55 protein-coding genes, 2 tRNA genes and 1 pseudogene (1 of these 58 running past the window's edge) are annotated in these 56,417 nt (G+C 59.2%); 34 read left to right on the top strand and 24 right to left on the bottom strand.

Annotated elements, in window-relative coordinates; genetic code table 11:
• The 3 genes in view from F2P67_RS05840 to F2P67_RS05830 are tightly spaced (at most 34 nt apart) and all read left to right on the top strand, a layout consistent with a single transcriptional unit that may run on beyond the window.
• On the top strand, window positions 1–315 hold the end of the coding sequence (locus tag F2P67_RS05840; protein ID WP_166218481.1) for a murein hydrolase activator EnvC family protein. 972 nt of this gene lie to the left of the window's left edge; 315 of the gene's 1,287 nt are visible here — the last part of the coding sequence; its start codon lies beyond the left edge, outside the window; the stop codon is at window positions 313–315.
• Window positions 316–349: 34 nt separating this feature from the next.
• Window positions 350–1,669, top strand: coding sequence for a S41 family peptidase (locus F2P67_RS05835; protein ID WP_166218479.1), 1,320 nt, complete (start codon window positions 350–352; stop codon window positions 1,667–1,669).
• Window positions 1,670–1,671: 2 nt separating this feature from the next.
• Window positions 1,672–2,448, top strand: coding sequence for a divergent polysaccharide deacetylase family protein (locus tag F2P67_RS05830; RefSeq protein ID WP_166218477.1), 777 nt, complete (start codon window positions 1,672–1,674; stop codon window positions 2,446–2,448).
• Window positions 2,449–2,493: 45 nt separating this feature from the next.
• Here F2P67_RS05830 and F2P67_RS05825 read toward each other — a convergent pair whose 3' ends face one another.
• The 7 genes from F2P67_RS05825 to F2P67_RS05795 form a co-directional block, all read right to left on the bottom strand.
• Window positions 2,494–3,249, bottom strand: a complete 756-nt coding sequence (locus F2P67_RS05825; RefSeq protein WP_166218475.1) for a substrate-binding periplasmic protein — start codon at window positions 3,247–3,249, stop codon at window positions 2,494–2,496.
• A gap of 82 nt (window positions 3,250–3,331) precedes the next feature.
• Complete coding sequence (hisF, locus tag F2P67_RS05820) at window positions 3,332–4,102, bottom strand: imidazole glycerol phosphate synthase subunit HisF (protein ID WP_166218473.1); 771 nt, start codon at window positions 4,100–4,102, stop codon at window positions 3,332–3,334.
• A gap of 9 nt (window positions 4,103–4,111) precedes the next feature.
• Window positions 4,112–4,849 (bottom strand): 1-(5-phosphoribosyl)-5-[(5-phosphoribosylamino)methylideneamino]imidazole-4-carboxamide isomerase, encoded by a 738-nt coding sequence (gene hisA / locus F2P67_RS05815; RefSeq protein WP_056787231.1) that lies wholly within the window; start codon window positions 4,847–4,849, stop codon window positions 4,112–4,114.
• Between the two features lie 42 nt (window positions 4,850–4,891).
• Window positions 4,892–5,149: a DUF2164 domain-containing protein gene (locus tag F2P67_RS05810; RefSeq protein ID WP_166218471.1), complete on the bottom strand. Its 258-nt coding sequence runs from the start codon at window positions 5,147–5,149 to the stop codon at window positions 4,892–4,894.
• Window positions 5,150–5,788, bottom strand: coding sequence for an imidazole glycerol phosphate synthase subunit HisH (hisH, locus tag F2P67_RS05805; protein WP_166218469.1), 639 nt, complete (start codon window positions 5,786–5,788; stop codon window positions 5,150–5,152).
• Window positions 5,788–6,381, bottom strand: coding sequence for an imidazoleglycerol-phosphate dehydratase HisB (gene hisB / locus F2P67_RS05800; protein WP_007909204.1), 594 nt, complete (start codon window positions 6,379–6,381; stop codon window positions 5,788–5,790). The genes hisH and hisB overlap by 1 nt, the downstream gene beginning before the upstream one ends.
• Window positions 6,382–6,643: 262 nt before the next feature.
• Window positions 6,644–8,308, bottom strand: a complete 1,665-nt coding sequence (locus F2P67_RS05795; RefSeq protein WP_166218467.1) for an OFA family MFS transporter — start codon at window positions 8,306–8,308, stop codon at window positions 6,644–6,646.
• Between the two features lie 224 nt (window positions 8,309–8,532).
• Here F2P67_RS05795 and F2P67_RS05790 point away from each other — a divergent pair, with 224 nt between their 5' ends.
• The 11 genes from F2P67_RS05790 (at window position 8,533) to F2P67_RS05745 (ending at window position 20,494) form a co-directional block, all read left to right on the top strand.
• Window positions 8,533–8,937: an acetyl-CoA sensor PanZ family protein gene (locus tag F2P67_RS05790; RefSeq protein WP_166218465.1), complete on the top strand. Its 405-nt coding sequence runs from the start codon at window positions 8,533–8,535 to the stop codon at window positions 8,935–8,937.
• Between the two features lie 78 nt (window positions 8,938–9,015).
• Window positions 9,016–11,244: an AsmA family protein gene (locus F2P67_RS05785; RefSeq protein ID WP_166218463.1), complete on the top strand. Its 2,229-nt coding sequence runs from the start codon at window positions 9,016–9,018 to the stop codon at window positions 11,242–11,244.
• Window positions 11,241–12,308 (top strand): A/G-specific adenine glycosylase, encoded by a 1,068-nt coding sequence (mutY, locus tag F2P67_RS05780; protein ID WP_166218461.1) that lies wholly within the window; start codon window positions 11,241–11,243, stop codon window positions 12,306–12,308. Before F2P67_RS05785 ends, mutY begins: the two co-directional genes overlap by 4 nt.
• Entirely contained in the window at window positions 12,305–12,577 is a 273-nt protein-coding gene (locus F2P67_RS05775; protein ID WP_003220737.1) for an oxidative damage protection protein, read from the top strand. The genes mutY and F2P67_RS05775 overlap by 4 nt, the downstream gene beginning before the upstream one ends.
• A 103-nt stretch (window positions 12,578–12,680) precedes the next feature.
• Window positions 12,681–12,756, top strand: a tRNA-Phe gene (locus F2P67_RS05770).
• A gap of 404 nt (window positions 12,757–13,160) precedes the next feature.
• Entirely contained in the window at window positions 13,161–14,135 is a 975-nt protein-coding gene (sbnA, locus tag F2P67_RS27955) for a 2,3-diaminopropionate biosynthesis protein SbnA (protein WP_343045139.1), read from the top strand.
• A 5-nt stretch (window positions 14,136–14,140) separates the two neighbouring features.
• Window positions 14,141–15,172 carry a 2,3-diaminopropionate biosynthesis protein SbnB gene (sbnB, locus tag F2P67_RS27950; RefSeq protein WP_343045138.1) on the top strand — a complete coding sequence of 344 codons (1,032 nt, stop codon included), beginning with the start codon at window positions 14,141–14,143 and terminating at the stop codon, window positions 15,170–15,172.
• Window positions 15,166–16,941, top strand: coding sequence for an FAD/NAD(P)-binding protein (locus tag F2P67_RS05760; RefSeq protein WP_166218459.1), 1,776 nt, complete (start codon window positions 15,166–15,168; stop codon window positions 16,939–16,941). Before sbnB ends, F2P67_RS05760 begins: the two co-directional genes overlap by 7 nt.
• Window positions 16,938–17,552 carry a glutathione S-transferase family protein gene (locus tag F2P67_RS05755; protein WP_166218457.1) on the top strand — a complete coding sequence of 205 codons (615 nt, stop codon included), beginning with the start codon at window positions 16,938–16,940 and terminating at the stop codon, window positions 17,550–17,552. Before F2P67_RS05760 ends, F2P67_RS05755 begins: the two co-directional genes overlap by 4 nt.
• A gap of 17 nt (window positions 17,553–17,569) precedes the next feature.
• A complete protein-coding gene (locus tag F2P67_RS05750; protein ID WP_166218455.1) occupies window positions 17,570–18,994 on the top strand; it encodes an L-lactate permease in 1,425 nt (474 codons plus the stop codon).
• A 27-nt stretch (window positions 18,995–19,021) separates the two neighbouring features.
• Window positions 19,022–20,494: an aminotransferase-like domain-containing protein gene (locus F2P67_RS05745; RefSeq protein WP_166218453.1), complete on the top strand. Its 1,473-nt coding sequence runs from the start codon at window positions 19,022–19,024 to the stop codon at window positions 20,492–20,494.
• A 254-nt stretch (window positions 20,495–20,748) separates the two neighbouring features.
• Here the strand turns inward: F2P67_RS05745 and F2P67_RS27895 are convergent.
• Window positions 20,749–21,021 (bottom strand): annotated as a pseudogene (locus tag F2P67_RS27895) (sigma factor); the annotation flags it as partial.
• 158 nt (window positions 21,022–21,179) lie between these two features.
• Between F2P67_RS27895 and F2P67_RS05735 the strand changes: the two are divergent.
• Entirely contained in the window at window positions 21,180–21,536 is a 357-nt protein-coding gene (locus tag F2P67_RS05735; RefSeq protein ID WP_166218449.1) for a hypothetical protein, read from the top strand.
• Here F2P67_RS05735 and F2P67_RS05730 read toward each other — a convergent pair.
• Complete coding sequence (locus F2P67_RS05730; protein ID WP_166218447.1) at window positions 21,533–21,982, bottom strand: carboxypeptidase regulatory-like domain-containing protein; 450 nt, start codon at window positions 21,980–21,982, stop codon at window positions 21,533–21,535. The genes F2P67_RS05735 and F2P67_RS05730 overlap by 4 nt on opposite strands.
• Before the next feature lie 258 nt (window positions 21,983–22,240).
• Here F2P67_RS05730 and F2P67_RS05725 point away from each other — a divergent pair, with 258 nt between their 5' ends.
• The 4 genes from F2P67_RS05725 to F2P67_RS05710 all read left to right on the top strand — a co-directional run bounded on the left by F2P67_RS05725 (window position 22,241) and on the right by F2P67_RS05710 (window position 25,246).
• Window positions 22,241–23,299 carry a PDDEXK nuclease domain-containing protein gene (locus tag F2P67_RS05725; protein WP_166218445.1) on the top strand — a complete coding sequence of 353 codons (1,059 nt, stop codon included), beginning with the start codon at window positions 22,241–22,243 and terminating at the stop codon, window positions 23,297–23,299.
• A gap of 94 nt (window positions 23,300–23,393) precedes the next feature.
• On the top strand, window positions 23,394–24,344 hold the full coding sequence (locus F2P67_RS05720) for an alpha/beta hydrolase family protein (RefSeq protein ID WP_425511015.1): 951 nt from the start codon (window positions 23,394–23,396) through the stop codon (window positions 24,342–24,344).
• Between the two features lie 29 nt (window positions 24,345–24,373).
• Window positions 24,374–24,787, top strand: a complete 414-nt coding sequence (locus F2P67_RS05715) for a hypothetical protein (protein WP_025110944.1) — start codon at window positions 24,374–24,376, stop codon at window positions 24,785–24,787.
• Window positions 24,788–24,793: 6 nt separating this feature from the next.
• A complete protein-coding gene (locus tag F2P67_RS05710) occupies window positions 24,794–25,246 on the top strand; it encodes a hypothetical protein (RefSeq protein ID WP_166218441.1) in 453 nt (150 codons plus the stop codon).
• A gap of 68 nt (window positions 25,247–25,314) precedes the next feature.
• Here F2P67_RS05710 and gabP read toward each other — a convergent pair whose 3' ends face one another.
• Window positions 25,315–26,706: a GABA permease gene (gene gabP / locus F2P67_RS05705; protein ID WP_166218439.1), complete on the bottom strand. Its 1,392-nt coding sequence runs from the start codon at window positions 26,704–26,706 to the stop codon at window positions 25,315–25,317.
• A gap of 550 nt (window positions 26,707–27,256) precedes the next feature.
• Here gabP and F2P67_RS05700 point away from each other — a divergent pair.
• From F2P67_RS05700 to F2P67_RS05665, 8 genes are all read left to right on the top strand, one after another.
• Window positions 27,257–28,030, top strand: coding sequence for an ABC transporter ATP-binding protein (locus F2P67_RS05700; protein WP_166218437.1), 774 nt, complete (start codon window positions 27,257–27,259; stop codon window positions 28,028–28,030).
• A 13-nt stretch (window positions 28,031–28,043) separates the two neighbouring features.
• Window positions 28,044–28,790, top strand: coding sequence for an ABC transporter substrate-binding protein (locus F2P67_RS05695; protein WP_166218435.1), 747 nt, complete (start codon window positions 28,044–28,046; stop codon window positions 28,788–28,790).
• A gap of 78 nt (window positions 28,791–28,868) precedes the next feature.
• Window positions 28,869–29,561 carry an ABC transporter permease gene (locus F2P67_RS05690; RefSeq protein WP_166218433.1) on the top strand — a complete coding sequence of 231 codons (693 nt, stop codon included), beginning with the start codon at window positions 28,869–28,871 and terminating at the stop codon, window positions 29,559–29,561.
• Entirely contained in the window at window positions 29,561–30,250 is a 690-nt protein-coding gene (locus F2P67_RS05685; RefSeq protein WP_166218431.1) for an ABC transporter permease, read from the top strand. The genes F2P67_RS05690 and F2P67_RS05685 overlap by 1 nt, the downstream gene beginning before the upstream one ends.
• Window positions 30,231–31,466, top strand: coding sequence for a methyltransferase (locus F2P67_RS05680; protein ID WP_166218429.1), 1,236 nt, complete (start codon window positions 30,231–30,233; stop codon window positions 31,464–31,466). The genes F2P67_RS05685 and F2P67_RS05680 overlap by 20 nt, the downstream gene beginning before the upstream one ends.
• Window positions 31,467–31,886: 420 nt before the next feature.
• Window positions 31,887–31,962: transfer RNA gene (locus F2P67_RS05675), tRNA-Thr, on the top strand.
• A gap of 237 nt (window positions 31,963–32,199) precedes the next feature.
• On the top strand, window positions 32,200–33,357 hold the full coding sequence (locus F2P67_RS05670; RefSeq protein WP_166218427.1) for an AAA family ATPase: 1,158 nt from the start codon (window positions 32,200–32,202) through the stop codon (window positions 33,355–33,357).
• Window positions 33,358–33,547: 190 nt separating this feature from the next.
• A complete protein-coding gene (locus F2P67_RS05665; protein WP_166218425.1) occupies window positions 33,548–34,405 on the top strand; it encodes a DUF5677 domain-containing protein in 858 nt (285 codons plus the stop codon).
• A gap of 421 nt (window positions 34,406–34,826) precedes the next feature.
• On the opposite strand, the gene F2P67_RS05660 is transcribed toward F2P67_RS05665, so the two are convergent.
• Window positions 34,827–35,507 (bottom strand): RES family NAD+ phosphorylase, encoded by a 681-nt coding sequence (locus tag F2P67_RS05660; protein WP_166218423.1) that lies wholly within the window; start codon window positions 35,505–35,507, stop codon window positions 34,827–34,829.
• Complete coding sequence (locus F2P67_RS05655) at window positions 35,504–35,914, bottom strand: antitoxin Xre-like helix-turn-helix domain-containing protein (protein WP_166218421.1); 411 nt, start codon at window positions 35,912–35,914, stop codon at window positions 35,504–35,506. Before F2P67_RS05655 ends, F2P67_RS05660 begins: the two co-directional genes overlap by 4 nt.
• Before the next feature lie 333 nt (window positions 35,915–36,247).
• Here F2P67_RS05655 and F2P67_RS05650 point away from each other — a divergent pair, with 333 nt between their 5' ends.
• Window positions 36,248–37,174 (top strand): LysR family transcriptional regulator, encoded by a 927-nt coding sequence (locus F2P67_RS05650; RefSeq protein WP_166218419.1) that lies wholly within the window; start codon window positions 36,248–36,250, stop codon window positions 37,172–37,174.
• Here F2P67_RS05650 and F2P67_RS05645 read toward each other — a convergent pair.
• From F2P67_RS05645 to F2P67_RS05620, 6 genes are all read right to left on the bottom strand, one after another.
• Window positions 37,091–37,408: an AzlD domain-containing protein gene (locus F2P67_RS05645; RefSeq protein ID WP_007952614.1), complete on the bottom strand. Its 318-nt coding sequence runs from the start codon at window positions 37,406–37,408 to the stop codon at window positions 37,091–37,093. The genes F2P67_RS05650 and F2P67_RS05645 overlap by 84 nt on opposite strands.
• On the bottom strand, window positions 37,387–38,103 hold the full coding sequence (locus F2P67_RS05640) for an AzlC family ABC transporter permease (RefSeq protein ID WP_166218417.1): 717 nt from the start codon (window positions 38,101–38,103) through the stop codon (window positions 37,387–37,389). Before F2P67_RS05640 ends, F2P67_RS05645 begins: the two co-directional genes overlap by 22 nt.
• Window positions 38,100–38,477, bottom strand: coding sequence for a GNAT family N-acetyltransferase (locus F2P67_RS05635; RefSeq protein WP_016986309.1), 378 nt, complete (start codon window positions 38,475–38,477; stop codon window positions 38,100–38,102). Before F2P67_RS05635 ends, F2P67_RS05640 begins: the two co-directional genes overlap by 4 nt.
• A gap of 79 nt (window positions 38,478–38,556) precedes the next feature.
• A complete protein-coding gene (locus F2P67_RS05630; protein WP_166218415.1) occupies window positions 38,557–39,303 on the bottom strand; it encodes a 2OG-Fe dioxygenase family protein in 747 nt (248 codons plus the stop codon).
• 232 nt (window positions 39,304–39,535) lie between these two features.
• Window positions 39,536–40,840 (bottom strand): OprD family porin, encoded by a 1,305-nt coding sequence (locus tag F2P67_RS05625; protein ID WP_166218413.1) that lies wholly within the window; start codon window positions 40,838–40,840, stop codon window positions 39,536–39,538.
• A gap of 297 nt (window positions 40,841–41,137) precedes the next feature.
• Entirely contained in the window at window positions 41,138–41,806 is a 669-nt protein-coding gene (locus tag F2P67_RS05620; protein ID WP_166218411.1) for a DsbA family protein, read from the bottom strand.
• Between the two features lie 254 nt (window positions 41,807–42,060).
• Here F2P67_RS05620 and F2P67_RS05615 point away from each other — a divergent pair, with 254 nt between their 5' ends.
• Window positions 42,061–44,154: a TonB-dependent receptor gene (locus F2P67_RS05615; protein WP_166218409.1), complete on the top strand. Its 2,094-nt coding sequence runs from the start codon at window positions 42,061–42,063 to the stop codon at window positions 44,152–44,154.
• Window positions 44,155–44,341: 187 nt separating this feature from the next.
• On the opposite strand, the gene F2P67_RS05610 is transcribed toward F2P67_RS05615, so the two are convergent.
• The 3 genes from F2P67_RS05610 to F2P67_RS05600 form a co-directional block, all read right to left on the bottom strand.
• Entirely contained in the window at window positions 44,342–44,554 is a 213-nt protein-coding gene (locus tag F2P67_RS05610) for a hypothetical protein (RefSeq protein ID WP_166218407.1), read from the bottom strand.
• Between the two features lie 246 nt (window positions 44,555–44,800).
• Window positions 44,801–45,907 (bottom strand): agmatine deiminase, encoded by a 1,107-nt coding sequence (gene aguA / locus F2P67_RS05605; protein WP_166218405.1) that lies wholly within the window; start codon window positions 45,905–45,907, stop codon window positions 44,801–44,803.
• Window positions 45,908–46,092: 185 nt separating this feature from the next.
• Window positions 46,093–49,005: an aminotransferase gene (locus tag F2P67_RS05600; protein ID WP_166218403.1), complete on the bottom strand. Its 2,913-nt coding sequence runs from the start codon at window positions 49,003–49,005 to the stop codon at window positions 46,093–46,095.
• A 168-nt stretch (window positions 49,006–49,173) separates the two neighbouring features.
• Here F2P67_RS05600 and rfbC point away from each other — a divergent pair, with 168 nt between their 5' ends.
• The 4 genes from rfbC to F2P67_RS05580 are packed head-to-tail and all read left to right on the top strand — an operon-like array spanning window position 49,174 to window position 53,404.
• A complete protein-coding gene (gene rfbC, locus F2P67_RS05595) occupies window positions 49,174–49,719 on the top strand; it encodes a dTDP-4-dehydrorhamnose 3,5-epimerase (protein ID WP_166218401.1) in 546 nt (181 codons plus the stop codon).
• Between the two features lie 42 nt (window positions 49,720–49,761).
• Entirely contained in the window at window positions 49,762–51,570 is a 1,809-nt protein-coding gene (locus F2P67_RS05590) for a sensor histidine kinase (protein WP_166218399.1), read from the top strand.
• Window positions 51,567–52,952, top strand: coding sequence for a sigma-54-dependent transcriptional regulator (locus tag F2P67_RS05585; RefSeq protein WP_166218397.1), 1,386 nt, complete (start codon window positions 51,567–51,569; stop codon window positions 52,950–52,952). Before F2P67_RS05590 ends, F2P67_RS05585 begins: the two co-directional genes overlap by 4 nt.
• Window positions 52,949–53,404, top strand: a complete 456-nt coding sequence (locus F2P67_RS05580; RefSeq protein ID WP_166218395.1) for a YiiD C-terminal domain-containing protein — start codon at window positions 52,949–52,951, stop codon at window positions 53,402–53,404. Before F2P67_RS05585 ends, F2P67_RS05580 begins: the two co-directional genes overlap by 4 nt.
• A gap of 205 nt (window positions 53,405–53,609) precedes the next feature.
• Here the strand turns inward: F2P67_RS05580 and cysQ are convergent, their stop codons facing one another.
• Both cysQ and nudE read right to left on the bottom strand, forming a co-directional pair.
• Window positions 53,610–54,437, bottom strand: a complete 828-nt coding sequence (cysQ, locus tag F2P67_RS05575; RefSeq protein WP_166218393.1) for a 3'(2'),5'-bisphosphate nucleotidase CysQ — start codon at window positions 54,435–54,437, stop codon at window positions 53,610–53,612.
• A gap of 7 nt (window positions 54,438–54,444) precedes the next feature.
• The gene (nudE, locus tag F2P67_RS05570; protein WP_095190590.1) at window positions 54,445–55,014 is read right to left on the bottom strand and encodes an ADP compounds hydrolase NudE; all 570 of its coding nucleotides are present in this window, start codon (window positions 55,012–55,014) and stop codon (window positions 54,445–54,447) included.
• An 88-nt stretch (window positions 55,015–55,102) separates the two neighbouring features.
• Here nudE and yrfG point away from each other — a divergent pair, with 88 nt between their 5' ends.
• Window positions 55,103–55,765 (top strand): GMP/IMP nucleotidase, encoded by a 663-nt coding sequence (yrfG, locus tag F2P67_RS05565; protein ID WP_166218390.1) that lies wholly within the window; start codon window positions 55,103–55,105, stop codon window positions 55,763–55,765.
• A 105-nt stretch (window positions 55,766–55,870) separates the two neighbouring features.
• Here the strand turns inward: yrfG and lysM are convergent, their stop codons facing one another.
• Window positions 55,871–56,311 carry a peptidoglycan-binding protein LysM gene (gene lysM, locus F2P67_RS05560; RefSeq protein WP_027611221.1) on the bottom strand — a complete coding sequence of 147 codons (441 nt, stop codon included), beginning with the start codon at window positions 56,309–56,311 and terminating at the stop codon, window positions 55,871–55,873.
• Between the last annotated feature and the right edge of the window lie 106 nt (window positions 56,312–56,417).

Below are 56,417 nucleotides of genomic sequence, written 5' to 3'. Positions count from 1 at the left end.
ACCAAATGGGACGGCGTGATGATCAGCGCCTCCGCCGGCAGCCAGGTGCATGCCGTACACGGTGGCCGCGTGGTGTTTGCCGACTGGCTGCGCGGTGCCGGACTGCTGGTGATCCTCGATCACGGCAATGGTTTTCTGAGTCTTTACGGTCACAACCAGACGCTGCTCAAGTCGGCCGGTGACGTGGTTAAAGCCGGTGAGTCGATCTCCACTGTCGGTAACAGTGGCGGTCAGGACACACCAGCGCTGTATTTCGCAATTCGTCAGCAGGGTCACCCGAGTGATCCGGCGCAATGGTGCCGCGCGCAAGGATAGGCGTTGAGTCACCAACTTTAGGAGTTCGTTCGACATGCTGCATTTGTCCCGTCTTACCTCGCTGGCCCTGACGATCGCTCTGGTGATCGGCGCGCCTCTGGCGTTCGCCGCTCAACCGGCTCCGGCCGTCGCACCGGCAGGCACTGCCGCGACCTCCAAGGCACCGCTGCCGCTGGAAGAGTTGCGCACCTTTGCCGAGGTCATGGACCGGATCAAAGCCGCGTACGTCGAACCGGTGGACGACAAAACCCTGCTGGAAAACGCGATCAAGGGCATGCTCAGCAACCTCGACCCGCATTCCGCCTACCTCGGCCCTGAAGATTTCACCGAGCTGCAGGAAAGCACCAGCGGCGAATTCGGCGGCCTGGGCATCGAGGTTGGCGCCGAAGACGGCTTCATCAAAGTCGTTTCGCCAATCGACGACACGCCTGCATCGAAGGCCGGCATTCAGGCCGGCGACTTCATCGTCAAGATCAACGGTCAGCCGACTCGCGGCCAGACCATGACCGAAGCCGTCGACAAGATGCGTGGCAAGATCGGCCAGAAAATCACTTTGACCCTGGTGCGCGATGGCGGCACGCCGTTCGACGTGACGCTCGCCCGCGCGGTGATTCAGGTGAAGAGCGTCAAGGCGCAACTGCTGGAATCGGGCTACGGCTACATCCGCATCACCCAGTTCCAGGTCAAGACCGGCGAAGAAGTCTCCAAGGCGCTGGCCAAGCTGCGCAAGGACAACGGCAAGAAGCTCAACGGCATCATTCTCGACCTGCGCAACAACCCGGGCGGCGTGCTGCAAGCAGCGGTGGAAGTGGTCGACCATTTCATCAAGAAAGGCCTGATCGTCTACACCAAGGGCCGGATCGCCAACTCCGAGTTGCGCTTCTCCGCCACCGGCAAAGACGAAAGCGAAGCGGTGCCGATGGTGGTGCTGATCAACGGTGGCAGCGCCTCAGCCTCGGAAATCGTTGCCGGCGCCCTGCAGGATCAGAAACGCGCTGTGGTCATGGGCACCACCAGTTTCGGCAAGGGCTCGGTACAAACCGTGCTGCCGCTGAACAACGACCGGGCACTGAAGATCACCACCGCGTTGTACTTCACGCCGAATGGCCGCTCGATCCAGGCTCAGGGCATCGTGCCGGACATCGAAGTGCGCAAGGCGAAAATCACCAGCGAAGCGGACGGCGACTATTTCAAGGAAGCCGACCTGCAAGGTCACCTGGGCAACGGCAACGGTGGCGCGGACAAACCGACCGGCTCCGGTGGCAAGGCCAAAGCCATGCCACAGGATGACGATTACCAGTTGGCCCAGGCCCTGAGCCTGCTCAAAGGGCTGAGCATCACGTCCGGCCGTTGAGGATGTCTCTGCGATTCGTCTTCGTTCTGTTGTGCTGTCTGGCGGGTGCTGCTCACGCAGAGCCCGCCAAACCCGCGCCACAAAAAGCCTACCTGACACTGATCATCGATGACCTGGGGCAGAACCTGCCCCGGGATCGCCGCGTGCTGGCCCTCCCCGGTCCGGTAACGGCGGCGATCATGCCCGATACCCCGCACGCCACCGAATTCGCCCGCGAAGCTCATCGCGCCGGCAAGATCGTCATCCTGCACATGCCGATGGACCCGGCCACCGGCCCCTTCGCCTGGCACCCTGAACTGCCCATCGAAGAACTCGAAAAGCGCCTGAACGCCGCGTTCAAAATGGTCCCCTACACCGCCGGCATCAACAATCACATGGGCAGCCGCATGACCGCCCAACCGGTGGCGATGGCGTGGCTGATGGCCGAGCTGCAACGCCGGCACAAATTCTTCGTCGACAGCCGCACCAGCGCGCAAACCGTTGCCGCGCAACAGGCGCAGAAAATCAACCTGGCGAGTGTCTCGCGGGATGTGTTTCTCGATGACGAGCGTACCGAGGCAGCCATCTACACGCAGTTGCAGACTGCGATCAGCCTGGCGCACAAGCAAGGTTCGGCGGTGATGATCGGCCACCCTTATCCACAGACACTGACGGTACTGGAGCGCGAATTGCCGAAACTGAAGGCTCAGGGGATCGAGTGGATCGACATCCGGCAAATGATCAGTGTGCGCAGTAACAAGGCCATGGCGGCACACGGCAAGGATGGCGTGTATCGCTGAATCAGCAACGCCCGCTCCAACAGTTGAATCGCAGTGACGCTGGAGTCAGAGGTATTTCCCCATGATCTCGTCCACCACACCGTCCTTGCGCATCTGATCCAGCGCAACCTGCAGCTTTTTCACGGTTTCGTCCGGTACATCCTTGTTCAGCGCCAGATACAGCTCGGCGCTGTTGAAACGCAGCACCGTTTTGAGGCCTGTCACACCATCCTGCCGCGCCAGATAACGCCCGGCAGGATCGCCGGTCGCCCACAGGTCGATCTGACCGTTGACGAGTTTTTTGGCGTTGTCCTGATCACGCAACACCACCACCGGCTTCAAGCCTTGCTTGGTCAGCGTCTCGGCAATCGCATCGCCCTTGTAGGCACCGATCCTGTATTTGCGCGCGTCATCGAGACTTTCGAGGGTGATCTTGCTGTCAGCCTTGGCCAACATGATCCAGTCGTCAGGGCCGATGGGGCCGACCCACTTGAAGAGTTTTTCGCGATCCGGCAAACGCGCCATGACGAAGGCGCCGTAACCCGGGTTTTCCAGCGCCAGTTTGTACACGCGCTCCCACGGGAAACGCAGGGTCAGGCTGTAAGTGATGCCGGCTCGCTGAAACATTTCGCGCACGATGTCGGTGGCGATGCCATTGATGTTTTCGCCCTGGGCGAAGTTCTTGCCGTTCTTCGCCATGTTGTACGGCGGGAAGTTTTCGGTGAGGAGCACCAGATCGGTGTCGGGACTTTCTTCTGCATGGCCGGTGTTGAGCAACAACATCGAGGCACTGGCGAGAACAAGAAGCAGGCGTTTGATCATGTCGGGCTACCGAAATCCATGGCGTGCCCAAGAGTGCCTTGGGTGCGCCATGGTGTCCACTGGCCTGTATGGATTTTGACGCTTAACGCATCGTGATGCCGCGTTTGGCCATGTAGGCCTTGGCTTCCTGCACGGTGTATTCGCCGAAATGGAAAATACTCGCCGCCAGCACAGCGCTGGCATGCCCTTCAAGAATGCCGTCAGCCAGATGCTGCAAGTTGCCGACGCCGCCGGACGCGATCACCGGAATGCCCAGCGCATCGCTGATCGCGCGTGTCACGCCGAGGTCGAAACCGTTTTTCATGCCGTCCTGATCCATGCTGGTCAGCAGGATCTCGCCGGCACCCAGCCCTTCCATTTTCTTCGCCCACTCGACCGCGTCGAGGCCGGTCGGCTTGCGTCCGCCGTGGGTGAAGATTTCCCAGCGCGGGGTTTCGCCAGGTTCCGAGACCTTCTTCGCGTCGATGGCGACGACGATGCATTGCGAGCCGAAATGTTGCGCCGCTTCGCCGACGAACTCCGGGTTGAACACGGCAGCGGTGTTGATCGATACCTTGTCCGCACCAGCATTGAGCAGGTTGCGAATGTCCTGCACGGTACGCACACCGCCACCAACGGTCAGCGGAATGAACACCTGGCTGGCCATGCGCTCGACGGTGTGCAGCGTGGTGTCACGGCCATCGACGCTGGCAGTGATGTCGAGAAAGGTAATCTCGTCGGCACCCTGCTCGTCGTAGCGACGGGCGATTTCCACCGGGTCGCCGGCGTCACGAATGTTCTCGAACTTCACACCTTTGACGACCCGACCGTTGTCCACGTCCAGGCAAGGGATGATGCGTTTGGCCAGCGCCATGGTCAGTCCTCAGCCTTGGTACGAATCGCAGAAAGCTTGCGCTTCGGCGACGTCGAGAGTGCCTTCGTAGATCGCCCGGCCGGTGATGGCGCCGATGATGCCCGGCGCCTTGGCGTCGAGCAGCGACTTGATGTCACCCAGGTTGTGAATGCCGCCGGAAGCGATCACCGGAATCCTGGTAGCAGCAGCCAGCGCGGCGGTGAACGGTACGTTGCAGCCCTGCATCATGCCGTCTTTGGCGATGTCGGTATAAACGATCGAGGACACGCCATCGGCTTCGAACTGCTTGGCCAGATCGATGACCTGCACGGTGCTGATTTCAGCCCAGCCATCGGTGGCGACAAAACCGTCTTTGGCGTCCAGACCAACGATGATCTTGCCCGGGAACGCGCGGCAGGCTTCTGCGACGAACGCCGGATCCTTCACCGCTTTGGTGCCGATGATCACGTAGCTCACACCCGCCTTGACGTAGTGCTCGATGGTTTCCAGCGAACGAATGCCGCCGCCGATCTGGATCGGCAGGGTCGGGTATCGCTTGGCGATCGCGGTGACCACTTCACCGTTGACCGGCTGACCTTCGAAAGCGCCGTTCAGGTCGACCAGATGCAGACGACGGCAACCGCCCTCCACCCACTTGGCAGCCATGCTCACCGGGTCATCGGAGAACACCGTGGAATCTTCCATGCGGCCCTGGCGCAGACGTACGCAGGCACCGTCTTTGAGATCGATAGCGGGGATAATCAGCATCTGGCAAACCTTCAAATTTGAATGTTCAGCTTGGCTCGGAAATCAGTTTTTCTCGAGCGCCCACAGGTCGCTTTCGATGCTTTCAAACCGCTCTTTGAGGTGGGTCTGCACATCGAAAATCGCCCTGTTGTAATAGTGCGGAGCAATTTCGCGGGTAAACAGCTCAAGAATTTCCGCCGCCTCGAACGAACCCAGGTCGAGTTCGAAACGATCCTCCATGAACCGCTGGATCTTGCGATTGGCCTCGCTCTCCTGCTCGGGAGTGAGGGTCAGGATCGGCGGTTTCTTCTTGATCGCCATTTACCAGCGACCGTCCCACGCGGCGAAGTTCTGCAGCAATTGCAGGCCATGGGTATGGCTCTTCTCCGGGTGGAACTGCACGGCGAAACGCGAGCCATCGGCCAGCGCCGCTGCGAAATCGACACCGTAATGACCGCCACCGACCACCTGGCGCGCATTGGCGGCGGCGATGTAGTAGCTGTGCACGAAGTAGAAACGCGCCATGTCCGGAATGTCATGCCACAGCGGGTGGCTGACCTTCTGCTTCACCTCGTTCCAGCCCATGTGCGGGACTTTCAGGTGCTCGCCGTCCTCATGCAAATCTTTGCCGAAGAACTTCACCGCGCCCGGGAACAGGCCGATGCAGTCGACGCCATCGTTCTCTTCGCTGCTGTCGAGCAAGGCTTGCATGCCGACGCAGATGCCGAGGAACGGACGATCCTGGCTGACTTCACGCACCAGCGAGTCGAAACCAAGGCGACGGATCTCCGCCATGCAATCGCGAATTGCGCCAACGCCCGGGAATACCACGCGGTCGGCTTCGCGAATCACGTTGGCATCGCTGGTGATCAACACCTTGCCGGCGCCAACGTGCTCGAGAGCCTTGGCCACCGAGTGCAGGTTGCCCATGCCGTAATCGATAACTGCAACCGTCTGCATTACAGAACGCCTTTGGTCGATGGCATTTGCCCGGCCATGCGCTCATCCAGCTCGACAGCCATGCGCAGCGCGCGGCCGAAAGCCTTGAACACGGTTTCGATCTGGTGGTGGGTGTTGGTGCCGCGCAGGTTGTCGATGTGCAGGCTGACCAGCGCGTGATTGACGAAGCCCTGGAAGAATTCCTGGAACAGGTCAACGTCGAAGCCGCCAACGGTGGCGCGGGTGTACGGCACGTGCATCTGCAGGCCCGGACGGCCGGAGAAATCGATGACTACGCGCGACAGCGCTTCATCGAGCGGCACGTAGGCGTGACCGTAGCGACGGATACCTTTTTTGTCGCCGATGGCTTTGGCGAACGCCTGGCCGAGGGTGATACCGACGTCTTCCACCGTATGGTGGTCGTCGATATGCAGATCGCCCTTGCATTCAATATCCAGGTCGATCAACCCGTGACGGGCGATCTGATCCAGCATGTGCTCAAGAAAAGGAACACCGATATCGAATCGGGCCTTTCCGGTGCCATCAAGGTTGATCGAGGCTTTGATCTGGGTTTCCAGAGTGTCGCGCTCGACAGACGCCTTACGTTCGGCCATCACCAGCTCCGCAAAATCATTGGGCGAAAAAGGCAGCCATTATAGGCACGCGGGGCCGAAACAGAAACACGAGACGTGGAATGACTGACGGATAGAACCGCGTGCTGTCGGGGATAGACATGTCCATACAAGCCATCACAGGCACCCAAAACAACTGTAGGAGTGAGCCTGCTCGCTATGGGAGCCTCACAGTCGACATTTCTGTGACTGTCAGACCGCTATCGCGAGCAGGCTCCCTCCTACAGAGATACTGCGTTTTTACTTAGTGGAACAGAACTGCCGTCTTCTGCAGGGTCACCCACACACCCCATGCCAACGGAATACCCACCACCAGCCACGCAGCCACCGCCAGCGGCTTGCTGCCCGGTGCGGCTTTCCACTCCAGCACGGTGGTCGCGTCAGCACCTTTGTCATGACCCAGTGCCTGTTCGGCCGCCAGCTCGGCGTCGGTCATGAAGTACTTGTCCGCCACCGGACGTACCAGCATGTTGCACAGGAAACCCAGCACCAGCAGACCGGCGAGGATGTACAGCGTGATGTCGTAAGCGGCAGCGCGTTCCACGCCGATGCTCAACTGATACTCACGCAGGTAGTTCACCAACACCGGGCCCAGCACACCGGCCGCCGCCCAAGCGGTCAACAGACGACCGTGGATCGCGCCGACCATTTGTGTGCCGAACAGGTCGGCGAGGTACGCCGGAACCGTGGCAAAACCACCGCCGTACATCGACAGGATGATGCAGAACGCCGCCACGAACAGCGCCACGTTGCCCAGATGACCGAGGTTCGGGATCAGTGCATACAGCGCGAAACCCAGCGCGAAGAACACGAAATAAGTGTTTTTGCGGCCCAGGTAGTCCGAGAACGACGCCCAGAAGAACCGGCCACCGATGTTGAACAGGCTCAGCAGACCGGTGAAGCCGGCAGCAATCGCCGCGATCGAGGCCAGTTGACCGGCATCCAGTTGACCGAACGGCACGTCGACGCCCAACAGCTTGCCGCCGAACACTTCCTGCAACAGGGGCGAAGCCATGCCGAGGATGCCGATACCGGCCGACACGTTCAGGCACAGCACCAGCCACACCAGACGGAACTGCGGAGTTTTCCACGCCACATTCACGTGCACGTGACGGTGCGTAATCATCGAGTTCGAAGCTTTTTTCGCCGGAGCGGTCCAGCCTTCAGGCTTCCAGCCGGTCGGTGGAACGCGGTAGGACAGCGCGCCACCGATCATGAACACGAAGTAAATCGCGGCCATCACCAGGAAGCTCTGCCACACGCCAACGCTGGTTGGCGAAGCGAAGTGACCCATCAGCGCTGCGGCCAGCGGTGCACCCACCATGGCGCCGCCGCCGAAGCCCATGATCGCCATGCCGGTGGCCATGCCGCGCTTGTCCGGGAACCACTTGATCAGGGTCGAGACCGGCGAGATGTAGCCCAGGCCCAGACCGATACCGCCGATCACGCCGGAGCCGATCCACATCAGCCAGATTTGGTGGGTATAAATCCCCAACGCCGAAATCAGCAGACCACCGCACCAGCAAAGTGCCGATACCACACCGGCCTTGCGTGGGCCGGCGTGTTCCAGCCAGCCACCCCAGATCGCTGCCGAGCAGCCGAGGAAGATGAAGAACAGGGTGTAGATCCAGCCGAGCATCGAGATCGGCCAGTCGCATTGCGAAGAGAAGACTTGTGCGATGAAGCTCATGTCCGGTGCGCAGGCCACTGGCGCGGTGATGCCCAGTGCCTTCGACAACGGCAACCAGAACACCGAAAAACCGTAGGCCATGCCGATGCACAAGTGAATGGCCAATGCGGCCGGTGGCACCAGCCAGCGGTTGAAACCGGGCTTGGCGATGATGCGTTCCTTGGACAGGAACGCAGGCTGGTCGGCTTTGAGGCCGTCCGCCGTAATGCTCGTGCTCATTGTGTATCCCCCAATTATTAGTATTGTTCGCCAGCCACTGTTCACCCTCGGCCTTTATGCACGCAGGCATGACCGTTTTTTCAGGTGAAGCTCCTTGAAGGCGCGACGTTAAGTCGCAGAAGGACGGACGAACGGGCGAAGGTTACCATTTGCACGTGACAGAAAAACCAAACTGATATCACCTTTTTTATGTCATCTGTTCTCGTACCACTCAGGAAAATGCCATGCCGATCATTGTCCAAGCGCTGAACGACGCCAATTATCAGGATCAGCAGGATCTGCGGAAGATCTATCGCGATGCACCGCAATGGCTGTTCGCACCGTTTTCCGGGGAGTCCGACCTGATCGAAAAAAGCCTGGCTGATCGCTCGCTGATTGCCGGACGCTTCAATGACCGCCTGCTCGGTGCTGCGCGTCTGCAAAAGCACCACGACGTTTGGTATTTGTCCCATTTATGCGTGCGAAAAGTTACCCGTCGCCGTGGGGTGGCCGAACGGTTGGTGAACCAAGCGCAGAAAATGGCGTCGCAAGCGGGGGCAGAACTGCGCCTGCTGGCACCTGCCGGGTATCTTGAGGCTCAGGCAATCGCCGCGAAGTTGCGCGTGCCGCTGGAGGTACTGGCAACATGACTTCACCCCGAACCGGGCCGTTGCAGCGCTATACTCCCCGGCTAAATTACGAATTCGACTAACTACAAGGACTCGCCCATGAAAGCGTTCGGCAAAATCCTGGGTCTGGTACTTCTCGGGCTGTTGCTGATCATTGTGGCGGCAGGCTTTGCCCTGACCCACCTCTTCGATCCCAACGATTACAAAGACGAGATCCGCCAGATAGCCCGCGACAAGGCCCACATCGAGCTGACGCTCAATGGCGATATCGGCTGGAGCCTGTTCCCGTGGCTCGGCCTCGAATTGCACGAGGCCAGTGTTGCCACCCTGGCCAAACCTGCCGAACCCTTTGCCGACCTGCAGATGCTCGGCCTGTCCGTGCGCGTGCTGCCGCTGTTGCGCCGCGAAGTACAGATGAGCGATGTGCGCGTCGAAGGCCTGAACCTGCGCCTGAACCGTGACAAGAACGGCCACGGCAACTGGGAAGACATCGGCAAGGTGCCCGTTGCGGCAGGTGCAACACCGCCAACCACTGCGACGCCGGGCCAACCCGCCAGTGACACACCCATCGCAGTGGAAAAACCGGCCCAGCCGATCCGCCTCGACATCGACAGCCTGACCGTCAACAACGCCCGCGTTGAATACAACGACGAGTTGACCGGCAAGCAGTTCAGCGCCGAAAGCATCCAGCTGAGCACTGGCGCGGTACACGATTCGACCAACATTCCGGTAAAAGCCACCGCGTTTCTCGGCACCAACCAGCCGGTATTGCGCGTGCGCACAGAACTCAACGGTGAGCTGCGCTTCGAGCGCGCCCTGCAACGCTACAAGTTCGAAGACATGAAATTGTCCGGCGAACTGGCAGGAGATCCGCTGCAAGGCAAGACCATGACCTTCTCCGCCCAAGGCCAGTTGCTGCTGGATAAAGCCGCGAACGTCGCCGAATGGACCGGGATCAAGATCTCCGCCAACCAGTTGCGCGCTCTGGGTGAACTGAAAGCCAACGACCTCGACAAAACGCCACAGATCAGTGGCGGCATCTCCATTGCCCAGTTCGACCTGGCGAAATTCGTCGACAGCATCGGCCAGACACTGCCGGCCATGGCCGAAGGCAGCCTGAGCAAGGTCGAGCTGGTCAGCCGCGTCTCCGCCACGCCAAGCAGCGTCGCTTTCGACAACATCAACCTGAAACTCGACGACAGCAGCTTCAGCGGCCGCATCGCCGTGGAAGACTTCGCCAAACAATCGCTGCGGGCGACCCTCAAGGCTGACACGTTCAACGTCGACCGCTATCTGCCGCCGAAATCGGAAAAAGCCAACAGCGCCACGCAAGTACGTCAGGCCGAAGTCGCCAACACCGAAGCCGATGCCATGGCGGGTGCAGGCTCCACGCCGCTGCCGGACAAACCGAGCAAGACAGCCTGGAGCAACGAACGCCTGCTGCCGGTTGAGCGCCTGGCCAAACTCGACGTGGACGCCGATCTGACCTTTGGCCAGTTGACCCTCGACAAACTGCCGATCCAGAACGCTGCGCTCAAGGCGTCCGGACAGGGCGGCCTGTTGACCCTGAGCAACCTGAGCGGTGAGCTGTACAACGGCGATTTCGATGCAAAAGGCACGCTCGACGTGCGTCCGACGGCGCCAGTGCTGAACCTGCAGACCCGGATCAACCGCGTCCCGGTGGAGAAAATCCTCGAAAGCCAGGGCAAAAACCCGCCGGTCAAAGGCCTGGTGAACCTGACCAGCAACATCACCGGTAGCGGTAACAGCCAACAGGCGCTGATCGATTCGCTTAACGGTAATGCCAGTTTCGTGATCAACAATGGCGTGCTGCTCAACGCCAACCTTGAACAACAACTGTGCAAAGGCATCGCCACGCTCAACCGCAAAACCCTCAGTGGCGAGCCGCGCGGCAAAGACACGCCATTTCAGGAACTCAAGGGCAACCTGACCTTCCGCAACGGCATCGCCAGCAACCCGGACCTGAAAGTGCGCATCCCGGGCATGACCGTCAACGGTGACGGCGATATCGATCTGCGCGTGCTCGGCATGGATTATCGCGTCGGCATCATCGTCGAAGGCGACACCCGTGCCATGCCGGATCCGGCCTGTCAGGTCGGCGAAAAATTCGTCGGCATCGAGTGGCCGCTGCGCTGCCGTGGCCCGCTGGAACTGGGCGCCAAGGCCTGCCGCGTCGACAACGATCGTCTCGGTCAGGTCGCAACGAAAATGGCCGGCGACAAACTCAGTGAAAAAATCGACGAGAAGCTTGGCGACAAGGTCAGCCCGGAATTGAAAAACGCATTGAAGGGGCTGTTCAAGCGATGAGAGCGGAGCAGTTTTCCACGGCGGTGCTGGAGTGGTTCGACCGTCACGGTCGCCACGATTTGCCGTGGCAGCAAGACATCAACCCGTACCGGGTGTGGGTGTCGGAGATCATGTTGCAGCAGACCCAAGTCAGCACCGTGCTCAACTATTTCGACCGTTTCATGGCCGCGCTGCCGACGGTCGAAGCGCTGGCCGAAGCGCCGGAAGACGAAGTGCTGCACCTGTGGACGGGCTTGGGTTACTACACCCGTGCGCGCAATTTGCAGAAGACCGCGAAAATCGTCGTCAGCCAGTACGGTGGCGAATTCCCGCGTGACGTCGAAAAGCTTACCGATCTGCCGGGCATCGGCCTGTCCACCGCTGGCGCCATCGCCAGCATCAGCATGGGCTTGCGCGCGCCGATCCTCGATGGCAACGTCAAGCGCGTTCTGGCGCGCTTTACCGCGCAAGAGGGTTACCCCGGCGAGCCGAAGGTTGCCAAACAACTGTGGGCCAACGCCGAGCGCTTTACGCCGCATGACCGGGTCAACGCCTACACCCAAGCGATGATGGATCTGGGCGCGACACTCTGCACCCGCAGCAAACCGAGTTGCCTGCTATGCCCACTGGAGAAAGGCTGTGAGGCGCACATGCTGGGGCTGGAGACTCGCTACCCGATTCCCAAACCGCGCAAAGCCATTCCGCAGAAACGCACGCTGATGCCGATGCTCGCCAACGGCGAAGGCGCGATTCTGCTTTATCGCCGTCCGTCGACCGGTCTGTGGGGCGGTTTGTGGAGCCTGCCGGAACTCGATGACCTCGACGACCTGCAACATCTCGCCGATCAGCACTCGCTGACGATGGGCGAGCAGCAGGCACTGCCGAGCCTCGTCCACACGTTCAGCCATTTCCAGCTGTCCATCGAACCCTGGCTGGTTCAGGTGCAGGAGGCCGCCCATCACGTGGCCGAGGCCGACTGGCTCTGGTATAACCTCGCCACCCCGCCGCGCCTGGGCCTCGCCGCCCCGGTCAAAACCTTGCTCGAACGCGCGGCCGCCGTCTTGAATGCAGGAGAGTCACCATGACCCGCACCATCATGTGCCGTAAGTACAAAGAAGAATTGCCTGCGCTGGAACGCGCTCCTTTCCCGGGCGCCAAAGGTCAGGATATTTTTGACCACGTCTCGGCCAAAGCCTGGGCTGACTGGCAGAAGCACCAAACCCTGCTGATCAACGAAAAGCGCCTGAACATGATGAACGCCGAAGATCGCAAATATCTTCAGGGCGAGATGGACAAGTACTTCTCCGGCGAGGATTACGCCAAGGCCGAAGGCTACGTTCCGCCTGCCGAGTAAACCCGCAAAATCGGGGCTCGGATCGTAAGCGACGGAATTAATTTAAGAAATTTTAAAAAAGTCGTTGACGTAAATCCGAAAAACCCTTTTAATGCGCCCCGTTGCCCAGATAGCTCAGTCGGTAGAGCAGGGGATTGAAAATCCCCGTGTCGGCGGTTCGATTCCGTCTCTGGGCACCAAATACCGAAAACCCTGAATCGCAAGATTCAGGGTTTTTTTTATGCCTGCGATTTGATCACACCGTTCTCCTCCCCTCCCGATACACCCAAATCCCCCTGTACTGAAAAAAACCCGAAATCTGTATCTCTCGCCCTGTAGGAAATTTCGCCAGTATTTCTTCAAGCCTTGGCGAGTCAATGAATGGCTCTACTTTGCGCCCCGCATCACGCTCGACTCCTGAAGTCGTCAGAGCGCAAAACCTGATTTTTTGAATAGATTGGCGTCCACCGCAAGGTCACTTCCTGTCCAGCTAAAAAATCTGAAAACACACCCAACAGGCGAACTGCAATTACTGCTTTTCGAACATTCCAGGATGAATGCTGGGGCTCCCGTGCGCCCGGCAAAAGAGCGAAACGGACGACGTATGATCAAACAACTTATCAATGAAGATAGTTATGTGCAGATTGCTGATCTTTGCAGCGCAAAGGTTCAGCTGAAAATCGAAGGACTGAATCCTGCCGGCTCCATCAAGCTGAAAACCGCACATGCGCTGATTACGGATCTGGAAAGCCGCGGACTGATCAACAGCAAGACCCGTTTGATCGAGTCTTCCTCCGGCAACCTCGGCGTGGCGCTGGCCATGGTGTGCGCGGCCAAGGGTTATCGGTTTGTCTGTGTGATCGACCCGAACATTTCGGCGCCGAACCGCAAGTTGATCCACGCACTCGGCGCCGAGATGATCATGGTTGATCAGCGCGACGAAAACGGTGGTTTCCTCAACTCGCGGATTCGACTGATCGAGAAGATGGTCGCGGAAAACGCCGATTACATCTGGCTCAACCAATACAAAAATCCAACCAATCCCCTCGCCCACTATCAAGCCACTGCCAAGTCCATCGCCCACAAGTTTCCCCATGTGGATTACTTGTTTGTCGGCGCTGGCACCACCGGCACGCTGATGGGCTGCAAGAACTACTTCGCCGAACACCATCCGCAGACCAAAGTCATCGCCGTCGACACCGTCGGCTCGGTCACCTTCGGCCTGCCGGGGGGGACGCGACATATTCCGGGCCTGGGCACCAGCCGCCTGCCGGAGATTTTCGAGCCGTCGGGGATTCACGACTTCCTGTCGATCCCCGAGGAACAGACGATCAAGGTCTGCCGCTGGCTGGCGCACCGTTACGGCCTGCTCTTCGGCGGCTCCACCGGCACCGTGCTCGCGGGCGTTCAGCAATGGGCGCCGCACATTCGGCCCGACGATGTCGTCGTGGCGATCTCGCCCGACATGGGCGAGCGCTATCTCGAAACCATCTACTCCGACGACTGGGTTTCCCAGCGTATCGGCGCGACCGCGTTGCAACCCCTTTTCCCAGAAATCGCTCTGGCACTTTCGGCGTAATCCCCATGACCACACAGAACCCGATTCAACCGTTTCACGTCATTCCCGGCGCTGTCGTCAAAGACATCCTCAACGGTCTCCGCCAGGAAGCCATCGAGATCGTCGCCCAGACTTACCTGACCCACGAACGTGGCGAAACCGTTAACCCTGACAGTTACTTTCTGCGCTTTCCCGCAGAACCGGCGAACCGGATCATTGCGCTGCCAGCGGCCATCGTCGACAGCGAGGGCGATCAGTCGGTGTCCGGAATCAAGTGGATCGCCAGCTACCCAGACAACATCAAGTCGGGCATCCCGCGCGCTTCGGCCGTGCTGATCCTCAACGACCCGGAGACCGGTTATCCCTATTCGCTGCTGGAGGGTGCGCTGATCAGTGCTGTGCGCACAGCGGCGTCGGCGGTGCTTGGTGCCTGCTGGCTGAACGGTCAGAAGCGCAGCGCGCCAAGGCTGTCGATCATTGGTGGCGGGGTGATTTCGCGAAACATCCTTGAGACCTTCATCGCCGACGACTGGTCGTTCGACAGCGTGGGGATTCACGATCTCAACACAGAATCAGCCCAAGCGTTGTCGGCGTTCGGCAAACAGCTCGGAGTTCCGGATATGCAGCTGCTGTCGCTGCAAGATGCACTCACTGCCGACATCGTGGTGTTCGCCACCAGCGCCGGCGAACCTTACGTCAAAGGCAATGGCACATTCCGTCCAGGTCAGATTGTGCTGAACATCTCGCTGCGCGATATCGGCGCAGAAATCATCGAAGAAAGTTACAACTACTTCGACGATGTCACCCATTGCCTGAAGGCCAATACTTCGCCGCATCTGGCCGAGCAGATGTACGGTCATCGCGACTTCGTCACCGGCACGGTGGCGCAATTGATTCGCGGTGATCTGCACGTCGCCACAGACAAACCGCTGATCTATTCGCCATTCGGCATGGGCATCCTCGATCTGGCGATTGGCCGGATGATTCACGACATCGCGGTCAAGGACGGCTCGGCCGTCGCCATCCCCTCCTTTTTCGGGGAGGAGCGCAGATGGTGAAGGCGCCTCTAACCATCGGCCTGGTGGGCTGCGGATCGCGCGGATTGTCGATTTTCGAACGTCTGCTGAGCCTCGCCGAAGTACGCCCGGATCAACCTGTCGTCATCGACATTTTCGAGCCCAATGTCCTCGGTAGCGGCGCGCACTGGCCGGATCAACCGGATTACCTGCTGCTCAATACTGTCGCCGGTCAGCTCGGGGTATTCCCCGACGCGGCGGCGTTCGGGAATCTAGTGGGTGCTCGGGAAAGACCGGGGGCGGACTTCCTGACGTGGTGCCGTGAGCAGCGCATCAAGGTCGATCCGGACAGCGGCTTGCTCGCCGCCGATGGCCGCGATGTCGAGGCGCATGACTTCCTGCCCCGTCATCTGCTCGGCGCATACCTGGCGGATGCCTTTGCCCAAATCCTCGCCACCGCACCGAGCTGGGTCAGCGTAAATCTGCACCAGCAGGCCGTCACGGCGGTCGAGAGCAATGCGGCTCAACAGTACGTTCTGAAAACCGCGTCAGGCGAGGCAGTGACGGTGGATCGGCTGATCCTGACGGTCGGCCATACCGGTCGCCTGCGCCTGGCCAATCGCAACCGCATCGAGGACGTCTATCCGCTGCCTGGCAGCCTCGACACCATCGAACCCGGCGAAACCGTGCTGATTGAAGGGCTGGGCCTCGGCGCGATGGACACTCTGGCGGCGCTCACTTCTGGCCGGGGCGGTCATTACAAGCGCATGGCCGACGCCAGCCACGCGTATCAACCGTCAGGTCGCGAGCCGGTAATCTTTATCCAGTCGCGCGACGGCCTGCCTTTCCGCACACGTCCCAACGGCCTGATCGAGTTCCCCCGTCATCAAGCTGTGCTGCTCACCAGTGCGCGTATTGAGTCCTTGCGAGCCAACTCACAGAACCGGCAGCTGGATTTCGAGCAGGACATCCTGCCGTTGATGCTGCTGGAGATGCGTGCGGCGGCCGTTGCCGTCCTGCATGAAAAACCGACGCAGGTACTCGAGCAACTCAGGAGCGTCAGCGTCGCCGGGCCTGCTGGTGTGGTCGCCTGCGAAGCCTTGCTGCGCGATAACGAAGCCACCGGCGGCGCGATCAACCCGCAGGCGCTGATCTGGCATGCACTGCCGGACAACGTTACACCGCACAACTATCACGCCTGGATCTACGACACGCTCGAAGCCGACTTGCACGAGTCGCGGCTGGGCCGTGGTGAGTCGGCGATCAAAGCGGCCATTGAGGTCTGGCGCGATCTGCGTGACCGACTGCGTGAAGCGGTCGACTTCGACGGGCTGACCGACGCCTCGCATCGGCAGTTCTATGGTCGTTGGCACAAGACGATCAACCGCCTCGTCGCCGGTCCGCAGAAAGAGCGCCACGCCGACCTGCTCGCCCTGTGTGACGCCGGCCTGCTGACATTCCTCAAGCCGGGTTCTCGGCCTGCGATAGACAACTACAAGCGTGTCGCCGGCTATGTCCAGAGCAGTGGCGTGACCAACAGCGACTGCGCACCGGTACGCGATCTCGCGCGCCTCGGGCTGATCCGCCCGCGTACCGACGTGCCAGGCATTGACGGTATTGATGTCGATGCGGCGTGTCATCCGAAGTCGAGTGCAGGCGAACCCGTGCGCAACCTCTGGGTACTTGGCCCGCTCGCCGAAGGCTCTTGCTACTACAACCACTACGTCACGTCGGCGGGTGCGCCCTCGCGCCTGTTCATGGACGCCCATCGAGCCGCCACTGCAATTTTTGAGGCAGGTACTCCCGCATGAAACTTTTCTACCAGACGCATTCGCCCTACGCCCGCAAAGTGCTGGTGCTTGCCCACGAACTCGGGATCGCTTCGAGCCTGGAAGTCATCCACCACGAGACCAGCCCGACGTCGCCGAACGAGGTCATCTACAAGGCCAACCCGTTGGGCAAGGTGCCGGTGCTGATCCTCCCCGACGATAGCGCGCTGTTCGATTCCATCGTGATTTGCGAGTACCTGGACGATCTGAGCAACGGCCCGAAATTCATTCCAGCCAGCGGCCCCGAGCGCTACAAGGCTCTGCGTCTGCAAGCCTTGGCGCAGGGCATGTGCGATGTCGGCATCAAGCTGCGCTGGGAAACCGAGCGCCGCCCCGAAGCCTTGCGCTATCCGGCGTACGCCGAGGGCCAGGCGTTCAAACTCAAAGAGGCTTATCGCTTTATCGAAGAGCACGTCGACCTCAACGGTCCGATCACCCTTGGTCACATTGCCCTGGCGACCGCACTCGACTGGATCGCCTTTCGCCAGCTATCAGAATTTTCCGCTCAGACACGCCTGGCCAAGTGGTACCGGACTTTTTGTGAGCGCCCATCGATGCGGGCGACCGAGTACAGCGGCCAGACTCACGATTAAGTTAAGGAAAACTGTGTATGAGCTCTCTCTTGTTGCAAATGTCGCCGATCGCTTTGGTGATCGCGCTGATCCTGATCGTGCGTCGGCCACCGGTACAAGCGGCGCTGGCCGGCGTCGTGTTGGTGCTGGTGCTGTGGGCACTGGGCGCCGCCGGACCGGTGTCGGCGGCGATCAGCTCGGCGATTTTTCAGGACACCACGATCCTGTTTCTCAGCACCGCGTGCGTGATCGTGCCGGGGCTGGCCTTCGTCATCCTGGTGGAGCGCGGTGGCGCGCCTCAAGCCATTGGCGCGTGGGTTAAAGAGCTTGGCTGGACACCGCCGGCGCAAGTCATCTTCATCGTGCTGGGCCTGGCGCCACTGCTTGAAGCGATGACCGGTTTCGGTGTCTCACTGATCGCCACTGTGCCCTTGCTCATGGGCCTGTTCAGCCGCCAGTCGGGGATGAAAATCGCCCTGGCCGGCATGGTCATCATGCCGTGGGGCACGCTGGGTCTGGCGACGGTGATCGGTGCGTTGCTGGCGCATTTGCCGGCGCAAACCCTCGGCAGCCATTCGGCGCTGATCAGTGCGCCGGTGTTCCTCTGCCTGGCGGCGATCGCCATGTGGCAGGGCGGCATCCGCAAGGTCACTGCGTGGCTTGGACTGATCGTGGTGACGGCGCTGTTCGTCGCGGTGCTGTTCTCGATCAATCTGTGGATCGGGCCGGAAGTCTCCGGAGTGCTGGCAGGGCTTGCGGTGGCGTGCGTGGGACTGGGCATTTCGTTCTCGCAACGCGGCAAACTGGTGCGCTGGCCGAGCGCGGCGTGGCCGTATCTGGCCTTGCTGGGGGTCATCGTTGCGTCGCGCGGGTTGTTTGTCCTGTCGGGCTGGGATGCGCTGTGGGTCATCAAGGGCGAACACGTTTCGTGGAAGCCGCTGGCGTCTCCGGGACTGGCACTGCTGATCGTCACCTTGCTGATGTCGATCAAGCACAGCGCTGCGGCGGGTTTCCCGTGGCGCGCGCTGTTCAACCGGGCGAAGTTTCCGGTGACGACGATTTTCCTGTTCCTGCTGCTTTCCCAGGTGATGGTCAACGCCGGATTTCTGGTCGAAGCACAACGCACGCTGCAATCGCTGTCGGGGATTTCCCTGGCGCCGACGATTGCCTTGCTCGCGGGCATTGCCGGTTATGTCACCGGTTCCAACGTCGGCGGCAACACCCTCGTCATGCCGTCCATCGCCGCACTGACCAGCGAGCACGGTGCGTGGCTGGCCGCGATGGTCAACAGCGCCGCCGGGCATGGTGCACTGGGATCGTTATCGATTCTGTCGCTGATCACCGGACTCGCCGGTGCCAACCGCCACGAAGAAAACAGCCTGATCCGGTTTGCCTTCGGACTGGTTGCCCTGAACATCGTCATAGTTGCTGCAACGGGGGTCGTTTTACTTTACTTTCTCTGAATTGTTTCGAGAAACAACAGAGAACTTATGGACAGGTTTGATTTACCGGACAAGCGCTGGCGGATAGTCAAGGACTGGGTTATTCGCCAGATCGAAAGTGGTGACTGGGCAGCCGAATCGAAACTGCCCTCGATCCGCACGCTGGCGCGCATGTTTGAAACCAGCATCACCACGGTCCAGCGGGCGCTGGCTGATCTGGAAGCCGATGCCTATGTCTCGACGGTGCCGCGTGTCGGTTACTTCGTCGCGGCCTCCGGACAGGCAAAACCCGCCAGCGGTTTCGATTTCTCCAGTGTCACCGTCAACGTCAATCACGCGGTGGTCGCGATGCTCTCTCAAGCAGCCTCGCGCACCACGGCGTCACTGAGCTCTGCCGTTCTGCACAGCGACCTCACGCCCCACGTACTGCTGAACAAATGCCTGTCGGTGCTGGCCAGCAAGGCTGACAACACGCTGACCGGACTGGTCGCGCCACCCGGTCTGCCGGCGCTGCGTCGGCGCATTGCCGGGTTGATGCTGACGCGTGGCGTGGTCTGCGGGCCGGACGAAATCCTCGTGACGTCGGGCGACACCATCGCCCTGGAACTGGCCCTCGAGGCCGTCGCACCAAGAGGCTCGACAGTCGCCATCGAAACCCCCACCTATTACGGCATCCTGCAGACCATCGAACGCCTTGGCATGCGCGCCCTGCCGATCCGCACCCACGGCACTCAGGGCATGGACGTCGATCACCTCGAAGAGGCGTTGAAGTTGAAGAAGGTCGCAGTGATCTTTCTCAATCCAACCCTGCAGAACCCGCGCGGTTTCATCATGCCGGACGAGACCCGCGCGCGATTGTCACGGGTGGCCCGTGAGGCCGATGTGCCGATTATCGAGGACGATATCTTCTTCGACCTGGTACCTGAAGAAAACCGCCCGCGCGCGATCAAGAGTTACGACAGCAGCGGCCAGACGATTTACTGTTCGTCATTCTCGAAGACCATCGCACCCGGTTATCGCGTGGGCTGGTGTGTAGCGGGGAAATATCGCGAGGCCATTCTGGCGCAGATGTTTTCGCGCAACCTGGCGGTGTCGAGCCTCGCGCAGAATGTCCTCAATGAGTTCATCGGACGCGGTTACATGGACGAGCACTGCGCCCGGCTCCGCTCGCAACTGGCCTCGCTGACAAGTTTTGTGGAAACACTGGTGCGCAGCGATTTCCCCGAGGGCACCGTGTACGTCCCGCCGCGTGGGGGATTCATCCACTGGATCAAACTGCCCGGCCACACCGACATGGCTGCGCTGGAACGGCTGGCGAGCGAGCGCGGCTGTCATGTGGCCGGCAGCGGGATTTTCTTCGCCGACGGTCAGCCTTCGACAGGTTTGCGCATCTGCCTGGGCACCACGCTTTCGCCAAGCGTCATTCAAGTCCTCAGCGTGATTGCCCAGTGCGCGCACCTCGCAGCTCCCCCCTCGGGCGAGCGCTTGCAACGGGTTCAGAAGCGAGAGGAACCGGCGTAACCCTGAGGACGAAACGACTGACACACCCAACAGAAAAAACCCGCGATCACTGCACAGAGATCGCGGGTTTTATCGTTTCAGAAGATCAATAGGCCATCGACCAGCTCAACGTATACGTGCGTCCGCGCCCCTGATAATCGTAGAGGTACGCCGGCCCGTAGGTCGGCGAGTAGAACAGCGTCGCGCGCTGGCCCCAGACCGTGCTGTATTGAGCAGCAAGGCCCGGCGCGCGTTGGGGACACTTGCTGCAAAGCGTCGTCGAGAATGCCGCTCAGACGCTGTTCGCGGCGCAACGTGGCGATTGCCAGATTGCCAGATTGCCAGATTGCCAGATTGCCCGCGACCCGAAAAATGAAGCTGCGGTCGTTGAGCACCGCCACCGATGCATCGATATTCAACAACCTCAGGTAGGTTTCCTGCGCGACATCGGCGGCTCGCTGCCGGTCGCTCATGCGCCGGGTGAGGAGGTTTAGCAGGTCGTCGTAATGTTCCTGAAAACTCAGCAGCAGGCGGGGGGCTGGCGGCATCGAAGGGCGAATCCGGGTGCGGTGGGCTGGGCCGATGTGATGCTTTCACGGGCGCTAATGAGAAAAAGTATCAGCCATTGCTTTGGGATTTTTCAACGTCGGCGCTGGTCGATCAGCCATTTCCACGCTACTTTGGCCGCCCCTTACGGAAGAGGGTCATGCCCGCGATGAACCAGAAACGAACCCGCGTTCCCCTGCCCCATCCGCCGCCACCCCAGGAAAGTCTGGTGTCCAGAGGACTGGCAATCATGATCAGCGTGTTTCTGATCGGCACCGGAGCGCTGCTCTGTTACTCGGCCATCGACGGCCTGATCCACGACACGATCACTACCGCCACTCGCGGCGGGCCGGCCAAGGTCTACACCCTCGCCGGGCAACCGGGCGCGTACTGGTTTCATGTCGTTTTTGAAGGATTTTTCGGCGGATTGCTGCTGGTTGCAGGTCTGGCGTGGCATCGACTGACACGCATCAGCAAACCTGCGCCAAACGCCAGGCGCAACTCCCGGTCGCGCTAGCTGTTGTCATCCCAATGGAACACCAGGTTGCGTGCCGCTGCGCTGCCGACATCAATCGTGTCATGCCGTGACACGCCATTGCGTGTGGCTTGCACGGTGTATTTACCCGGCGGCAGTTGCACATACACCAGCGGCCCGGCCTGAGTCAGGTTGAGGACGGTCTGGCCTTGGGCTTTCGAGATGACCACGTCTACATCGGGGATGTATTTGTTATCCACACCCACGGAAAACGTCATGTGCACGTTGTAGCCGTTGGTTTGCTGGATGGCTTTGGACTCATCCATACCGATCCCGCCGGACAGATAGCTGATGCCGTTTTGTTGTTGCTGCTGAACTTGCACCCCCGCACTGTCGATGGGCCCAAGACCGGCTGCCTGCAACATCACCGGGAACAGTAGAACAGCCACTGCAGTGACCGGCAGCATGAAGGTAAGCATGCGTTTCATGATGACGACTCCCGGGCTCTCGCAGAGCCCAATCGTTATTCCTTTTAGATTTTGTATACGGAGCCGTGTTTTAGATTGATTGGGACTTGGCTGGCGTACGAAAAGGACTACAGACTCCGCCCGCCAAGACCCTTTTCCCCGGCAAAGTCCTGCGTTACCAATCTCCTCTTCCTGCTGACTTCGCCGTCTCTCCCGACATATTCAAACGGCGAGTTTGGGCATGCTTTTGCGTCTGTTCACCATGAAGCGGAAGACCCGATGAGCGAGCTTAAACCTGCTGACAAGCAAGACCCGAAAATTGATTCCTTGCTGGGGGAGCTTGGCGAATTGATTCGTCAGGCGCGGCAAAAAGTGCTGCGAGCGGTTGATACGGTTCAAGTGCAGACCTGCTGGCAGATCGGCAGGCATATTGTCGAGTTTGAACAACAGGGTGCCCAGCGTGCGGGCTATGGGAAACAATTACTGGCCCTGCTGGCGAAGGATCTGACGGAGAAGTTCGGGAAAGGATTTGATGCCTCCAACCTACGGTATATGCGCCTCTTTTATCAGGCATTTCCAATTCGTGACGCACTGCGTCACGAATTGAGCTGGACGCACTACCGCAGACTTTTGGGAGTGAACAACGAAAAAGCCCGCCACTGGTACATGGAAGAATGCGCCAATCTGAACTGGTCAAGCCGCGCTCTTGATCGCCAGATTCTTACGCTCTACTACGAACGGCTACTCATGAGTCGAGATAAAGCCGAGGTGATCGAAGAAGCCACCACCAATATCGAAGCGATGAAGTGCAATTCGCGTGAATTCATTCGTGACCCCGTCATGCTTGAGTTTCTCGGTCTGCCGTCAGCGGGAAAGGTCAGGGAAAGCAGTCTCGAACAAGCCCTCATCGACCACCTGCAAGGCTTTCTCCTTGAGCTGGGCAAAGGCTTTTCCTTTGTCGCCAGACAACAACGCATCAGCACCGACGGCGTCGACCTGTACATCGATCTGGTCTTCTACAACTACCTGCTGAAATGCTTCGTGATCATTGACCTTAAACGCGGCAAGCTCAGCGCCCGCGATGTCGGACAGATGGACATGTATGTGCGCATGTACGACGAACTCATGCGCAGCGAGGGCGACAAGCCGACAGTCGGGATCATTTTGTCTGCCGAGAGCAACGATTCGGTGGCGCGTTACTCAATGCTCAAAGGCAATGAGCAACTGTTTGCCAGCAGCTACAAGACGATCCTGCCGAGCGAAGAGGAGCTGCGCGCAGAACTCAATCGCGAACAAGCCTTGATCGAAGAACGCAGGCTCACCCAATCCCCTGAATAAAAAACCTGCAGATTGTTCCCGCGCGGCGCGCAGACTATCGTTGGCAGCTTACCCGCCAAGGTCGAGTGCCATGAGCTGTCAGGAAACGCCCGCAATGCAGGACACGCAGTCAAGGTCGCCGACTTTGGCTGCAACGCAAGGCGAGCCTTTCGAGGAGCCGGCCGCCGACGGATACATGCTTGGCGGTTTTACCTGGTGCCATTCCCTGCCCGACGCCGAGCGACCAGTGGTCATCATCAACGCTGCTACTTCTGTTCGCTGCCGTCATTACTCGCGATTCGCCACTTATCTGTTCGCCAATGGCTTCGACGTGATCACTTACGACTACCGAGGCATTGGCGAATCGCGTCCGGCATCAATGAAAGGTCTGAAGGCCTCGTGGACAGACTGGGGCGCTCTGGATTTCGAAGCGATGCTCAAACGCGCGCAGCGGGATTTTCCTGGTCAGCCCATCGATGTGGTCGGCCACAGCTTTGGCGGTTGCGCGGCGGGGCTAAGCGACTCCGGACAGGTTATCCGACGGCTGGTCACCGTCGGTGCGCAGTTCGCTTACTGGCGCGATTACGCGCCGGAACACCGCTGGCGCATGTTCGGCAAATGGCATCTGCTGATGCCGCTGGTGACGCTGTTCTGCGGCTATTTCCCCGGCAAGCGCCTCGGCTGGCTGGAGGACACGCCGACGGGCGTTGTGCGCGACTGGAGCACGCCTGCCCCGCGTTTCGAAGAGCGCCCAAGCGGTCGCGCACTCATGAAAAATAAAGGCGCCCTGCCCTTCGACAAGGTCTGCGCGCAAACCCTGGCGATCAGCATCAGCGACGATCCCTACGGCACAACGGCGGCCATCGAACGCCTGCTCGGCTACTTCAGCAATGCCCCGAAAACCCACTTGCGCATCGAACCGCAAGACATCGGCGAACAACAAGTCGGACATTTCGCCTTTTTTCGCAGCGCATACCAAGCCACACTATGGCCCATCGCTCTGACCTGGCTGCAAACCGGTGAATTGGCCCCCGACACACCCGGGCGGCAAATTCCGCGCAGCTGAGCCCATCCAACGCACCACGGAACAACATCATGGCCTCCGCCAACAAGCAGCAAAAACGCGCCGCCCGGGCCAAGACCAAGGCCAAACAAAATCGTACCAAACGCGCCGAGGCGCCGGTCGAGCTGGACCCGAACGATGACCGCATCGACTTCGAATCGGTGGACCTGACCGAGCTGTTCAAGAAAATGATCGACGCCGAGAAGATCAGCCAGCAAGCCCTGTGCACGGCGTTCCTCGAAGACCCGCTGCTGGAACTGGTCTATGAACAGGAAGGCGAAGAAGGCGCGATGGACTTCATCCTCGCGGCGCTGATCGAGTACCGCCAGTGGTCGAAAGAAACCGACGAGGCCGGCGCATTGGCGTGGATCGAATCGCCGGCCTTTCAGGCCGACTATGTGGCAGCCTCCGATGCGATCGCTGCACAAACCCAACAGAAGAACTGAGTTCCCATGGCATCCCTGAACAAACAACAGAAACGCGCCAAACGCGCCAAGGCCAAGGCCAAGCAAATCCGTATGGTCGGCCGCAAACCGCTGGATCAGGACGAAGACCTCGGCCACCTCGCCGAGCCGATCCCGGAATACACCCTGGCGATGTTCAGCAAAATGCGCGACGCCGAAGCCGTCAGCCGCAACGAAATGCTGCTGACGCTGCTGCGCGAACTGGCATTCATCATCGTTGACCATCCAGAACTGCTGGACATGGAAAACGCCGAAAACGAAGGCATGGCTGCCACCCACCTTGCCGCCGACATGTTGATCGACTACCGCATGTGGGCCGAAGGCGTAACGATCGAAGAAGCCCAGGCCTGGCTGAGCGAGCCACAGTTCATCACCGATTTCGGGGTTGCGCTGGATGCTTATGGCAAGTCGGTGGAATCGCAGGAAGACAAGAGCGAATAACCACCGCTCACAAACAAACGGCCGCTCGTCATCACTGACAGCGGCCGTTTTGCATTACGCGTTACGGATCAGTTCAACACCACCGCGCCACGTTTTTCCAGCTTGCGACGACGTGCTACCAGCAAGCCGGCAGCCACCACCATCAAGCTCAGCAAGCCAGTTGCGAGTATTTCCACGCGGTGGGCTTCCTGGAACAGCATGATGGTCAGGGCGGCGACGATGAAGATGATCACCGCGTAGGTCAGACCCGGGAACAGCCACATGCTGAAAACGATTTTCTCGCCGCGCGCCATGCGCTGTTTGCGCATGCGCAGTTGCGAGAAGGCGATGACCAGATACACCAGCAGCGCGATGGCGCCGGAGCTGGCCAGCAGGAACTCGAACACGGCGGCCGGGGCCACGTAGTTGGCGAAAGTGCAGAGGAATGCCGCACCTGTGGACAGCATCACCGCCCAGTAAGGCGTGCCGCTTTTGTTGGTGCGGGTCGAAATGGCCGGTGCATCACCGCGCTTGCCGAGGGAAAAGAGCATGCGCGACGAGGTGTACAGCGCCGAGTTCAGGCAGCTGGTTACCGCGACCAGAACCACGATGTCGACGATCATCTTGGCGTTCGGAATGCCCATACGCTCAAGCACAGTCTGGTAGGAACCAAGGTTGGCCAGCGTAGGATCGTTCCAAGGCACCAATGCCACAACGATGAAGATCGACACGAGGTAGAACAAACCGATCCGCCAGATCACCGAATTGGTGGCCTTGGAGATTTGCTTGCCCGGGTTCTTCGATTCTGCGGCCGCAATGGTCACGATCTCGGTGCCCATGAACGAGAACATGGTGGTCAGGATCGCGCCCAGCACCGCGCCCATGCCGTTTGGCAGAAAACCACCCGTGTCGAACAGGTGCGAAACACCGCTGACCTGGCTGTTCGGCAGGTAACCGAAGATCGCGGCGAGACCAAGGATGATGAAGCCGATGATTGCCAGGACTTTGATCAGGGCAAACCAGAATTCGAATTCACCGTAATTCTTCACGCTGAACAGGTTGGTCACGGTCAGCAACATGGTGATGATCAGCGCGAATGCCCAGATCCCCACACTTGGGAACCACGCGTGCAGGATGGTCGCGGCAGCGTTGGCTTCCAGCGGAATTACCAAGACCCAGAACCACCAGTACAACCAGCCGATGGTGAATCCGGCCCAGTGCCCGATGGCACGGTCGGCGTAAGTCGAGAACGAGCCGGTGTCCGGCGAGGCAACTGCCATTTCGCCCAACATGCGCATCACCAGTACCACCAGGGTGCCGGCGGCAGCGTAGGCCAGCAGCACGGCAGGGCCGGCGGCAGCGATGGCATGGCCAGAGCCAACGAACAGACCGGCGCCGATCACACCGGCGATCGACAACATGGTCACATGACGCGGTTTGAGCCCTTGTTCAAGGCCATTGGAGCTTGGGGTACTGCTCATCGAAACTACCTTTGCGAGGAAAGCGATTGCGTCCGTCTCGTCTGGTTTTCCTTCTCGTAAAAAGAAACCAACGGGGCGTTCCATATTCTGCACGCAATAATTGCGCCAAAATATTTCAAACTCTTCTGGCCTGCGGTCTTCAGAGCGACCGGACAGTCATCGCAAGTCCTTAAAATTAATGGCAATTCGCCAGAACGTTACCCTGCGACTCACTTTCAAGACGAATCAGCGCACCAGAAACACACTGAAAAAGTGTGGGATGCACAATAAAAGAGCGATTCAGGAACGTTCGGCCGGATAGCGCTTCCAACACCCCGCCAAAGCTGGCAACATCGCGCCTTTTTTTACGCGACACCCCGGTTTGCACGATCAAACACCCGTTCGGTTGTTGATGGGGCGACAGTCTGCTGTGCCGATGCGACAACCTGCCACATGCCACCCGTTTACCGCTCGTAGCGCTGTTGGCTGCCATTGAAACGCTATGCTAGCTTGGCCGCCTCGCCAGGAAGGCCACCCAACAGCTGGAGCGCAACATATATGAGGAACGCACATGGCTGAGGCCACGCCCGCGCTTGAAATCCGCAACCTGCACAAACGCTACGGACAGCTTGAGGTGCTCAGAGGCATCTCGCTGACCGCCCGCGACGGCGATGTGATCTCGATCCTCGGTTCCTCCGGTTCCGGCAAGTCCACGTTCCTGCGTTGCATCAACCTGTTGGAAAACCCGCACCAGGGCCAGATTCTGGTGGCCGGGGAAGAACTCAAGCTCAAGGCTGCCAAGAATGGCGAACTGGTTGCCGCCGACGGCAAGCAGATCAACCGCCTGCGCTCCGAGATTGGTTTTGTGTTTCAAAATTTTAATCTCTGGCCACACATGAGCGTACTCGACAACATCATCGAAGCCCCGCGCCGCGTGCTCGGCCAGAGCAAGGCCGAAGCCATCGAAGTCGCCGAAGCGCTGCTGGCCAAGGTCGGCATCGCCGACAAGCGCCACGCCTATCCGGCGCAATTGTCCGGTGGCCAGCAACAACGCGCGGCGATTGCCCGCACGCTGGCCATGCAACCGAAGGTGATCCTGTTCGACGAGCCCACCTCCGCGCTTGACCCGGAAATGGTTCAGGAAGTACTTAGTGTCATCCGCGCACTGGCCGAAGAAGGCCGCACCATGCTGCTCGTGACCCACGAAATGGGCTTCGCCCGTCAGGTCTCCAGCGAAGTGGTGTTCCTCCACCAGGGGCTGGTGGAAGAGCAAGGATCGCCTCAGCAGGTGTTCGAAAACCCGCTTTCGGCGCGCTGCAAACAATTCATGTCCAGCAACCGCTAACGGAGCAACATGCATGCAGAACTATAAAAAGGTCTTCCTGGCTGCGGCCGTCACCCTGGCGTTCAGCGCCGGTGCCATGGCCGAGACCCTGAAGATGGGCATCGAAGCGGCTTACCCGCCGTTCAACAACAAAGATGCCAGCGGCAACGTTGTCGGCTTCGACAAAGACATCGGCGACGCTCTGTGCGCCAAGATGAAGGTCGAGTGCAGCGTCGTCACTTCCGATTGGGACGGCATCATTCCAGCCCTGAACGCGAAGAAGTTCGACTTCCTGATCTCCTCGATGTCGATCACCGACGAACGCAAGGGCGCGGTGGACTTCACCGACCCGTACTACTCCAACAAGCTGCAATTCATCGCGCCGAAAGATAAAGAGTTCAAGACCGACAAGGACTCCCTCAAAGGCAAAGTGATCGGCGCCCAGCGCGCAACCCTGGCCGGTACCTTCATGGAAGACAACATGCCGGGCGTAGAAGTGAAGCTCTACGACACCCAGGAAAACGCTTATCTCGACCTGACGTCCGGTCGTCTGGACGGCATCCTCGCGGACAAATACGTCAACTACGAGTGGCTGAAAAGCGACGCCGGCAAAGCTTACGAATTCAAGGGCGACCCGGTGGAAGAAAGCGACAAGATCGGTATCGCTGTACGCAAAGGCGACCCGATCCGCGAGAAGCTCAACGCCGCGCTGAAGGAAATCGTCGCTGACGGTACCTACAAGAAGATCAACGATAAGTACTTCCCGTTCAGCATCTACTGATTCTGACCTGCCGGATCGGCGCCGCTCCCCAGCGGTGCCGATCCCCGGCCTTGCCTGCCGCGATTTGAAAAGAAATCCATGATTATCGACCTCTACGGATTCGGCCCGGCGCTCGCCGCCGGCGCGCTGATGACCGTCAAACTGGCACTCTCGGCCCTGTGCCTGGGGCTGGTGCTCGGTCTGCTCGGCGCCTTGGCCAAGACTTCCCCGTACAAGCCCCTGCAATGGCTTGGCGGCTTTTATTCAACCCTGGTGCGTGGCATCCCGGAATTGCTCTGGGTGCTGTTGATCTACTTCGGTACGGTCAACCTGATGCGCGCGCTCGGTGAGTTTTTCGGCAATCCCGATCTGGAACTCAGTGCCTTTGCCGCCGGTGTCATCGCGCTGGGCCTGTGCTTCGGCGCCTACGCCACGGAAGTGTTTCGTGGCGCGATCCTCGCCATTCCCAAAGGCCACCGTGAGGCCGGCGTGGCCCTGGGCCTGTCGAAATGGCGGATCTTCACCCGACTGATCATGCCGCAGATGTGGCGCATCGCCCTGCCGGGCCTTGGCAATCTGTTCATGATCCTGATGAAAGACACCGCGCTGGTCTCGGTGATCGGCCTGGAAGAAATCATGCGTCACGCGCAAATCGGCGTGACCGTGTCGAAACAGCCGTTCACCTTCTATATGGTCGCCGCGCTCATGTACCTCGGCCTGACCGTGCTGGCCATGACCGGCATGCATTTCCTGGAAAAACGCGCCGCCCGCGGCTTTGCGAGGAGCGCTTAATGAACTGGGAAGTCATCATCAAGTGGCTGCCGAAACTGGCGCAGGGCGCGACCCTCACCCTGGAACTGGTGGCCATCGCCGTGATTGCCGGTCTGTTGCTGGCGATTCCGCTGGGCATCGCCCGCTCTTCAAAGCTGTGGTACGTGCGCGCCCTGCCCTACGCCTACATCTTCTTTTTCCGTGGCACGCCGTTGCTGGTTCAACTGTTCCTGGTCTACTACGGCCTGGCACAGTTCGACGTGGTCAGGAACAGTTCGATGTGGCCGTACCTGCGCGATCCGTTCTGGTGCGCCACCGCGACCATGACCCTGCACACGGCGGCTTACATCGCCGAAATTCTGCGCGGTGCGATCCAGGCCATTCCACCGGGCGAAATCGAAGCGGCGCGGGCCTTGGGCATGTCCAAACCGAAAGCGATGTTCTACATCATCCTGCCGCGTGCCGCGCGCATCGGCCTGCCGGCCTACAGCAACGAAGTGATTCTGATGCTCAAGGCCAGTGCCCTGGCAAGCACCGTGACCCTGCTGGAACTGACCGGCATGGCCCGCACGATCATTGCCCGCACCTACCTGCCGGTGGAGATCTTCTTCGCCGCCGGTGTGTTCTATCTGCTGATGTCCTACGTGCTTGTGCGCGGCTTCAAGCTGCTGGAGCGCTGGCTGCGCGTTGATGCCTGCCAAGGGCGTTGATTCTTCCCACGTGCTGACGGGCGAGGATCTACTCGCCCGCTTCACGGCTCTGGATACTTTTCTCACGGCGCATCAGGCGTTGTGGAAACCCCGACCGTTCACTCATCTGCAACTTCCTTGGGAAACGTCCTACCCGGAATTGGCCTCGTGGCTACGCGGGCGGTCGCTGGAGGATGCGGAAAACGCGCATAACCAACCTGCTGACCTTGTCGATGCGCTGGAGCCATTCGCTTCACTGGCGGTGCTGTCGGCGGAACTGAGCGCGGTTGGCGAGTTGCCCGGACATACGCTGGGAGCTGCGGGGCATCGGTTGAATGTCGATGTGCCGGGGCGCAAATGGCAGCAGATCGAAGCCTTTGCCAGTCGTTTGTCCTTCACCTCGCAGCCGCAGCATTGGCTGGATTGGTGTTCGGGCAAGGGGCACTTGGGGCGGCGCTTGTTGCGCGCGGGACAGCAATTGACTTGCGTTGAATACGATCCTTTATTGGTTGCCAGCGGCCAGGCGTTAAGCCAGCGTCATCATCTGCACGCCCTGCATATCGAGCAAAATGTGCTGGCAGCAGATGCAGCGACCGTTTTGAACCGTCACCACACGCCCGTTGCCCTGCACGCCTGCGGCGATCTGCACGTGCGGCTGATGCAACTCGCCTCGGCCGCCGAATGCAAACAAATCGCTATCGCGCCGTGCTGCTACAACCGGATCAGTCGCAGTGAATATCAGGCGTTATCCCATCCCGGACTGCACTCGGCGCTACAGCTCTCGCTGGACGATCTGGCGCTGCCGATGAGCGAAACGGTCACCGCTGGCGCTCGGGTACGGCGCCAACGCGACGAGTCGATGGCACGACGCCTGGCGTTTGATCTGCTCCAACGCCAACTGCGCGGCGTCGACGAATACCTGCCAACCCCTTCCCTGCCCAGCGCCTGGCTGGACAAACCGTTTGCCGAGTATTGCCGCGACCTCGCCGCGCTGAAAGAGTTATCCACAGTTGGCTCGCAAGACTGGCCAGCGCTCGAAACCTCCGGATGGAAACGTTTAGCTGAAGTTCGCAACCTCGAGTTACTGCGCGGATTATTCCGACGTCCGCTTGAGCTTTGGCTGAACCTTGATCGCGCACTTTTCCTTGCCGAACAGGGATACATCGTGCGACTCGGTACTTTTTGCGAAACGCCGCTGACGCCGCGTAATCTCCTGCTGCTGGCCGAGCGAAGGTAAATCTTTCGAAGCCTGTGGATAACTCTGTTGATGGTTTTGTCGTGGATCCAATATTTACGCCTGTTTCGCTGTCTTAACAGGTCTGGTCATTTTTTGTTCATATAAATAAAAAACCTGTAAAACAGGGATTTGCGCACAAAATGAGAACACCTCCACAAACCCACGACTAAATGTGCCAGTGCTCCAATCCGTTGTGCATAAGCTTGCGGCGAAATCGGCATAACCGCTGCTGAAGTACGTTCTAAATCAGCAATAGTTCGCTCGTCTGAGCCCACTGATCCAGATCCTCCAAACGCCGTTTTTTCTGCTCTGAAAGCCAAAGGCATTGTCTGTGCCGCACCTGATCCGGCACCCGAGTAAAAATAGTCTGAATTCAGGGGTTTACAGGATCATCCCAGTCGCTATAATCGTCGCCCACACGCCGGTATAGCTCAGATGGTAGAGCAACTGACTTGTAATCAGTAGGTCCCGGGTTCGATTCCTGGTGCCGGCACCATACAAAACAAAGCCCCTGCAGAAATGCAGGGGCTTTGTTGTTTCTGGGGTGTTTATATTCCTGGCAGTTTTACCCTCGGTGAAAATAGCTTCTCCCCTCGCACTTCGCGCGATTAGCCACACTTCCTCTTACACACTTCGATAGCGTGGAATTTGAACGAACGGTTCACATTTCCCTCTTTATGCTAAATTATGAAATAGCAATAATTATGGTGTACACATAAATAGGTGTAATCGTATGAGCAGCATTTTTCAGCGCCCGGAACTTGCCGAGTCAATGGCCAACCAGCTTCTCAATCCAGGGGTGCTCGACGAAGGTCTGCGCTCAGGTTTATTTCTATCTGGCCTGCGCCGTACAGGTAAAACGACGTTTCTGAGGAACGACCTTATCCCGGCCTTGGAGGAAGCAGGTGCTTTGGTCATCTACGTCGACTTGTGGAGTGACACTCTGGCCAACCCGGCAACGCTTGTGCACAACGCCATCCGGGAAACCCTGAAAGATCTGCAAACGCCGGGCTCCAATGCCTTGGAAACATTCAAGCGAGTCAGCAATGTTGAAATCGGCGCCGCTGGATTCAAGTTCGGCTTCAAACTCGACAGCATTGGCAACGTCGAAGGCCCAACACTGGCGCAAGCACTCACCGAACTCGTAGATCAAGCCAAGACTGATCTGGTGTTGATCATTGACGAGGTGCAGCACGCTATTTCCTCAGACGACGGCAATCAGATGCTCCTAGCACTCAAAGCCGCCCGCGATGCAATCAACCCTCGTCCGAAAACGCCGGGATACTTTCTATTCATCGGAACAGGTTCGCACAGAGCGCAAGTCAGCGAACTGACAGCCAAACGCAACCACGCTTTTTCCGGCGCCACGTCCGCAGCCTATCCATTGCTGAAAGGCGATTACGTTGAATTTCTGCTCAACCGACTCGCAATGACTGTGAAGCAGGACAAATTACCGTCCCTCGAAGCTGCAATCGAAGCGTTCGACACTTTGGGCAATCGGCCTGAAGAAATGCTGAAGGCCCTACGTCAACTCTTACAGCAAGATGGTGAGCCCGATGTGTTCCTACCGGTAATCGCCAGCACATTGCGCTCGGCAGCGGCGAGCATCGAGCTGGAAAAAGTCGAGCAACTGGGTAGCCTGGCTCAAGCCGTTTTCAACAAAATCGCATCTGCAGAAGGCGATGCTCGCGGAATTTTCTCCACTGACGCAGCGGCTGAGTATTCAAAGTCAGTCGGGCGAGAGGTACGGGTCGAAGAAATTCAACCGGTGGTGATTGCGCTGGTTGCCGAGAACATCATCATGCGACGCGGGCACGGGCTTTACGCGATTACAGATCAGTTTGTTCAAGAGATCTGGCTGGAAGAGCGGGCCTTGATTGAGGGGAGCTAGGCCGCTGGCTGATCTTTGTTCAAAAAAATAAATCAGTCCCCTTTTCGCTTGTATCCCCTTCTGCAGACTAAGAAAAAACACCCTTAACAACACGTAAGGCCCGCAGGGGTGGTGAAAGCCCCTGCGGGCCTATTCGGTGATGATTGGCTGACTGATACTCTGTACGAAACCAACGAAACCGGGGGAGGGAATGCCGTATCAACGAGAGGAAGAGCTTGAGAGGGAATTCGGTCTTCTGATCGCATTGATGGCAGACATGATAACTGCGCAGGCAATGCAGCATGATCCAACAGCGAAAAACCCTAAGTGGATGTTCAGTCAGCATGATCTGGCAAAAAAACTGTTCCGTCATATGTGTTCCGCGCGAACCTTGCTGGAACCCTCACCTTTTCACAACCGAACCATTCCTTCGGGCGGCTTTATTGACCACTCTTCAATAGCGGTTCTGACTCGTTCATCGCTTGAGAACTATCTTGTGATGACGTGGCTTCTCAGCGGTGGAAACGAATCGCTGCAAGAGTTCCGACATGATGTCTGGGAATATTGTGGATGGAAAAAACGGAGCAAAATGGCTGCCACCACGGATGAAGCTCGGACAATCCGACAGACAGCCAAAGACGATGCTGCCGCACTGTGGCCTTTGATTCAAAGCTCTCCGCACTTCCAAAACTATACTGACTCCCAACGCAAAAGCCTGCGCAAGGGTGACTGGGGCGTAGGCTGGAACTGGAACGACTTAGCAGTAGAGGCAGGTTTACACAAAACCTACTTCACCTCGACCTACCCCTTTTTGAGTGGCCATGTCCACAGTGACTTCATCGGGGCGATTCAGAACGGCCAAGCGAGCACCTTGCAAATCCAGTACATGCTGGGATCAGGCCATATGATGGTTATCGTCATGCTCTTGGGACACTTCGCACATCATTATGCGAGCCTGTTCCCCCCCGCCAAGCACGTGTTGCTTGGAGCGGGTGAAGCACGCGTGATCGCGGAAAAGTGGAATCTCCGTGCCGAAGATATGGATTTCCTTTATCCGCCGCATGACTGAACTGTCCGAGCAGCGCCACATGCGTCCGCAGGCTTGGCCAACACTCACGTAACAAGCGAACCGAAGCCCGCAAAGCATGAGGGTTTTGGTGTGTCCGCACTTAACAACGAATCGCGTAGGTCATTGTTTTTTATGTTTAAAGCACCTTCCTTGTAATCAGTAGGTCCCGGGTTCGATTCCTGGTGCCGGCACCATACAAAACAAAGCCCCTGCAGAAATGCAGGGGCTTTGTTGTTTCTGGAGTTTGAGGATGCTCTTGCCGCCATGGGAGAAGCTTGTGCGCCGAACTTCAACACTGCGCGCTCCCCCTCAGTCGGAGCGCAACGCAAACAGCGATTGAAAAATAGATCGGTCACCTTTTCTTTTACAGCAGCGTGCCTAGAACTATCCAAATGCTAAGAGTCCAGTCTCCTGCAGAGCTTCAAACCTGACTGATCTCAAACACAAACGAAATCCTGCGCTGGCTCGCACTCCACACATAACGCAGATGCTTGCCCTGCTTGGGAATCGATACCGCCGGCGGCCGGAACGCGGCGACACATTCATGGCCCGGCAAGCGGACGCTGTTGTACAACAGACCCCAGGATTCAGACTCGCGCAGTTGTCGGGCAAATGCTTGAGATGGGGCATAGGCCTGCGGATCGGGTTGATGCAAATCGGGAAAGTCGTGGCGAACATCATGTAGCGGCTTAACTACGCGATTGACGTAAGTACGCATGGTTAGCTCAAGGTCAGCCTCGTTGGTGGCTGCAAGGAAACGCTCCTGGTGATAACAGGTTTCGGAGATGGCGGCCGCTTGGCTACTCGCGGCGTAATAAACACCGAAGGTTCCGTCACAAAAGCGGCTGGTTTTACCGATGTGGGTAAACGCGGCCATTACCGGAGTCGAGCCAGGGCCGGAGATTCGATCTTCGGGACGCACGCGGGCGAGGACGCCGGCCTGTTCGATCAGGCGATCATTGGTCAGCGCCTCGATGGCGTAGGCGACGTCCAGATCCTCGGGGTCGAGCACATCTTCAAACAACGCAATCGGCGGGAAGCTGCTGTTGACGATCCGATAGGCCTTGGGCCATTGCGGCTCGGCCAGCGGCGGGGCATTCATCCGCGCACCCCGTCGAGGTAACGACGTACATCGGCGATATCGACCACCCTCCCAGCCAGCATGTAATCCAGCGCCGTTCGGCCATTGAATGGCGCGGCAGAGTTTGGGCTACTGACCCACGTATAAGCACGTTCACGGCTGTTACTGAAGATGATGCTCAACGCTTTGTGAATGCCCATCAGGTACGAGATACGCTCCAGCGTGTCGTGCGGCAGGCGAACGTTCGGTGGCAGATGTTTGTACTTGTAGAACGTGGTGTTGCCGACGCCTCCCAGCAACGTGCGCTGCTGTTCGGCGTTGCAACCCCAGCGCTCCATGAGGTTGAAGAAGAACTTCAGCGCAACACGCCCGGCTTCCGGGACGTCGAGTTGCTCACGCGGATTGAGAGTTGGGGATGAGGTAGGCACGGCCGCCTCCATTGCTGAATGACATGCTCTAAAGCCTAGTACATATACGGACATTTGGTTTCTTTTAATCCGTAAATGAATAATTTTGTTCCTTTGATCACCTCCAGAAAAAAGCAACGAATTGTTATTCCAAGTCAGTATTTTTTGACTTTCATCACCCCCACGTCACCAAAAACCCCGATCCTGTGTCAGCCTCCAGCCATCGGCGGGGACATCAATTCGCTACTAAATCCGCGACAACTATGCTCAGGTACAGGAATATAGCCAGCATATGGCGCCGGACCGGCAGTTTCGTACACAACAATACCCAGCCCACTTCAGAGGGCATTACCCATGGATAGCAGAACCTTACGCAACCTCATGCGCATCGTGCAGACCGGCTCGTTGTCGGCCGCAGCCGAGCACTCGTGCCTGACTGTGCAGGCGTTGGCCGCGCAGTTGAACAAGGTCGAAGAGCAGTTCGGTTTCCGCTTGTTTCGTCGTTCCAACAAAGGTCTGACGCTGACGCCGCAAGGCACTGAGCTGACGCCGTATATGGACAAGGTGCTGATCGCCACGCGACAGATGGAAGAAAAAGTCGAGGCGCTGAAGGTGCCGGGCCAGCGCACGTTGAAGGTCGCACTGAACAACACGCTGTCGTCCGACTTCAACAGGCGAATGATCGGACGCCTGATTGAGGTGTTTTCCGACTACCAGATGGAATTCAGCTACGCCGAGTCGATGGAAAACCTCAGCAAACTGAAAAACGAGGATTTTGATCTCGCGGTACTGATCGGCCCGCAACGCCCGGGTTTGCCGAGCATCGTTCTGCCGGATGTGCAGGTTCAGGTGGTCGGCGCGCATTGCGGCCAGGAAAACGACCCGCTGACGTTGCTGGGCAACAAGTTTCAGGTGCGCCCCGCAGAAGACTGCCCGTATTCCCACAGCTTTTTGCGTTTTCTCGACGCAGGCCTGGGCAATCACGAAAACGGCCAGCGCATGGTTTATTCCTGCAGCGAAACCCTGACGCTGTCACTCATCACACAGATGGACGCGGTCGGCATGGTGTCTCGCGAGGCCGCGCAAAGGAACGGCCTGACGATTTTCCCCGGCTTCGAGGATTTCCTCGAAGTTCGCCTGGCGGTGAACAATCCGGAGTTGTCGAACCAAGCCTTGAACGATGTCGTCGACCTGCCGCTACATGAACGAGCCGAGCGCAATGTACGCAGCCGTCCCAACCGCCACACTGAGAAAGAGGTTTTTGCTGAAATACGCACATAACAAAGTCGGAATGGCTGCATAAAATTCCGGGCGATCGAGCTGTATGTGCTGATCCTTGATCAACAAGGGAGTCAGGCTGATCGCAGCGACGATCGCCACCGGCAAGTACTCCAGCGCCCGCGCCACGAATGGCGGCCAGTGCTCGGTATTCACTTGCAGGGGCAAGGCGCGTGGCAGGAAGGTCACGGCCATCATCAGCGCGACCACCAGAATCAGGAACGTTTGGTCAGGCATACACCCACTCCGCAGCCCACAAACGTGGCGATGAAAACGTTGAACGGCGAACTGCCGACCAGGCTCAAAGCCCCCATGCACAGCACGGCAGCGCCGGCCGCAATCAGCTTGTTACGGGTGTTGCACAGCGACACCAGCACGTAGAGCATCATCGCGGTCAGTGCGTAATCGAGCTGATATTTGATCAGGTGCGCCGCGTACTGTGCGCAGACGGCTCCCAGCAAACCGCCAAGCACCCACGACGTGTGGCAGAACAGGTTGAAGCCAATCAGATAGCGCACATTGACCGGCGCACCGGTGCCGAGCTTTACGCTATGGAAAGCAAAGGACTCATCGGTCAGGCCACCGGCGTAAGCCCAGCGCTCCATGCGGCTCAAACCGAGGGCGCGCAAAGCCTTGGCCATGTACACCGACATCAACATGTGCCGCGCATTGATCAGGAACGTGGTCAACACGATGGTCGTCAGCGACGCACCGCTGGAAATCAGCGCCAGCGCAGCGAATTGCGAGGCGCCGGCATACACGAACAAGCACATCGCCACCGGCAGCCACATTGGCAGCCCGGCATTGACGGCCATCAGTCCGAACACGAATGACACGGTGAAATACCCGGCCACCACCGGACTGGCTTCGGCAAACGTGCGCGACGGCTGATGGTTGACCATCAGCGGCGCACTGCCGGACGTTTCATTCATAGATCCCTCTCAAATGTCCGTTCGCCATGAGGCTCGCAAAAACCCTGGGCAGCCCAGAATCGTTTGCCCGCGAGGTTAGCATCGTCGACGAACAGAAACATCCGCAGCACACCGACCCGTTTCATGTCGGACGAGGCGGCCTCCACCAAGCGCTGGCCGACGCCCTGGCTGCGATAGCGCGGACTGACGGCCAGATGATTGATTGTCCCGCGGCTTCCAAGCATGCCGCCCAGCACCGCGCCGACGATTTCGCCGGCGACGTCAAACGCGAGATAGGCCGTGGTGGTTTTCTGGATCAGTACGCCGCGCAGGCACTTGGCGTCTTGCCATTCGCAGAACGACACTTCGTCGAACTGGCGAAAAAAGCGCTCCATGCGCTGCGCATCCTTGGCCGTGGCGCGACGCAGCACCACCGGCGTCGAGCACTCGACGCCGTCGATTGGGGTGATCTGATTAGCGAACAATGTCGAAAGCGGTCCCGGGCCGCGAGAAAGAGATCGCCAGAATCTGCCGGTATGCCATGGCATGGGTGTGCGTGTTGCGCGCCGGGGTTACGTAGTGGCGCATGTCGCGATCGAGGAAGTACGTGGTGTCGAGGATTTCCTGGTAGGTGGTCGACGCCAGTTGATGCTCGTGGATGTCGTACAAACGACTCTCGGCACCCTCGACATTGTTGCGTCCCCAGAAGTGCACGCCACTGAACGGATATCCGTCGCAGTGAATCCCTTCCGGCGTTATTTCCAGCTGTTTGCCGGGTTTGATTTCGATGCGGATCTGATGGATCTGGCACTGCCAGATTTCATCGTGCAGCTCTTCTGGCAACACGCTTTTGTACACTTCGAAATCGGTATCGATCAGGCTGCGCATGACGGGCGATTCGATGACTTCATCGGAGAAGTCCTGGAAGTGCCGCACCAGGCCGCCCACATAAGCGTTGTTCTCTTTGGACTGCACGTACGCGCGATGCTCGAGTTGCTTGAGCTCGCGGGTCTTTGGGTTGTACTCAAAGTCGCTGTAACGACGGTAACGCATGCCGGCTTCGGCCTGACCGTAGTAACTGTCAGGCTCCATGTTTTCCCAACTTTTGGTCAGTCTGACGAAGTCGGCGAAATGACCGTAGAGATTGAAGTCACCACCCTGGACGTTGACATATTTGTCGCGCCGTAGCGATTCGCCCACTTCTCTGTTCAAAACGATCATTACCAAATTCTCCGCTGCATTGAGCGGCCTAATTTATTAGGTGGAGAATTTGCGTCCATGAGAAAGAATTTCAGGCATTTAAAGCCCTGTTTGAAACGGCGTTTGAAGCCACTTGAAAACAACTTTTACATGACAAAAACACGGGTTTTTTCCGGTTTCCGCGTAAAAACCGTCGAAAAAAAACCCCGAGCAAGTCGGGGTTTTTTTATTGAGTTTTACACTCGACCGATCATCAGAAGATGTTGATCGGGTAGTCCACGAACACGCGCAGCTCGTTGCCGCCGACGTTGTACTCGCTGGATTTCTGCGAAACACGCAGGATCGAGCTGCGCAGTTTCACGCTCAGGTCTTTGGCCGGGCCACTTTGCACGACGTACTTGAACTGGTTGAAGATCTCGCGCTCGGTGCCGCCTTCGCTGGTGGACGTGGTGATGTTGTCGCCACGTACGTAAGCGAAGTTGTAGCTCAGACCCGGAACACCGAAAGCGCCGAAGTCCAGGCCGTAGCCCAACTGCCAGCTGCGCTCGTCTTCAGCGTTGAAGTCCGACCAGTAGGAGTTGGCCAGGTAGATGGTGTTGCCGCCATCACCAACACGCTGTTGATCTTTCTGATAGCCGCCGTAGGCGTAGCCCAGGTTGCTGTCGCCGGTGGAGCGCTGGTGCGCCACGGTGAACGAGTGCGGGCCAGTGGCGAATGTTGCTGCCAGGCTCCAGATCTTGTTGTCCTGACCGGTTACGATGCTCTTGCCAGGCACAGTGTTTTCGCGAACGTACGAGCTGTCCAGCTTGGTGCGGTAGCCGTTGAAGTCCAGGGTCAGCGACTGATCCTTGTTGAACGGCAACACGTAGTTGGCGTTCACGTACTGTTTCTTCAATACGTCTTCGACGTCGGAAGCGTACAACGCACCCTTGAAGTTTTCAGTGAACTGGTAGCTGCCGCCCAACACGTTGATCGACTTCAGACCACCGCTGTCACGGCCTTCATCGCTCTTGCGCGATTCAGCGGTGAAGCGACCGGCGTTCAGCTCCAGGCCTTTGATCTCTTTGGAAGTGATCAAAGTACCAGTGTAACTTTCCGGCAGCAGACGCGAGTTGTCGTAGTTCAGCACCGGCAGGGCCGGCATCTGGTCACCGTAGGTCAGCACGGTGTTGGAGAAACGGAATTTGACTGCCGCGCCGCCCTTGGCCAGGTCGTCAGCCGGGTTGCCATTGTTGTCTTGCTTGAAGAAGTCAATACCACCGGCGCCGCTGCGGCCCTTGCCGCCGTCCAGACGCAGTGCGTACAGACCGAAAGCATCAACACCGACACCAATGGTGCCCTGGGTGAAACCGGACGAGAACGTACCGATGGCCGCCTGGCCCCATTCGGCCTTGTCCTTGTTTCCGTCTTTGTAGTCACGATTGATGTAGGCGTTGCGCAGCAGCACTTTGAGGCTGCTGTCTTCAACAAAACCCTTGGATTCGGCCTGGTCGTTAGCCATGGCCTGAGTGGCGCTCAACATCCCCAATGCGATCAGACTGATCCGCTTGTTCAACATTTTGTTTTCCTTATTACGGGTTGAAACGCGCTGTGTCGAACGGCTGAAACGGCGCTTATTGCACTCTTGTATTCACCCCGAAACAAAAAGGCCCGCCCAGACAATGTCATGGCGGGCCTGCTCCTTATTTTGAGTCATGGCGGTTAGCCACAGGCGTTGGGCCGAATCGTAGCCGCGCCCTGAACAATGTGTCAATTTCAAGAATCGTCTTTAAATAGGTAAAAATCGTCTAAGAAACGCAAATTTTGCGCTGAGTCCTTGCTCGGAAACGCGTGCAGCCAGTGAATCCAGTACTTCTCACGCGCAGCCATCGAGGCCGCAGACTGCCGACGACTCACCCGCATGATCGGCACCGTTGGCCTTCCTCAACCAAGCGGCGAAGACCTCTGGTTTACCGAGCCAAGGCGACAGATCGATCAAGGTGAATTGACCGTGCTGCTCAAGTGCCAACGTAGGAAATCCCCGCCCGCCAAGTCGCGCCAACAGGGCACGGCTGGCTTTTATATGGTGTTCGGTGTCGGCGGATTTGAACGCAGCGTGAAAGGTGTCGCGTGCATATCCTGACTGTGTGGCGAGATCGATCAGCACCGACTCGTCGGCAATCCGCCGGCCTTCCACATAATGTGCAGTCTGCAAACGCCCGAGCATCTGCAGGCCACGAGCATCGATAGCCTCTGCCGCCAGGACGGCGGCGATTGGTGGGGTCGAGTCGAATACCGCCGTGTGATCGCGCAGCAGGCCTTCGAAATAGGCTTCGCCAAACGGCTGACCGGTGTATTCGGCAATTCGCCGGTCGTGGGGCATGACGTAGTCGCGCAGTTGCGCCGACACAGGCTGACGATTGGCGCCACTCATCATGCCGCCGGCATGAGCCATCACAGGCAGCACTTGCTGGGCAGCCTGCACCAGCGGTTTCGCGCCGTAGCACCAGCCACAGAGCGGGTCGTAAATGTAGTGAAGGATCATCAGAAAACTCCGGCGCAAAGGTGGGAAAAATCAATGCCGGCAGACTAGACCTTCAGCCTTTTGGGAAAAACGCCGGTCTGGTTTCCAGTCTGTTTCGCGAATCGGTCGAATGACCAGGATTCGATCTGTATCAAACTCGACATAAATTGAAACAATAGAAACAAGGAACTTCTCAGGAATAATTAACGAGAGTAAATGCAAAGCATTACCATTCGCGCGCTCGAATTCTTCTCACTTTTCGGATGCGCTTTTCAATGCCTGCCCCGTTCCGTCTCACGCCCGTCACCCTTGGCCTTTCTGCTTTTCTGTCCAGCGGTTTTGCCTACGCGGCAACCGAGTTGCCTGCCACCGCCATCAGCGCCGAAACCCAAGCCGATGACCCGCGTGTCAAAGTCAGCAACACCGCCACCCGCACCTCGACGCCAGTCCGTTACGTGCCGCAGGCCATCGATTCGATCAAGACGTCGAACGTCGCCAATTACGGCACCAATGATATCGGCGATGCCTTGAGCGGCATGCCCAACGTCAGCAGCAGCGCCGACACCCGTTTCGACAGCCTGCGTATCCGCGGCTTCGATGCGAGCAATGACTTCTACCTGGACGGTATTCGCGACGACAGCCAGTACAAACGCGACCTGCACAACATCGAGCGTGTAGAAGTGCTCAAAGGCCCGGCCGCCGTCCTGTACGGCCGAGGCAGCCAGGGAGGGATCGTCAACCGCGTGAGCAAGGCGCCGGAGGCCGGTCGCCGTTCGACCATTGAGGCCCAGGCCGGCAGCGAAGATTTGCGCAGCCTTTACGCTGACCTCAGTACCGACCCGAGCGACAACATAAGCCTGCGCCTGAACATGGGCAACATGGATGAAAACAGCTTCCGCGACGGCGTCAGCGGCAATCGCCAACTGTTCGCGCCATCGATGAGCTGGCAACTGACTCCCGACCTCAACTGGCTGGTGCAATACGAATACAGCCGCTATAACCGCACGCCGGATCGCGGCATTCCAGGCGTCAACGGACGCCCCGCCGATGTCGGTCGCGACACGACCTACGGCAACGATCACGATTTCATCGACGACAAATCGCAATCGCTGCGTTCGAAGCTAACTTATGAGCTCAACGACAACTGGCAGTTGCGCCAGACCCTGGGTGTGTTCAAGCTCGACAGCGATTTCGACAACACTTATCTGACCGGTTTCGACGCCAGGACCAACAAGGTCACGCGCCAGCACTGGCAACAGGATCTGACCACCCGCAACGTTTACAACAACGTCGAGCTGGAAGGCGGTTTCGACACGTTTGGTCTGGAACATCGTCTGCTGACCGGTATCGAGATCGGCAGTCAGCGCCGCGATCCAACGCTGTACAACGCCGCCACCGGCAAGACGCCGGGCGCGCAACCGGTGCCGTCGCTGGATCTGTTCAACCCCGACCGCGACCTGCGCCACACCGGCGCCATGCAGGTTTCCAGCAGCAGCCACACCGAGGTCGAAAGCCGCGCGGTGTACGTGCAGGATCAGTTGCGCCTGAACGATCAATGGCAAGTGCTCGCCGGCCTGCGTTACGACACTTTCGATATCGAGTCGACCAACAAACTCAAAGACATTTCCGAAGATCGCGACAGCCACAGCACCAGCCCGCGCGTGGGCCTGGTATGGACGCCGCTGCAGAACCATTCGTTCTACGCCTCGTGGTCGAAAACCTTCTCGCCGGTGGGCGGTGGCCTGATCGGCATCACGCCGGGCGCGGCCGGTAACACCAACGACCTCAGTCCGGAGCTGACCAAGCAGAAAGAAATCGGCGTGAAAAGCGACTGGCTCGATGATCGCCTGAGCACCACGCTGGCGATCTACGACCTGGAACTCTACAACCGTCGCACCACCGATCCGAATGACCCGACCCTGACCATCATGACCGGCGTTCAACGCTCTCGCGGTGTCGAGCTGACCGCCACCGGCAACATCGTTGGCAACTGGTACGTACGCGGTGGCGTCGGCATGCAGGATGCGAAGATTGAAAAGGACAACAACGGTCTGGAAGGCAAACGCATCAACAACGTCGCCAAGCACAACGGCAGCCTGTTCCTGACCTGGAAACCGGAAATGGGCTGGTACGGTGAAACCGGCCTGACACTGGTCGGCCAGCGCTATGCCGACAACGCCAACAACGTGACTTTGCCCGGCTATGGCCGCTGGGACGCGCTCGTCGGTTACCGCTTGAAGGACTGGGATTTGCGCGCAGCGCTGAACAACATCACCGATCGCGAGTACTACGCCTCGGCGACCAGCCAGTATCAAATCCAGCCAGGCGCACCGCGCAGCGTCGTGATGACCGGCACCTACAGCTTCTGATCACCGCAAAAACCTGTAGGAGAGGGCTTGCTCCCGAATGCAGTGAGTCAGTAACGATGTAGTCGACTGACCTGACGCCTTCGAGAGCAAGCCCCCTCCCACATTTCAGTGGTCACACTGGTTTTGTGTCACGCATAAAAAAGCGCCGCCATCCCGGCAGCGCTTTTACCAATCCCTGTTGTTCTTCTTATCCTTCCATTACAGCCCACAACGCTTCCAGTTCTGCCTCGCTGAACAGGCCAGCGGGGTAACGCTCGATCATCATCCGGCGCGGATCAGGTTCCCTGATCTGACGCGTTCCATTGGACTTCAACCAGTGCGCGACAATCTGGAGCGATTCGCCGTTTACGGCCATGGGATGCAAAGTCCGCTCGTTGATCACGTTCACTTCGGCGTTCATTTAAGCGCTCTCTCCCCGTTCGTGAGCGGCTACGTTATCCAAGGTATATGACAGAACTGTTGAAGTTCTCCCCCCTCCCTAGTGCACGGGTGATGAATACAAGAGCTATGCCAATGTTTCTCTGTTGTCGACAAGCGGATACAAACAAGCCCGCAGTCCAACCGGGCTGCGGGCTTGTTTGTATGCTTAGCGAGCTAATCGTTGCCCGGCCGATTTATTAATCAACTCAAGCTGTTACGACTCAACTCACTCTTTGTGCGGCGCTGGCTGCTGCTGGGTAAGGCAGTGGATATTGCCGCCGCCCAGTAACAGTTCGCGGCCCGGGACCATCACCACTTCGTGCTGCGGGAACAGCTTCTGCAGGATTTCACGGGCCGGCGCGTCCATCGGATCGTCGAAGCTCGGAGCGATGATGCCGCCATTGACGATCAGGAAGTTCACGTAGGAACCGGCCAGACGCACAGACGGATTGCGCTCCTGCGTGCCGTCCACCGGATCGACGCCGGCGCACTCTTCCTCGGTGGCGAACAGCGGCCCCGGAATCGGCATTTTGTGCACTGTGAACGGGCGACCCGTGGCGTCGGTGCTGCTTTCCAGCACTTTCATCGCCGCCTGGCAGCGCGGGTAGTTCGGATCCTGTGGATCATCGGTCCACGCCAGCAGCACTTCGCCCGGACGCACGTAGCAGCAGAAGTTATCCACATGGCCGTCGGTTTCGTCGTTGAACAGACCGTCCGGCAACCAGATGATTTTATCCACAGCCAGATTGGCGCTGAGCACGGCTTCAATTTCTTCGCGGCCCAGGTGCGGGTTGCGATTGCGGTTGAGCAGGCATTCTTCGGTGGTGATCAGCGTGCCTTCGCCGTCGACGTGAATCGAACCGCCCTCAAGCACGAAACCTTCGGTGCGATAACGCGGGCTGCGCTCGATTTCGAGAATCTTGCCACCGACCTGGGAATCACGATTCCACGGCGAATACAGGCCGCCATCGAAACCGCCCCAGGCATTGAAATCCCAGTTCACACCGCGCACTTCGCCGGAGTTGTTGATCACGAACGTCGGACCACTGTCGCGTACCCAGGCGTCATCGCTGGACATCTCGACCACGCGGATATTCGGCACATCCAGACGCGCACGGGCGTTTTCGTACTGGCCGGCGGAGACAGCCACAGTAACAGGCTCGAAGCGCGCGATGGCTTTAGCCACCGCCACGTGTGCGGCCTGCGCCGGTTTGCCACCCAGACGCCAGTTGTCCGGGCGCTCGGGCCAGATCATCCAGGTCTGCGTCTGCGGCGCCCACTCGGCCGGCATGTAGAAACCATCGGCGCGTGGGGTACTTTTCAAAGTGGTCATTGGAATCAGCACTCCTGGGGAACCGTCAAAAGGTTTGCAAAGCGATGGCGACTTTATAACCGATAAATATCGTCATTTGAAACTTAAAAAATGCATTCCATCTAAAAACATCCGGTTAAAACCGATACAAATCGAATTAAAGGCCGATATTCCGTGGAAAGCCGGGTGCTTCCACGGAATCATGATTACAGGCCTTCTTCGAGCACCCGCTCCAGCATGTCGACAAAGAAATCCACGCTCTGCCGCGAGGTCACCATTGGCGGTTTGATTTTGAGGATGTTCAGATCATCACCCGTCGGCTGCATGAAAATCCCCAGCTCGCGCAAGCGATCGCACAGCAACATCGTTTCCTCGGTCGCCGGCTCCAGCGTCGCGCGATTGCGGATCAGCTCCAGCCCCAGATAGAACCCGGAACCATGCACCGCGCCGACCAGCGGATGTTTATCGATCAACGCCTCCAGCCGTGCTTTGAAATGGCCACCGACCACCTGTGCGTTTTCCCAGAGTTTTTCTTCTTCCATGACGTCCAGCACCGCCATGCCGATCTGGCAACTGACAGGACTGCCGCCGGCCGACGAGAAGAAATAGCCCTCGGCCTCCAGTGCTTCGGCGATCTCCCGGCGCGTGATCACTGCACCCAGCGGCTGTCCGTTGCCCATACCCTTGGCCATGGTGATGATGTCCGGCACCACGCCCTGATCTTCAAAGCCCCAGAAGAAACGGCCCATGCGCCCGTAGCCGACCTGCACTTCGTCGGCGATACACACGCCGCCCTGCGCACGCACCCGCGCGTAGACCTGTTGCAGATACCCTGGCGGCAACGAGATGCCACCGGCATTGCCGTACACCGGTTCGCAGATGAACCCGGCCAACTGGCGCTTCTGCTCGGCGAGTTTTTGCAGATGATGCTCAACGCTGCGCACGTAATCCGGCGCGCAATCCTGACCACGGAACTCACCGCGATACATGTTCGGCGCTGTCACGGGATGCACCCAGTCCGGGCGACTTTCCAGAGCTTTCGGGTTGTCGGCAATCGATGTCGATACCGCATCGGCACCGACCGTCCAGCCGTGATAGGCCTCGAGTACGCTGACCATGTCGCGACCACCGCTGTAGGCCCACGCCAGACGAATCGCCAGGTCATTGGCCTCACTGCCGCTGTTGACCAGAAACACCCGATCCATGCCTTCCGGCGCCAGTTTGAGCAGCCGTTCGGAAAACTCGGCCACCGCTGCATAGTTGAAGCGTGAATTGGTGTTGAGCAGCGACCATTGCCGGGCCGCTACCGCCGCCATGCGCGGATGACCGTGACCGAGCACCGCGACGTTGTTGAGCATGTCGAGGTAGGAGCGGCCCTGCATGTCGATCAGGTGATTGCGCCAGCCGCGCTCGATACGCGGCGGATCCACGTAATAGTGTTTTTGTGTGCGGGCGAAACTGGCGTCGCGGCGTTCGAGCAGGGTTTTCGCGTCCAGCTCCGGCTCGGCATCACAGGCCAGCCCCAGTAAAGCCGCCGGCGATGGGCACAACGCCTGCCACGCCGGCACGCGGGAAGGCGCGCAAAATAGCGGTGGATTCAATTGCGTGCCTCTGCACAACTGCACTTGCAACGCTCCACTGACCGCGCCCAGCACCTGACCTTTGAGCAACGCCGCACCGGTTGGCAACGATGGCGTCACGCCCCACAGACGAACGCAGAGTGACTCGCCCTCCAGTTGCAGCGCGCCGTCCGCTGCCTGATGCAGTACACCGGCAAACGGCGCCTCGACGACCGTGCTGCTCGGGAGCCGCAATTCGACGTGCAACGCAAAGGTGTCGGGCTCCACCGGACTGTCGACACGGGTTTGCGACAAACGGTACTGACCATAGCGGCTCGCCGCCAGGCCATGGGCGACAGCTGCCTCATTCAACAGGCGCTGATCGATACCTTCCTGCTCCCAGTTGCCCGCTTCGAAATGCGGGCTCAGAACACCCAGATCGATCAAGGCAAACTCGCGCCCGAGCAACCCGGGCAACAAGGGCGCGAAGCCGTCGCTCTCGATCACCGGCAGGGTCTGCCCCACTGCTGTGAGAATCGCCGCTTCCATCAATGCCTGCGGCACCGACGTGGCAACCCGGAAAATTTCCCACTCGTGAACCAGGTTGTCGCGGCTGTAGGCATTGCCCGGATCGATGCTGACCTGCTGCTCGCCACTAAGCACCAGCACCGCCGCCCGCGCGACGATCAACGGCCACAACGCCTGCAGTTCTTCGCGCTGCAGCGGATTGACGGCGTGGTAAGCCTGCACTGCCGGCAGGATGACAAACGGATCGCCAGCGGCATGATGCAGCAACGCCGCACACGTCACCGACAGATCAGTAATGCGCCAGGTACGCACCAGATCGCCAAAGTCGATCACCCCTTGCAACTGCCAGTGCCGCTGAGCGTCCCGCGCCCATACGGCGTTGTCATCGGTGATGTCCATGTGGATCGCCTGCACTGGCAGTTTGTCCTGCAGCGGTAGCAAACGCTGCTCGGCCTGTTCGGCGGCGTCGGCAAGCAGTTCGCGCTGCTGCGCGTCCTTGATCACCGGTAACAAATGGCCGATCAATGCACTGGCGTGACGCGCATCCCACTGCAATGTGCGCTCAAGCCCCGGGTGGTCGAAACCGGACAGTGCCAGATCCATCTCGCCGCACAATCGGCCGAATCTCGCCACGACTTGATCTCCAAGATGATCGAGATGGGTCAACGGCTGACCTTCGATGTACTCCAGAAGACGCACATGCACCGCTTCGCCGCCGGCTTCCAGCGACAACAAGTCCTGACCGTTGTTGGCGACAATCACTCGCGGCACATGGACGGTCGAGTGCTCGGCGAGAAATTTCAGGCCCGCGTGCTGGGCCTGCAGTTCCACCAGGGCATAGTCGCCACGGCAGATCTTCAATACAAATCGCCCGCGAGCGCTGTCGACACGGTAATTGAGATCCTGCTGACTGCCGAGCGCCTGCAACGTGCCGCTGAGCCCGTAATGTTCTGCCAGCCATTGCCGGGCCTGCTCTTCGGAAACCTGCGGGCTGGGCAAACTGGCGCGATGGATCAACGTGGCGAGCGGCATGAAACGACCCCTGAAATTTTATTAGGCGCTTATATCGCCATTGCTTCAGAGGATGCGCAACCCCCACACGACAATTGCGGCGAGTCCTGGTATTTCTACCGGCCCCCTCGCACCCGTCAGCACTTTGCGCAAGAATGTCGCCCATTCACACCTGCCCAGGAAATCCTCATGAATGTAATCACCACCGACTTGCCCGGTGTTCTGATCATCGAACCGAAGGTGTTTGGTGACGAGCGCGGGTTCTTTTACGAAAGTTTCAATGCCAAGGCCTTTCACGACGCGACTGGCTTGGATACCCAATTCGTTCAGGACAACCACTCGCGTTCGCAAAAAGGCGTGCTGCGTGGGCTGCATTACCAACTGCAAAACACCCAGGGCAAACTGGTTCGCGTCACCGTTGGCGAAGTGCTGGACGTGGCCGTGGACATCCGCCGCAGCTCACCGCATTTCGGTAAGTCGGTGGCCGTGCGCCTGTCGGCGGAAAACCACCGTCAGCTGTGGGTGCCGGAAGGTTTTGCCCACGGTTTCGTGGTGCTGAGTGAGTTCGCCGAATTCCTCTACAAGACCACCAACTACTACGACCCGTCGTCCGAACGCAGCATTCGCTGGGACGACCCGGCTTTGGGCATCGACTGGCAGCTGGACGAAGCGCCGAAGCTGTCGGCCAAGGATCAGGCAGCAGCGCTGCTCAAGGACGCTGACGTCTTCGCCTGAGCCTAGGCATAATGCGCCTGTCACCCCAGGCGCATCCGGCCCATGAAACCAACCCTTCCCCGCAGACCCCGCTGGCGCAGCCTTGCGCTGCTGGCCCTGTGTCTCGCGCCGCTACTGTGGCCGCTGGAACATCTCGCCGAGCGTTATTACCGCAGCGAACTGGCCGGCCAGAACCGCCAGACCCTCGACCTGTACGTCGCCAACCTGCTCGGCACCCTGCACCGCTACGAAATGTTGCCGCAAATCCTTGGCGACCTGCCGGCCCTGCGCGCGGTCCTGGGGGCTCCGGACGATGGTGTCACCCAGGGCAATGCCAATCGTCTGCTGAAAAATATCGCGGCGCAGACCGGCGCCGAAGTCATGTATCTGATGGACACCAGTGGTCAAACGCTGGCAGCGTCGAACTGGGACAAACACGACAGTTTCGTCGGGCGCAATTTCTCGTTTCGCCCGTATTTCAGCGAAGCCATGGCCGGGCGTCTCGGGCGCTTTTTCGGTCTCGGCACGACCTCGGCCAAACGCGGTTACTTCTTCGCCGCCGCCGTGCGCAACGGCGAAAAAATCATCGGCGTGCTGGTGATCAAAGTCGATCTGGATCACACCGAAAGTCTGTGGGGCAAAACCCCGGAACAACTGCTGGTAACCGACCACAACGGCGTGGTCATCCTGACGTCGCGCCCGGAATGGCGTTTTCGCTCGACCCGCGTGCTGAGCGACAGCGAACGCGCCGCCATCACAGCGATCCAGCCCTATCCGACCCGCGAACCGCGACCGCTCAATCTCGGCGCAAACGCCTGGCTGACACAGACCCACGACATCGCCGAAACCGGCTGGAGCGTCAGCATCCTCGCCCCGCGCACGCTGATTGATCGCCCGGTGCGCACCGTCGTCGCCATCGGTGGCGCCACGTTGCTGGTGTTGATGCTGTTGCTCGGCCTGATGATGCAGCGCCGTCGGCATTATCTGGAGCGCATCGATTTTGAAGCCAAGGCGCGTCGCGAACTCGAAGGTCGGGTCGCCGAACGTACCAGCGATCTTGAAGGCCTCAACCGTCGCCTGAAACAGGAAGTGCTGGAACGCGAACAGGCGCAGCAGGAACTGGTGCGCGCCCAGGATGACCTGGTGCAGGCCGGCAAACTGTCGGCGCTGGGCACCATGTCGGCGAGCATCAGCCACGAACTCAATCAACCGCTGGCAGCGATCCGCAGCTACGCCGAAAACGCCGAAGTGCTGCTCGATCATCAGCGCACCGACGATGCCCGCGGCAACCTCAAACTGATCAGCGAACTGACCGGGCGCATGGCCTCGATCATCGCCCATCTGCGCGCCTTCGCCCGCCGCGACCGGCACGCCCCCGAAAGCGTCGCGCTGCAACCGGCGCTGGACGATGCGCTGGCACTGCTGGCCAAACGTCGCCGCAGCATGGAGGTCGAGCTGATCCGCGACTTGCCTGCCGCCACGCTGTGGGTCGAGGCCGGCGAAACCCGCCTGCGCCAGGTGCTCGGCAACCTGCTGGCCAACGCCCTCGACGCTCTTACCGAAAAAGGCCCGCCGCGCAAACTGTGGCTGAGTGCCGAATCCACCGGCGAAGGCGTCAACCTGTACATTCGCGACAACGGCCCGGGGTTCTGCATGGAAGCCCTCGGCCGCGCCAGCGAGCCGTTTTACACCACCAAGACCCGCACGCAGGGTCTGGGGCTGGGGCTGGCAATCTGTGAAACGCTGATGCGCGCCTTCGGGGGTGAACTATCGTTCGCCAACCACAAGCAGGGCGGCGCCTTGATTACCCTGCGGCTGCGCGCCGGTGCGCCCGGGGTCAGCCTGCAACCGTCCGAGGACCGAAGTGCATGACCATCGACAATCGCATTCAGGTGGTGTTGATCGACGACGACCCGCACCTGCGTCAGGCCCTCGGCCAGACGCTGGATCTGGCCGGCCTGAAGATCCTTGCGCTATCAGAAGCCAAAGGCCTGGCCGGGCAACTGGAGCGCGACTGGCCGGGCGTGGTGGTGAGCGACATCCGCATGCCGGGCATGGACGGACTCGAATTGCTCAGCGAATTGCACGCGCAGGATCCGGAGCTGCCGGTGCTGCTGATTACTGGTCACGGCGATGTGCCGCTGGCGGTGCAGGCCATGCGCGCCGGTGCCTATGACTTCCTCGAAAAGCCCTTCGCCAGCGACGCGCTGCTCGACAGCGTGCGCCGCGCCCTGGCCCTGCGCCGCCTGGTGCTGGACAACCGCAGCCTGCGGCTGGCCTTGAGTGATCGCAACGAACTGAGCACACGTCTGGTCGGCCATTCGACGCCGATGCTGCGTTTGCGTGAACAGATCGGCGCGTTGGCGGCGACCAAGGCTGACGTACTGATCCTCGGCGAAACCGGCGCCGGCAAAGAAGTCGTCGCCCGCGCGCTGCACGACTTGTCGAGCCGCCGTAACGGTCCGTTCGTGGCGATCAACGCCGGCGCACTGGCCGAGTCAGTGGTGGAAAGTGAGCTGTTCGGTCATGAGCCAGGCGCATTCACTGGCGCGCAAAAACGCCGGATCGGCAAATTCGAATTCGCCAACGGTGGCACACTGTTTCTCGATGAAATCGAAAGTATGAGCCTGGATGTGCAGGTCAAACTGCTGCGCATGCTGCAAGAACGCGTGGTCGAACGCCTGGGCGGAAATCAACTGATCCCGCTGGACATCCGGGTCATCGCCGCGACCAAGGAAGATTTACGTCAGGCTGCCGATCAGGGTCGCTTCCGCGCCGACTTGTACTACCGCCTCAACGTTGCGCCGTTGCGCATTCCGCCGCTGCGCGAGCGCGGCGAAGACGTGTTGGTGCTGTTCCAGCATTACGCCGATGAAGCCAGCGCCCGCCACGGTTTGCCGCCCCACGAACTGCAACCGGCGCAACGCGCCTTGCTGTTGCGCCACACCTGGCCCGGCAACGTGCGCGAACTGCAAAACGCCGCCGAGCGTTTTGCGCTGGGCCTGGAACTGGCGCTGGATAACAGCGAAGGCAACGGCGCCGCTGGCTCTAAAATCGAAACGGTCAGCGGCGGCCTCAGCGAACAAGTGGAAAACTTCGAGAAGTCGTTGATTGCCGCCGAACTGGCGCGCTCACACAGCTCCGTGCGCAGCCTCGCCGAAGCGCTGGGCATTCCGCGCAAAACCTTGCACGACAAATTGCGCAAACATGGCCTCAACTTCGGCGACAGCAGCCATGGGGAAGAGAACGAATGACCGATCACAGGCAATATCTGGAGTCCGTTCTCCATCACGACATTCCCCTGACCCGGGACATGGGTCTGACCGTGCTCGACTGGCGTGAGCAGCAGTTGAGTCTGCTTCTGCCGCTGGAGCCCAACGTCAACCACAAGAGCACCATGTTCGGCGGCAGTCTCTATTGCGGCGCTGTACTCGCCGGTTGGGGCTGGTTGCATTTGCGCTTGAAAGAAGAGGGCATTACTGACGGGCACATCGTGATTCAGGAAGGACAGATCAGTTATCCACTGCCGGTGACAGGAAATGCCACAGCGATTTGCCCGGCGCCGAGCGCGGCGGAGTGGAAGAAGTTTCTGGCGATGTATCAGCGATATGGACGGGCACGGCTGACGCTGAATACGCGGATTGTGAATGCGGGCAGTGATGAGGATGCAGTGAGGTTTAGCGGGCAGTACGTTTTGCACCGCTGAAGACCAAGAGCCCCTCACCCTAACCCTCTCCCGGGGGGAGAGGGGACTAATTGGGAGATGCTTCAGATAAACACCGACCTGAGAGAGCTTTATTGAATCCGTAATCGACTCGGTCTTTCAGGTCGATGTAAAACGTCAGACACTTCGGTCAGCTCCCTCTCCTAGGGGAGAGGGCTGGGGTGAGGGGCATTCTGGATCAGGCCACTTACCCTCGGGCCAACTCCAACAACCTCGCCCGCCACGCCGCCTTCGCCGGCAACGCCAGAAAGAACGCGTTCAGCAGCGATTCCCGCGCCGGGTAACAGAACGCTTCGCCCTGCAAATCCAGCACTTCACCGCCCGCGCCTTCCAGCACACCTTGCGCCGCTGCCGTGTCCCACTGCGAAGTCGGTGCCAGTCGCGGATAGCAATCCGCCGCACCTTCAGCCAACAGGCAAAACTTCAACGAACTACCGATGTTCGCCAGTTGCAGCTCGCCCAGACTCGCACTCAACCCGGCCAGCAGACGTTCCTGCTCGGGGCTGGAGTGCCGACGGCTGGCGACCACGGTGAACGCCTCACCCGGGCCTGGCACGTCACGCACTTGAATCGAAACCAGCGAGCCGCCCTTGTCGCAACGCCAGGCACCGAGCCCGCTACCACCGACATAGAAGCGACCACTGGTCGGCATCGACACCACGCCAAACACCACACGACCGTTTTCGATCAGCGCGATGTTGACCGTGAACTCTTCGCTGCCGCTGATGAACTCCTTGGTGCCATCCAGCGGATCCACCAGCCACCAGCGCTGCCAGCCAGCACGCACGCTTTGTGGAATGTTGGCGTCCTCTTCGGACAGAATCGGAATGCTCGGATCGAGCGTCGTCAGTCCGGCAACTATCAAGTGATGGGCCGCGAGGTCGGCGGCAGTCACCGGCGAATCGTCGGACTTGGCAGTGACTTCAACACCGGCGCGCCAGAACGGCAAAATCGCCTCGCCCGCTCGCAACGCCAGTTCAACCACCGGAGCCATCAATGGATGTGGGAAGTTCATCAAATGCTCACTCATAACTGAAAACACCGCGCTGGCTGAGCAGGTCGCGAGTCAAATAAAGCGCCGCCAGGGCGCGACCTTCGGAAAACTGCGGATTCAGCGCCAGCGCCGACAACTCGCGCAGATTGACCTTGTCGACCCGCATCGGCTCGGGCTCGTCACCCTCCAGACGCTCTTCGTACAGATCGGTGGCCAACACCACCTGAATCTTCTGACTCATGTAACCGGGCGACAGCGACAGCTCGGTCAGATGCTCCAGTTGCCGTGCGCCGAAACCGGCTTCTTCCTTGAGCTCACGCTCGGCCGCCGCCAGCACATCCTCACCCGGCTCGATCAGGCCTTTGGGCAAGGACAACTCGTATTCGTCAGTGCCGCCGCAATACTCCTCGACCAGCACTGCATGCTCGGCATCAAGCATCGCCACAATCATCACCGCGCCGTAGCCTGCACCTTTGCCGACCAGTCGCTCGTAAGTGCGCTCCACGCCATTGGAAAAACGCAGCTTCAGTTCTTCGACGCAAAACAGACGACTGGTGGCGACGATTTCGCGGGCGAGTACGGTGGGTTTCTGGCGCATGCAAAGCTCCTTGGCGTGAACGCGCTACTATAACGCGGCTTTCCCGATTGTTTGTGTCGGATATCTTTCTACCGTTTGAGACGTTGCCATGCCTTCATTACCGTGGTCCGACATTGATACCGTTCTGCTCGACATGGACGGCACGCTGCTGGACCTGCACTTCGACAACCATTTCTGGCTGGAACACCTGCCCCGGCGTTACGCCGAACTGCACGGGGTCAGCCCGGCGATGGCCGAGATGGAGTTGCAGCCGCTGTTCGAGCGCCATGCCGGACAATTGCAGTGGTATTGCCTGGATTTCTGGAGTGCCGAGCTCAAGCTGTCAGTACGAGACCTGAAACAGGAAACCGCCCATCTGATTGCCCTGCGCCCGGACGCCGATACGTTTTTGGATGCGATCAAACGCGCCGGCAAACGGGTGATCATGATCACCAACGCGCACCGCGATTCGTTGTCATTGAAGCTGGAACGGATTGAACTGGCACCGTATTTCGAACGGCTGATCAGCTCGCATGATTACGGTTTCCCAAAGGAGAACCCGCAATTCTGGGATGCCCTGCAAGCGGATATCGATTTTGATCCGGCACGCAGCCTGTTTATCGACGACACCCTGCCGATTCTGCGCAGCGCACGGGATTTTGGCGTGGCGCATTTGTTGGCAGTGAAAGAGCCGGACAGCCGCAAAGGGCAGAAGGACACAGCCGAGTTTGCGGCGGTTGAGGATTATCGCGACCTGATCCGCGGTCTTTGAAGATCCATTGTGGCGAGGGGATTTATCCCCGTTGGGTCGCGTAGCGGCCCCACGTTTTTTGCGACTGCTGCGCAGCCGANNTCCCCTCGCCACAGGGGTTATTGATTACTCGGGAATACGCAACGTCTGCCCCGGATAGATCTTGTTCACATCCTTGAGCATCGGCTTGTTCGCCTCGAAGATCTTGTTGTATTGGTTGGCGTTGCCATACACCGCCAGAGAAATCGCACTAAGGGTGTCGCCCTTTTTCACCACAACAAAACGTGCGGCAGCCACCACCGGCCCGGTCACCGTGATCTGATCATCAACACTGCCCACACCTTCAATATTGCCGACGGCCAGCAGAATTTTTTCTTTCTCTTCCTGACTCGCCACCTCACCGGTCACCGTGACTTTGTCGCCATCCACCGTCGCCTGCACATTCGGATTGCCCAGCCCGACCTTGCTGATGTGTTCCTTCAATTGCTCGCTGGCATTGGCGTTGCCCGGGGTTAGCAGATCGATCAGCTTTTCACCGGCTTCTTTCACAAAGCTCAAAAGACTCATGGCGCACACTCCTTGATTTGGGTTCCAGACGTCCAAGCCTAGACCACCCCGAACAAACCCGGTTCCTGGCCGACCAATGACCCCACCCCCGACCAGACGGTAGAAT

The sequence above is a fragment of the Pseudomonas atagonensis genome (genome assembly GCF_011369485.1).
In the GTDB taxonomy this organism is placed as follows: domain Bacteria; phylum Pseudomonadota; class Gammaproteobacteria; order Pseudomonadales; family Pseudomonadaceae; genus Aquipseudomonas; species Aquipseudomonas atagonensis.
The sequence above is the reverse complement of the archived record's forward strand: the minus strand, read 5'-3'. Positions and strand labels throughout refer to the sequence as shown.

Bases quoted from the DNA above. Each gene is read 5' to 3' on its own strand.
- mutY (WP_166218461.1), top strand. From the start codon at position 11,241: ATGAGAGCGGAGCAGTTTTCCACGGCGGTGCTGGAGTGGTTCGACCGT.
- F2P67_RS05700 (WP_166218437.1), top strand. From the start codon at position 27,257: ATGGCTGAGGCCACGCCCGCGCTTGAAATCCGCAACCTGCACAAACGC.
- gabP (WP_166218439.1), bottom strand. From the start codon at position 26,706: ATGAGCAGTACCCCAAGCTCCAATGGCCTTGAACAAGGGCTCAAACCG.
- F2P67_RS05645 (WP_007952614.1), bottom strand. From the start codon at position 37,408: ATGCCTGACCAAACGTTCCTGATTCTGGTGGTCGCGCTGATGATGGCC.
- sbnB (WP_343045138.1), top strand. From the start codon at position 14,141: ATGACCACACAGAACCCGATTCAACCGTTTCACGTCATTCCCGGCGCT.
- F2P67_RS05590 (WP_166218399.1), top strand. From the start codon at position 49,762: ATGAAACCAACCCTTCCCCGCAGACCCCGCTGGCGCAGCCTTGCGCTG.
- hisA (WP_056787231.1), bottom strand. From the start codon at position 4,849: ATGCTGATTATCCCCGCTATCGATCTCAAAGACGGTGCCTGCGTACGT.
- F2P67_RS05615 (WP_166218409.1), top strand. From the start codon at position 42,061: ATGCCTGCCCCGTTCCGTCTCACGCCCGTCACCCTTGGCCTTTCTGCT.
- F2P67_RS05635 (WP_016986309.1), bottom strand. From the start codon at position 38,477: ATGGAGCGCTTTTTTCGCCAGTTCGACGAAGTGTCGTTCTGCGAATGG.
- F2P67_RS05785 (WP_166218463.1), top strand. From the start codon at position 9,016: ATGAAAGCGTTCGGCAAAATCCTGGGTCTGGTACTTCTCGGGCTGTTG.
- F2P67_RS05750 (WP_166218455.1), top strand. From the start codon at position 17,570: ATGAGCTCTCTCTTGTTGCAAATGTCGCCGATCGCTTTGGTGATCGCG.
- F2P67_RS05585 (WP_166218397.1), top strand. From the start codon at position 51,567: ATGACCATCGACAATCGCATTCAGGTGGTGTTGATCGACGACGACCCG.
- F2P67_RS05695 (WP_166218435.1), top strand. From the start codon at position 28,044: ATGCAGAACTATAAAAAGGTCTTCCTGGCTGCGGCCGTCACCCTGGCG.
- F2P67_RS05810 (WP_166218471.1), bottom strand. From the start codon at position 5,149: ATGGCGATCAAGAAGAAACCGCCGATCCTGACCCTCACTCCCGAGCAG.
- F2P67_RS05725 (WP_166218445.1), top strand. From the start codon at position 22,241: ATGAGCGAGCTTAAACCTGCTGACAAGCAAGACCCGAAAATTGATTCC.
- F2P67_RS05735 (WP_166218449.1), top strand. From the start codon at position 21,180: ATGCCCGCGATGAACCAGAAACGAACCCGCGTTCCCCTGCCCCATCCG.
- F2P67_RS05650 (WP_166218419.1), top strand. From the start codon at position 36,248: ATGGATAGCAGAACCTTACGCAACCTCATGCGCATCGTGCAGACCGGC.
- F2P67_RS05620 (WP_166218411.1), bottom strand. From the start codon at position 41,806: ATGATCCTTCACTACATTTACGACCCGCTCTGTGGCTGGTGCTACGGC.
- F2P67_RS05625 (WP_166218413.1), bottom strand. From the start codon at position 40,840: ATGTTGAACAAGCGGATCAGTCTGATCGCATTGGGGATGTTGAGCGCC.
- F2P67_RS05830 (WP_166218477.1), top strand. From the start codon at position 1,672: ATGTCTCTGCGATTCGTCTTCGTTCTGTTGTGCTGTCTGGCGGGTGCT.
- hisH (WP_166218469.1), bottom strand. From the start codon at position 5,788: ATGCAGACGGTTGCAGTTATCGATTACGGCATGGGCAACCTGCACTCG.
- rfbC (WP_166218401.1), top strand. From the start codon at position 49,174: ATGAATGTAATCACCACCGACTTGCCCGGTGTTCTGATCATCGAACCG.
- F2P67_RS05825 (WP_166218475.1), bottom strand. From the start codon at position 3,249: ATGATCAAACGCCTGCTTCTTGTTCTCGCCAGTGCCTCGATGTTGTTG.
- lysM (WP_027611221.1), bottom strand. From the start codon at position 56,311: ATGAGTCTTTTGAGCTTTGTGAAAGAAGCCGGTGAAAAGCTGATCGAT.
- hisB (WP_007909204.1), bottom strand. From the start codon at position 6,381: ATGGCCGAACGTAAGGCGTCTGTCGAGCGCGACACTCTGGAAACCCAG.
- F2P67_RS05755 (WP_166218457.1), top strand. From the start codon at position 16,938: ATGAAACTTTTCTACCAGACGCATTCGCCCTACGCCCGCAAAGTGCTG.
- F2P67_RS05795 (WP_166218467.1), bottom strand. From the start codon at position 8,308: ATGAGCACGAGCATTACGGCGGACGGCCTCAAAGCCGACCAGCCTGCG.
- F2P67_RS05665 (WP_166218425.1), top strand. From the start codon at position 33,548: ATGCCGTATCAACGAGAGGAAGAGCTTGAGAGGGAATTCGGTCTTCTG.
- F2P67_RS05670 (WP_166218427.1), top strand. From the start codon at position 32,200: ATGAGCAGCATTTTTCAGCGCCCGGAACTTGCCGAGTCAATGGCCAAC.
- F2P67_RS05640 (WP_166218417.1), bottom strand. From the start codon at position 38,103: ATGAATGAAACGTCCGGCAGTGCGCCGCTGATGGTCAACCATCAGCCG.
- F2P67_RS05790 (WP_166218465.1), top strand. From the start codon at position 8,533: ATGCCGATCATTGTCCAAGCGCTGAACGACGCCAATTATCAGGATCAG.
- F2P67_RS05710 (WP_166218441.1), top strand. From the start codon at position 24,794: ATGGCATCCCTGAACAAACAACAGAAACGCGCCAAACGCGCCAAGGCC.
- F2P67_RS05730 (WP_166218447.1), bottom strand. From the start codon at position 21,982: ATGAAACGCATGCTTACCTTCATGCTGCCGGTCACTGCAGTGGCTGTT.
- F2P67_RS05715 (WP_025110944.1), top strand. From the start codon at position 24,374: ATGGCCTCCGCCAACAAGCAGCAAAAACGCGCCGCCCGGGCCAAGACC.
- F2P67_RS05835 (WP_166218479.1), top strand. From the start codon at position 350: ATGCTGCATTTGTCCCGTCTTACCTCGCTGGCCCTGACGATCGCTCTG.
- F2P67_RS05685 (WP_166218431.1), top strand. From the start codon at position 29,561: ATGAACTGGGAAGTCATCATCAAGTGGCTGCCGAAACTGGCGCAGGGC.
- F2P67_RS05660 (WP_166218423.1), bottom strand. From the start codon at position 35,507: ATGAATGCCCCGCCGCTGGCCGAGCCGCAATGGCCCAAGGCCTATCGG.
- nudE (WP_095190590.1), bottom strand. From the start codon at position 55,014: ATGCGCCAGAAACCCACCGTACTCGCCCGCGAAATCGTCGCCACCAGT.
- F2P67_RS05690 (WP_166218433.1), top strand. From the start codon at position 28,869: ATGATTATCGACCTCTACGGATTCGGCCCGGCGCTCGCCGCCGGCGCG.
- F2P67_RS05760 (WP_166218459.1), top strand. From the start codon at position 15,166: ATGGTGAAGGCGCCTCTAACCATCGGCCTGGTGGGCTGCGGATCGCGC.
- cysQ (WP_166218393.1), bottom strand. From the start codon at position 54,437: ATGAACTTCCCACATCCATTGATGGCTCCGGTGGTTGAACTGGCGTTG.
- F2P67_RS05600 (WP_166218403.1), bottom strand. From the start codon at position 49,005: ATGCCGCTCGCCACGTTGATCCATCGCGCCAGTTTGCCCAGCCCGCAG.
- F2P67_RS05775 (WP_003220737.1), top strand. From the start codon at position 12,305: ATGACCCGCACCATCATGTGCCGTAAGTACAAAGAAGAATTGCCTGCG.
- F2P67_RS05610 (WP_166218407.1), bottom strand. From the start codon at position 44,554: ATGAACGCCGAAGTGAACGTGATCAACGAGCGGACTTTGCATCCCATG.
- F2P67_RS05580 (WP_166218395.1), top strand. From the start codon at position 52,949: ATGACCGATCACAGGCAATATCTGGAGTCCGTTCTCCATCACGACATT.
- F2P67_RS05745 (WP_166218453.1), top strand. From the start codon at position 19,022: ATGGACAGGTTTGATTTACCGGACAAGCGCTGGCGGATAGTCAAGGAC.
- aguA (WP_166218405.1), bottom strand. From the start codon at position 45,907: ATGACCACTTTGAAAAGTACCCCACGCGCCGATGGTTTCTACATGCCG.
- sbnA (WP_343045139.1), top strand. From the start codon at position 13,161: ATGATCAAACAACTTATCAATGAAGATAGTTATGTGCAGATTGCTGAT.
- F2P67_RS05630 (WP_166218415.1), bottom strand. From the start codon at position 39,303: ATGATCGTTTTGAACAGAGAAGTGGGCGAATCGCTACGGCGCGACAAA.
- F2P67_RS05680 (WP_166218429.1), top strand. From the start codon at position 30,231: ATGCCTGCCAAGGGCGTTGATTCTTCCCACGTGCTGACGGGCGAGGAT.
- hisF (WP_166218473.1), bottom strand. From the start codon at position 4,102: ATGGCGCTGGCCAAACGCATCATCCCTTGCCTGGACGTGGACAACGGT.
- yrfG (WP_166218390.1), top strand. From the start codon at position 55,103: ATGCCTTCATTACCGTGGTCCGACATTGATACCGTTCTGCTCGACATG.
- F2P67_RS05720 (WP_425511015.1), top strand. From the start codon at position 23,394: ATGCAGGACACGCAGTCAAGGTCGCCGACTTTGGCTGCAACGCAAGGC.